The sequence below is a fragment of the Streptomyces sp. NBC_00459 genome, assembly GCF_036013955.1.
In the GTDB taxonomy this organism is placed as follows: Bacteria; Actinomycetota; Actinomycetes; order Streptomycetales; family Streptomycetaceae; genus Streptomyces.
Genome location: NZ_CP107903.1, coordinates 5,384,534 through 5,440,324 on the forward strand (window position 1 = coordinate 5,384,534; position 55,791 = coordinate 5,440,324).

Sequence of the window (55,791 nt, forward strand, 5' to 3'; positions counted from 1 at the left end):
AGCCGGACTTCGGGGGCGCGGTGCTGGAGCGGGTGGAGTTCGTGGACTGTGTGCTGAAGGGGGCGGACTTCAGCGCCGCGCGGCTGAGCGATGTGGATTTGCGGCGGGCCGCTGAGCTGGGGTTCGCGCGGGGGGTGGACCGGTTGGCGGGGGCGGTGATCAGTCCGGTGCAGCTGCTCGATCTGGCGGAGGTGTTCGCGGCGGAGTTGGGGGTGCGGGTGGAGTAGGCGGGGGCGGGATTCCCGGGCTGTCGCTGTCGGTCAGGGCACCCTCGGGAAGCGTGCCTGGAGGGTCCAGATCGCCGGGTTCTCGCCGAGCGCGTCGTGCAGGTCGGTCAGGTCGGCCAGTACGTCGTGGAGGAAGTCCCGTGCCTCCTTGCGGAGTTCCGCGTGGGAGAAGTTGAGCGGGGGCTCCTCCGCCGGCATCCAGTCGGACTCGATGTCCACCCATCCGAAGCGGCGCTTGAACAGCATGCGGTCGGTGGACTCGGTGAAGTCCAGTTCCGCGTACTGGGGACGGGAGGCGCGGGAGCCCGCGGGATCCTGGTCCAGCTGCTCCACGATGTCGCACAGCGCCCACGCGAAGTCGAGCACCGGCACCCATCCCCAGGCTGTGGACAGTTCCCGGTCCGCCTTGGTGTCGGCGAGGTAGACGTCTCCGCAGAACAGGTCGTGGCGGAGTGTGTGGACGTCCGCGCGGCGGTAGTCGGTCTGCGGGGGGTCCGGGAAGCGGTTGGAGAGGGCGTAACCGATATCGAGCACGGAGGTGATGGTGTCACGACGGGATCGGCGCCCGTGAACCTGTGTCCCCGCCCCACGAACCGGGCGGGCGAACAGGCCCACGGGCAAGGAATCAGACCTCGGATCTCAGACCTCAGGAGTCTCCCGGCGTGCGCGGCCCGCCGAATCCGTGTTCCGAGAGGTCGAACCAGTTGCCCTCCGGGTCCATCGCGCGGTACTCGGCGAAGGGACGGTCGGTGAAGCGCTCTGCCGGTTTGTCCGCGCCCTTCTCGATCAGTGCCGCCGAGGTGGCCGCCGTGTCGGCGATGTGGAAGCCGAAGTGGTTCATGCCGACCGGGGTGTCGCCGTCGAGCCGGTGCTTGATGAGGGCGAGGGAGAGGTGGCCGTCGGAGAGGAAGCAACTGCCGTCGGGGTCACGGTGGAACAGCTCCATCGAGAAGACGGAGCTGTAGAACTCGGCCAGCCGCTCAGGGTCCCGGGCCACGATGGCGAGGTGCCGCATCTTCGGGCGGCCGGTCTCGGTGGGGGCCTTCGCCGGTTCGGAGGCGACGGGGGCCGCCTTGGCGGGCTCGGGTGCGGCGGATCCGGCGGGCGCGGTGGCCGGGATCATGTTGTGGAAGGCGACGACCTGCCAGAGGTCGGGGCCGTCGTGTGTCCCCGTCCGTTCGACGACGGCCAGGGCGTGGGTCGAGGCCAGGGCCGTGCCGTCGGCGGCGCGGACCGTCGACTCCGCCTCGACCGTGGCGAGGCCCGGGCGCAGGTGTCGTACGGCCGTCACCCGGGCGTCGAGGCGGGTGCCGGCGTACTGGGTGCGGAAGAGGCGGTCGTGGCCGGCCTCGATGCCCGCGCGGCCCGGCGGCTTGTCGCCTCGTACGGTCGTGAAGTCGCAGTCCGTCGCGAAGCTCGCGGCGAACAGCGTGGCGTCGCCTGCCGCCCAGCCGCGGGCCATGGTCTCCCACAGGGCGCGGATCGCGTCGTCGGCGGGGTCGCTGCTGCCGTTGGCGCCGATGGTGGGACTGCCGTTGTGTGTCGTCATCGTGGTTATACCCCGACCTTGGTTCGTGTGCGGATGCGTAGGGGGAGTTCGGTGCAGGCCCTGTCCGGGGCGGCAGTCGGGGGCGGGGACCAGGCGGCCAGGGCGTGGTAGAAGACATCGCCCCGGCGTTCCAGGTAGCAGACGATGTTGATGGGCCAGGCCGTGTTGCGGAAGGTGTGCTCGTCCATCGGGGTGGGGCGTTCGCTGAGGACGAGGGTGCGTTCGTGCGGCGGGCCTATCCGGTGCCAGTCGGGGTGCATGTGGATGGAGCCGAGCAGTTCCAGGCCGAGTGCCTCGGCGTCGTGGGAGGCCTTGAGGAGATCGCGGGAGTCGATCCACCAGCCGCGGTGCTCGTTCTCGTACGCCGGGCCGAACCGGGGGACGATCGTCTCGCTGAACTCGAGGCGGGCCGCCGGGTCGGAGGAGCGGGCGTTGCGGCCGAAGGCGACGCGTTCGATGTGCAGCGTGCCGGGGCCCGGGGTGCCGAGCAGGAGTGCGAAGCAGGGGAGGGGGGCGTCGGCGGTGATGAGCTGGTACTCGCCGACGGCGGCGGCGAGGAACTCGTCGAGGGCCTGGTTGTCCATCAGGACGGTGGGGGGAGCACTGCCGGGGCTGGTTCCGGGCGGACAGTGCTCGTCCGATAAGGACGGCATGGGTGAGGGGTCTCCGTCTCTCGTAAGCGTAGATCGTGGGCTTCTGTCGTTCGGGGGCTTACGAGGGGGGAGCGTAGGGCGCCTGTTCTTGAAGTTTCCAGCAGTCTTCGGAAGCCTGGGGATATCCCTATGTGCGGGCGCGCGAAAGCCCCCGGTCCAAGCGCCAAAACTCGCGCTCGGCCGGGGGCTTTTCAGCTGCCTTGTGCGGCTCGGGTGTCGGCTCAGACGCTGACGCCGAAGTCCTGGGCGATGCCCACGAGGCCCGAGGCGTAGCCCTGGCCGACCGCGCGGAACTTCCACTCCGCGCCGTTGCGGTACAGCTCGCCGAAGACCATCGCCGTCTCCGTCGCCGCGTCCTCCGACAGGTCGTAGCGGGCGATCTCGGCGCCGCCGGCCTCGTTCAGGATGCGGATGTAGGCGTTGCGGACCTGGCCGAAGTTCTGCGAGCGGTTCTCCGCGTCGTAGATCGAGACCGGGAAGACGATCTTGTCGATGTCGGCCGGGAGGCCGGCGAGGTTGACCTTGATCGCCTCGTCGTCGCCCGCGCCCTCGCCCGTGCGGTTGTCGCCGGTGTGGACGATCGTGCCGTCCGGGGTCTGCTTGTTGTTGAAGAAGACGAAGTGGCCGTCCGAGAAGACCTTGCCCGTCGCGTTGACCGCGATCGCCGAGGCGTCGAGGTCGAAGTCCGTGCCGGTGGTGCTGCGGACGTCCCAGCCGAGGCCCACGGTGACGGCGGTCAGGCCCGGAGCCTCCTTGGTGAGCGAGACGTTGCCACCCTTGGACAGGCTTACAGCCATTGTTGGGAGTCCTTCCCTCGTTGACGTACGTGCGTGCGGTGCGGTGTCCCTTACGGGACGAAGCTACCGTCACTCCCATGAACGCCGACGGGGGTCCCGAAGGTTCCGCGTCTTTACTTTCTTTACCTTCCGTGACGGCTGTCGTGGCGAAAACGGGGTGACGTGGACCGGACAGCCGCGCGACCATGGTGGGCATGTCCGGTCCCTACCTCATCCGTGGCTCCGTCTCGCTCCCCGAGGCCGAGCTCATGTGGCGTTTCTCGCGGTCCGGCGGGCCGGGCGGGCAGCACGTCAACACCAGTGACTCGAAGGTGGAGCTGAGCTTCGACCTCGCGAACACCGAGGTGCTGCCCGAGGTCTGGAAGCAGCGCGCGCTGGAGCGTCTCGCCGGCCGGCTCGTCGACGGAGTCGTCACCGTCCGCTCCTCCGAGCACCGCTCGCAGTGGCGCAACCGTGAGACGGCCGCCGTACGTCTGGCCGCCCTCCTCGCGGAGGCCACCGCACCGCCGCCCAAGCCCCGTACCCCGACCCGAATCCCGCGCGGAATCAACGAACGCCGGTTGCGGCAGAAGAAGGCACGCGCGGATGTGAAGCGGGGCCGTACGGGACGGGACTGGGGTTAGTCGGTGACCGGTCGTCGACCGGGTGGCGGATGAACGATCGTGAATTTCCGGACGGGCGGGAAAAAGAACCGCGGAACCGCTCCGGAAAAGAATTTCTCGCCGAGTGATTCGAATCCCGCCGAAGTCATCTGGGTGCCGTCACCGACCGAATGCTCGGTTCGGCCCGGCGCCGGGCGCCGGGGGCGAGTCCCGTCATTCACGTTCGTACACGAAAAGGTCGAAGCGGTCGGCTAGGTGGGTTTCAGTACCCCGACCGTCTGGCCGCCGCTGGTCTCTCCGGTGGGGCTGAAGCCCAGGCCCAGGTAGAAGGGCTCGGGGCCGGTCGGACCGGGGTGCCAGGTGACGTAGAGGTCGGTGCCCCCGCGGCGGCGGATCTCGGCGGCGACGGACTCGACGGCGAAGCGGCCGTAGCCCTTGCCCTGTTCGTCGGCCGCGATGTTCAGGCGCCACAGGCCGGAGCGCAGGTCGGCGCCGGTGCCGTCCCAGGCGATGTCGAAGAAGGCCATGAGAAAGCCGACGGGCCGCTCGCCGTCGAGGATCAGCCGGGGCCAGGCGGTGCGCGGATGGATGTACGCCTCGGCCAGCGACTTCACGACCGGGTCGACCGCGTGTTCCTGGTCCGGGCGGACCCGTACGGCGACGGCCGCGTCGAAGTTGTCGGAGCTGATCCGCTCCAGCCGGAGCGTGTCGTTCGTCATACGGGCAAAGTTAAGGCGCCCGGCACCGGTGTGACCAGGGAGTTTCCCGTCAGCCCGGCTTCAGCCCAGCTGTCGGTAGCGGCCGCGGAAGTACGCCAGGGGGCCGGCGTCCGCGTTCGGTGCGGTAGCCGTCAGGACGCGGCCGATCACCAGGGTGTGGTCGCCGGCCGTCACCAGCTGTTCCGTCCGGCACTCCAGGGTCGCCAGGGCGCCGCCCAGCAGCGGGGCGCCGGACGCCTCGCCCCGGACGACCGGGAGGTCCTCGAAGAGGAGGCGGTCGCTGATGCGGTTCTTCATCGCGAACCGGCCCGCGATGTGCCGCTGGTTGTCGGAGAGGACGGAGACCGCCCACAGGGGCTGCTCGGCGAGCAGGTCGTCCATCCGGGAGCCCTCGCGCACGCTGACCATGACCAGGGGCGGGTCCAGGGAGACCGACAGGAAGGCGGTCGCCGTCATGCCGACGTCCTCACCGCCGGGTGCGTGCGGGTCGTCCGGGTCGAGGGATGGCTCCTGCGCGGTCACCAGGACCACTCCCGAGGCCAGGCGGGACATCGCGGCGCGGAAGTCGTCGTTGCTCACTCCACCAGGATGCCCGGCGGGAGCGGAGACGGTGGTGGCGCGGGGGGCGGTAGCGACGGATGTGGTGGACACGGTGGGTACGGCGGAGGGAGTCGGCACATGGAAAAGCTATTCGCCGCTCCTGTGTCGCCGCATCGGACCAGCGCCCGAACCCGGACCTAGGACTCCGGACCGACGCCCAATGATCGGGAACGGCCCCGCCGACTTCTCCCCGGCCGTATCCTCGCTCGTAGTATCCGCACGGATACAAAGTTTGCGTTCAGTAAACGCACAGGGAGAACTCAGAAACTCCACTCAATTGCTCATCTTTCGTTGTGACTTGAGTCACAGGTGACCTTTTTTGTTGACCCTGTGTACCGAGTGGGCAGCGCGCTGTGATTCAGTGGCGGGAAAGGTGAGGTAGGCGGAAGGAGGGCAAATGGAGACCGACCAGGAGCCGTATGTCCGTCTCGCGACCTTGCGGCAACTGCACCAGGTCATGGCGGACATGAACACCGCGCGCAGTCTGGCGGACACCCTTCAGACCGTCGCCGACGGCGTCGTCAACGGCCTCGGCTACGAGTTGGCGTGCGTCAACCTCGTCCGCCCCGACGGCGATCTCGTCGTCGCCGCCTTCGCCGGGAACTCCGCCGCCGAGGCCCTCATCACCGGCCGGGTCGGCTCGCGCGACTCCTGGGAACGCCGGCTCGCCATGGGTGAGACCTGGGGCGACCTGGTCTTCATACCGCACACCGAGGGCTGGGTCCTCGACGACGACGACGTCCCGCAGTGGTACACCGACGGCCCCGCCCCCCGCTTCGAGGACGAGTGGCACCCCTCGGACCGGCTCTTCGCCCCGATGTTCACCCCGAGCGTGCCCGGCGGCACCTGCGGCGAACTGATCGGCGTGCTGTCCGTGGACCGGCCGCGCAACGGCCGCCGGCCGGGCGCATGGGGCAAAGAAGCGCTCCAGATGTACGCGTTCCAGGCAGCCATCGCCATCAGCAACGCACGTCTACGCGCGAATATGCAGCGGGCACTGGTCAGACTCGAACGTGAGCAGCAGGCGCTGCGGGCCAGCGAGGAAAGCTTCCGGCAGGCCTTCGAGTACGCCCCCTCCGGCATGGCCATCGCCGAGATGGGCGGCGACCAGCACGGGCGAATACTCCGCACCAACGACGCCCTGTGCCGACTGCTCGGCCGCCCCGCCTCCGCGATGCGCCGCTACTCCTTCTCCGACCTCGTGCACCCCGAGGACATAGGCACCCTGCTGCGCACCTCCGCCGAGGGCGGGCGCACCGAACTCCGGCTCGCCCGCCGGGACGGCACGTATCTGTGGGTGTCGCTGCGCAACTCCGTCGTCGCGGACGCCACCGACGGCCCGCGCTTCCTGCTCACCCACGTCGAGGACATCGAGGAGCGCAAGCGCCGCGAGCTCCAGCTCGCCCACCGCGCCTCCCACGACTCCCTCACCGGTCTGCCCAACTCCGCCGAACTGCGCGCCCGGCTCAGCTCCCGCCTCTGTCAGCGCCCGCAGACGACGGCGCCCGGCCTGGTCGAGTCGGTCGACGCGGCCTACGGCCACGGTCAGCTGGACCCCTACGGCACGCACGACCAGTACACGACGGCGCCGGCGCCCGTGCCGGACGGCGGACTCCAGCCGTACGACGTGAACGGCCACGGTTTCGACTTCCGCACCGCCCCCGAGGCGTACGGCGCGTACGACCACCACGTCCACACCGTCGCCCCCGAGGGCGAGCAGGACGACGGGACGAAGGGGCTGGCGGTCCTCTTCTGCGACCTCGACGGCTTCAAGTCGATCAACGACCGCTTCGGGCACAACGCCGGTGACGCGGTGCTGATCGAGGTGGCCCGGCGGCTCAGCGGGGCCGTGCGCGACGGCGACACGGTGGCCAGGCTCGGCGGCGACGAGTTCGTGGTCCTCGCCGACGGCCTCGGCCGGGCCGACGCCCAGGACCTCGCCGTACGTCTGCGCAACGAGATCATCCAGCCCGTCAGGGTCGACGGCCGCGCGATGCGGGTCGGCGCGAGCTTCGGCATCGGGTGGGCACACTGCGGGATGACGGCGGACGAAGTCCTGAAGTCGGCCGACGAGCGGATGTACATCGAGAAACGATCCCGTCCCAAACAGCACCGCCGCGCGGGATGATCACCAGATCAGTGGCCCTGTGCGGCCCTGTAGCGATCTTGTAGCGGCTCTGTGCCGCCGGAGTCACCCGTTTGGGGCAGTGGGAGCGGGTAGGCTCGCTATTCACATTGCATGTTTCGCATTGCGTGTTTCCAGGACCTCGCAACACCTTGTGGTCCCCACCCCCGCAGTAGTCCCACCCCGCACCTGTTGAGGAGACCAAGGGATGACGCCCGGCAACAGCGGCGCGAGCACGCCCGAGGACGAAGATCCGTTCGGCTACCTGTACGAAGACGGGCGGGCCAACGGAGCTCAGCCGCCGAGCAGCGGCTACGGCTACCCGAACTCGGTCGGCCGGGTGCGGCCCGTCGGCGAGCGCCAGTACAGCCCGCAGGCGGCCCCGGGGCAGGCGCCCGGCCAGGGCCAGCAGCCGGCGTACGGCCAGACCGCCCCGACCGCGCAGTACGGCCAGGCGATCCCGCAGCAGCAGGGGGTGTACGGCGGCACGAACACCCACTACCAGGCACCCGAGGCCTTCGGCGGCGGCCCCGCGGCCCCGCAGCAGCCCGCGTACAGCAACGGCGGCGGCAGAGGCGGACGGGGCTCGGGCCCCAACACCAAGGGACTGCTGATCGGTGCCATCGCGGTGGTCGCCGCGGTCGTCATCGGTATCGGCGTGGCCATGATGGGCGGCGACGACAAGGAGAAGGGCACCGAGGCCGACCCGACCCCGACGACCGGGCAGAGCGCCGAGCCGAGCCCGTCGAGCACCAGCTCGGTGGCGGCCTCGGGCGAACTCCCCAAGATCGACGCGAAGGCCCTGAAGCTTGAGGGCGGCACGACGGTGACGTCCGAGGTCAAGGGTGCGCAGGCGGCCGACGGCATCTACGTGGCGGGGTTCAACCAGGTGGGCGCCTCGGTGACCTGGACCATCAACGGCATCCCCAAGTCCGGCAAGTACAGCGTGTACGTCGGCTACAGCGTCCCCGGCAAGGACGCCACCGCCACCCTCGCGGTCAACGGCACGGCTTCCGACACGCCCGTCGACCTGAAGAACTGGACGGGCGCCGCCGAGGGCGACTACGCGAAGGGCTGGACGAAGACCTACAACTACGTCCAGCTCAACAAGGGCACCAACACCATCAAGATCTCGTGCGAACAGGGCAACCAGTGCGACGCCCTGCTCGACCAGATGTGGTTGGTGGAGGGCTGGGTCAAGTCCAGCTGAGCCCTACCGAAGTGGTGTAACGGCCGCGGCGGCCACCGGAAGCGAACGCTTCCGGTGGCCGCCGCGGCCGGTTTCACGCCGAGGTGGCCTCACCCTTCTCGCCTGCTCGCCCCTGCGGTCAAGGCAGTTGGGGCTTCACCACCCAACTTCCCTTGCGCATCACTCCCTTGACCGTGAAGTCCGCGTCCAGCAGGACCAGGTCCGCGTCCTTGCCCGGTTCCAGGGAGCCCACCCGGTCGTACATCCCCAGCAGCCGGGCGGGGTTGGCGGACAGGGCGGCGACCACGTCCGTGACCGGGAGCCGGTCGACGGTGACCGCCCGCTTGAAGGCGCGGTCCAGCGTGAGTGTCGAGCCCGCGATCGAACCGCCCTCGACCAGCCGCGCCACACCCTCGCTGACCTCGACCTCCAGCGGGCCGAGCAGATAGCGGCCGTCGCCGAAGCCGGCCGCGTCCATCGCGTCGGTGATGAACGCCACGCGGTCCGCGCCCGCGTGGTGGAACGCGAGTTGGAGGGCCGCGGGGTGCAAGTGCGTGCCGTCGTTGATGAGTTCGACGGTGACGCGGTCGTCTTCGAGGAGAGCGGTGATCGGGCCGGGGGAGCGGTGGCCGAGGGAGGGCATCGCGTTGAAGAGGTGCGTGGCGACGGTGGCGCCCGCGTCGATGGCCTCCACTGTCTGCTCGTACGTCGCGTCGGTGTGCCCGATCGCCGCGAGGACACCGTGCTCGACGAGCAGCCGTACGGAGTCGAGGCCGCCGGGGAGTTCGGTGGCGAGGGTGACCATGCTGGCCCGGCCGCGCGCCGCGTCGATCAGCTTGCGGACCTCCGCCGGGTCCGGGTCGCGCAGCAGCGCCTCGGAGTGGGCGCCCTTGCGGCAGGGCGAGATGAAGGGGCCCTCGAAGTGGACGCCGGCGATGTCGCCCTGTTCGGCGAGTTCGGAGAGGAGGCCGGCCTGGGCGGTGAGGGTGTCCATGTCGCCGGTGACGGTGCTTGCGACGAGGGTGGTGGTGCCGTGGGTCCGGTGGGTGTGGACGCCCTTGAGGATGTCCTCCGCGGTGCCCGAGGTGAAGGAGGCTCCGCCTCCGCCGTGGTTGTGGAGGTCGACGAAGCCGGGGATCAGCCAGTGGCCGCTCACGTCGATCTCGTGGGCGTTCTCGTGCGGGCGCTCGGTGAACTTGGTTCCCTCGACGGTGAGTTGGGCGCCGTCGGTGATTCCCGTGGGGAGTACGGCTTTGGCGCCCCTGAGCACCAGGTTGTGGGGAGTGTGCGGGCCCGTGGGGGCTGGTCGCGCAGATCCCCGCGCCCCTGGGTGGGCTGCCGCTGAGTCCGTTGCCATGGGTGCCGTCGCCCTGGCTGGGACCCCGGCCCTTGGGTTTGTTGCCATCAGGCGGATGCCTCCGTGAGGTCGGGGTCGGTAATGGTCAGGAGATCCCACGCCAGCAGGCCCGCGCCCAGGCAGCCTGCCGTGTCTCCGAGGGCTGCGGGGGCGATGACCGGGAGCTTCTGGAAGGTGATCCGTTCCTGGACGGCGGTGTGCAGCGGTGTGAACAGGGTGTCCCCCGCTTCCGCCAGGCCGCCGCCGATGATCAGGGTGCGGGGGTCGAGGAGGGTGAGGGCGGTGACCAGGCCGTCGGCGAGGGCGTCGATCGCGTGCTGCCAGACCTGGCGGGCGAGCGGGTCGCCGGAGTCGACGGCCCTGGCGCAGTCCGCCGCGTCCGCGCCCGGGGTGCCGGACGCGGCGGCCCACGCCTCGCTCACCGCCGACGCCGACGCGTACCGCTCCAGACAGCCGCGCCGGCCGCACGGACACGGGATCCCGCCGGGCCGTACGACGATGTGGCCGATCTCGCCCGCGAAGCCGTGTGCGCCCGCCTCGACCCGGCCGTCGATGCCGATCGCGCCCGCGATTCCGGTGCCGAGGGCGACGAAGAAGAAGCGGTCCGCTCCCTGGCCGGCCCCGAGCCGGCCCTCCGCGAGCCCGCCCGTCCGGACGTCGTGGCCGAGGGCGACCGGCAGGCCCAGCCGTTCCGTGAGCAGGTCGCGCAGGGGTACGTCACGCCAGCCGAGGTTCGCCGCGTAGACGGCGAGGCCGCGGTCGGCGTCGACGATGCCGGGGACGGAGACTCCGGCGGCAGCGGCGCTCTCGCCGAGGTGGGCGATGCCGTGGGCGCGCAGGTCGGCGGCGAAGCCGAGGATCTCGGCCACGACGGCTTCGGGGCCGCGCTCGCGTCCGGTCGCCCGGCGCGCCCGGTGGAGCAGGGCGCCGTCCGGCCCGATGAGGGCGGCTTTCATCGCGGTGCCGCCCACGTCGAGGGCGATGACATGTCTCACGGGAACAGTGTGGCCCGTAGACCCGGAAGAGGTCTAGTCCACTTACGTGGTGTAGACCTTATATGGCGAAGAAATTGAACGTACCAATGAACATGTATGTGAACGACGAGTTGGGATTCTGTGGTGCAGCGGCGTAGGACAGGCATGATCGCGGCGGTGTCCGCCCTCGGGATGACGGCGGTACTCGGCGGCTGCGGAGGAACCGGCTCGGGTGAGGTCACCCTGAAGCTGGTCGCCGCCGACTACGGCGACTCCGGCGCCAACAGCTCCCAGAAGTACTGGGACAACCTCGTCGCTGAGTACGAGGACACCCACCCGGACGTGCGGGTCGACGTCAGCGTCTACTCCTGGAACGACGTCGACCGCAAGGTCAAGGAGATGGTCGCCGCCGGTGACACACCCGACCTGGCGCAGATCGGCGCATACGCCGACTACGCGGCCAAGGGCGAGCTGTACCAGGCCGACGACCTGCTCTCCATCCCGACGCAGGCGGACTTCGTCGCCCATCTGGCCGACGCCGGAAAGGTCAGCCGCACCCAGTACGGCATGCCCTTCGCCGCCTCCACCCGCCTCCTCTTCTACAACAAGAAGCTCTTCACCGAGGCCGGCCTCACCCCGCCCACCACCTGGAGCGAGCTGGCGGCCGACGCCGCCGCGCTGAAGGAGGAGGGTGTGCGGTACCCGTACGCCCTCCCGCTCGGGCCCGAGGAGGCGCAGGCCGAGGCGATGCAGTGGCTGCTCAGCGGCGGTGACGGCTACACCAGCGAGGTCGGCACCTACGGCATCGACTCCCCGCAGAACATCAAGACGTTCACCTGGCTCAAGGACGAACTCGTCGACAAGGGCCTCACCGGGCCCGTCGCCCCGGGCAAGCTCAACCGGGCCGCCGCCTTCGCCGCCTTCGCACGCGGTGAGGTCGGCATGCTCAACGGCCATCCCTCGCTGATGAAGACCGCGGCGGCCAAGGGGGTGGACGTCGGCATGGTGCCGATGCCGGGCCAGAAGGACTCGACGCGGTCCACGATGGGTGTCGCCGACTGGATGATGGCCTTCAAGAAGAACGGCCACCGGAGCGAGGCCGGCGACTTCCTCGACTTCGTCTACGACGAGAAGAACGTGCTCGCCTTCTCCCGCGAGTACGACCTTCTGCCGGTCACCACCTCCGCCTCGAAGACCATGTCCACCGCCGCCCGGGACAAGGACCTCGCCCCCTTCCTCGAAGAGCTCCCGACCGCCCAGCTCTACCCGGTCGGCAAGACGTCCTGGGCACAGGTCAGCGCGGACATCAAGGAACGGATCGGTACGGCGTTCACGACGGACGGCGACCCGGCGACGGTCCTCACCGACCTGCAGAAGCAGGCCAACTCGGAGGAGAGCGCCGAGTAGGCGGGCAGGGCATCGAGCGGGCCACGGCGGCGGAGGAGGCCGCACAGTGAATCCGGATGTCAGCGGCGGGGGCTACGGTTTCTTCCATGGACGGGGAGCAGCTGGAGCGACGGGAACAGGACATTCTCGCGCTGGAGCGCCGGGGGTTCACGGGGCCGGGGGCGAAGGAGCGGGCGATCCGGGAGGAGCTGGGGTTGGCGCCGGTGCGCTACTACCAACTGCTCAACGCGCTGCTGGACGACGAGCGGGCGCTGGCGTGCGATCCGGTGACGGTGAACAGGTTGCGGAGGGTGCGGGAGGCCAGGCGGGGGGAGCGGTAGGTCACGCCACCTGGGGGCTGTGCCCCCAGACCCCCCTTCGCGCTGAACGCGCTCGTCCTCAAACGCCGGACGGGCTGAAGGGTGCTGCCCGATAGGGTCGCACCCATGGACTCCCTGCCCACACCTCTGACGCAGGCCGGCCGTGACGGGCTGGATGCCGTCCTCGCGAATCCCGCCGGTGCCGTCGTCGTCCTCGACTTCGACGGGACCCTCGCTCCGATCGTGGCCGACCCCGAGCAGGCCCGCGCCCACCCCGACACGCTTCCCGCCCTCTCCGCCCTCGCCCCCGAGGTCGCCTCCGTCGCCGTCCTCACCGGCCGGCCCGCCGGTGTCGCGGTCCGGCACGGAGGTTTCGCGGGTGTGCCCGGTCTGGAGCACCTCGTAGTCCTCGGCCACTACGGCACCGAACGCTGGGACGCCGTGACCGGCACGGTCAGCGCCCCCGCCCCGCATCCCGGCGTCGCCGCCGTCCGCGCCGAACTGCCCGGGTTCCTCGAACGGTTCGGCGCCTGGCAGGGCACCTGGATCGAGGAGAAGGGCCGGGCCGTCGCCGTCCACACGCGGCGCGCGGCGGACCCCCAGGCCGCGTTCGAGGCCCTGCGCGAGCCCCTCGCCGACCTCGCCACCCGCCACGGACTCATCGTCGAACCTGGCCGCCTCGTACTGGAGCTGCGCCCACCCGGCATGGACAAGGGCGTCGCCCTCCAGGAGTACGTCCGCGAGACCGGCGCCACCTCCGTCCTCTACGCGGGCGACGACCTCGGCGACCTCCCGGCGTTCGCGGCCGTGGAGAAGCTCCGCCAGAACGGCATCCCGGGCTTGTTGGTGTGCAGCGGCAACGCCACCGAGGCGGTGACGGAACTGGCGGAACGCGCAGACCTGGTCGTCGACGGCCCCGCGGGCGTCGTACAGCTGCTGACGGCCCTCGGCCGGGCGGTCGTCAGTCGCTGAGCGCGTTCAGCTGATCCAGGAACCACTGGGCCGGCGGCAGCGCGGTCGCCGCCGCGGCCAGCCGCTTCGTGCGCTCCGCCCGTTCGCCGGCCGGCATGTTCAGCGCCTCCTCCAGCGCCCGCGCGGTCTGCGTCACGTCGTACGGGTTCACCACGATCGCGTCGTCGCCCAGCTCCTCGTACGCCCCCGCCTCCCGTGACAGCACCAGCGCGCACCCCTCGTCGGAGACCACCGGGATTTCCTTGGCGACGAGGTTCATGCCGTCGCGGATGGGGTTGACGAGGGCCACGTCGGCGAGCCGGTAGGCGGCCAGGGAACGGGCGAAGTCGTCCTTGACGTGGAGCACGACCGGGGTCCAACCCGGGCTCCCGAATGTCGAGTTGATGTCGTCGGCGACCCGCTGCACCTCGGCCGTGTAGTCGCGGTAGACGGCGAGATCCTGCCGGGAGGGGTACGCGAACGCCACGTGGACCACCCGCTCCCGCCACTCCGGGCGGTCCTCCAGCAGCTGCCGGTACGCCAGCAGGCCCCGCACGATGTTCTTCGACAGCTCGGTACGGTCCACCCGCACGATCGTCTTCCGGCCGTCCCCGCCGATCTCGGCCCTCAACGCGGCCATCCGCTCCTCGACGTCCGGCTCGTGCGCGCGCCTGCGCAGGAAGTCCGCGTCCGCGCCCAGCCCGTGCACCCCGATCCGCGTGTCGCCGACGCCGCCGACCAGGTCCGTACAGCAGGCGGTGAACGCGTCGGCCCACCGCCGGGTGAGGAAGCCGAGGCGGTCCGCGCCGAGCATGCCGCGCAGGAGCTGCTCGGAGATGTCGTACGGCAGCATCCGGAAGTAGTCCGCCGGTGCCCACGGCGTGTGCGAGAAGTGGCCGATGCGGAGGTCGGGGCGCAGCTCGCGCAGCATCCCGGGGACCAGGCTCAGGTGGTAGTCCTGGACCACCACCGACGCGCCCTCCGCCGCCTCGTCCGCCAGCGCCTGGGCGAACGCGCGGTTGTAGGCCTCGTACGACGCCCACCGGCGCCGGAACTCCGCGTCGAAGACCGGCTCCAGCGGGGTCTGGTACAGCATGTGGTTCACGAACCACAGCACTGAGTTGGCGATGCCGTTGTACGCGTCCTCGTGCACGTCCGCCGGGATCGCGAGCATCCGTACGCCCGCCTCGGCCTCCCCGCGCCGTACCGCCTCGCGGTCGCCGTCGCCGAGGGCCGAGCAGACCCACAGGGAGTCCGCGTCCGACCCGATCGCCGACAGACCGGAGACCAGCCCGCCGCCGCCGCGCCGGGCGTGCAGCGAGCCGTCCTCACGGACCTCGTACGTGACCGGGCCGCGGTTGGACGCGACCAGCACTCGGTATCCGCCCGGACCACTCTGCACACCTTGCGTCGAAGCCATACGCCTCAACCTAGCCCGGCCCGGAAACACTCAAACGTACACATGTACGCCTCAGCCGTATACAAGCCCGCACAGGAGGACCGGTAGCGGTACCACTACCGGTCCCACCTGTGCCTGTACCGGCCTACGCGGCTTTCCTTCGCGCGTACTCCGCGACGTCCGCCATCGGCGGGCGTTCCTCCGTGTCCACCGAGTACGTACGTGGCTCGAAGCCCTCCTCGCCGCGCTCGAACTGGGTGATCGAGGGGCGGATCAGATGGCCCCGGGCCAGCCGGAGCTGTGCGGTGCGGTAGATCGCGGCGGACATCCGGCCCAGGGCCTGGCCGTCCTGGTGGCGGTGCTTGCGCACACCCACGTCCACCTGCGCCAACGCGTCCAGGCCGACCAGGTGCAGGGCGTCGATCAGCATGCCCAGCTCCACGCCGTAGCCGACGGGGAACGGGAGCTGTTCGAGGAGCGAGCGGCGGGCCGCGTACTCACCGCCGAGCGGCTGGACGAAGCCGGCCAGCTGCGGCCAGTGCATGTTGAGGAGGGGCCGGGCCATGAGTTCCGTCACCCTGCCGCCCTGGCCGGCCGCCTCGCCGAGCGGACGGTCGTACATCGCCTTGACGAGGTCGACACCCGGGTCCGTGAGCAGCGGGCCCACGATCCCGGAGACGAAGTCGGACGAGAACTCCTTCAGGTCCGCGTCGATGAAACAGACGATGTCCCCGCTGGTGACCAGGAGCGAGCGCCACAGCACCTCGCCCTTACCCGGTACGGCCGGGAGGCGCGGCAGGATGTCGTCGCGGTGGACGACCCGGGCGCCCGCCGCGGCGGCCACCTCGGAGGTGCGGTCGGTCGATCCCGAGTCGATGACGACGATCTCGTCGACGAGCGGGACCCTCAGCATCAGGTCACGGCGGATGACGGCGACGATCTCGCCGACCGTCTCCTCCTCGTTGAGCGCGGGCAGGACGACACTCACTGTGGCGTTCGAGGAACGCTTCGCGGCGACGATCTTCTTCAGCGGGCGGTCGTCAACGGACCAGGAGCGGGTGTTCAGCCAGCGCTCGGCGTCTTCCAGCACGTGCGGCTCTCCCTTACGTTGCATGGGGAGAAGCGCGACCCGCCGCGGCAGCGGCTGATGTCGCGGTATCTCGCGGTTCGGACGGCTCCCACCACCATCCAAGCCTTCGGTTACAGTCTTGAACAACGCGGGTGACCATCGCATGTCCGAGGTCACCGGTGTTCACAACCTCACAACTTCATACCGCTCATCCAGAGGGGCAGAGGGATACGGCCCGATGAAGCCCCGGCAACCCTCCAGCCGATCCTGTCGCATCTCATGTGGCGAGGACCCCGGCTCGGGAAGGTGCCAAATCCGTCTCATGGCGAAACGCGTCGTGAGGAAGATGAGGAAAGGGCTTCGCCTCCATGGCTGCGCAAACTGTCGAGAGCACCACTTCCGGCTCCGTCACCCCTGTTGATCTCGGTCCCGCCGCCGCACTCTCCTGTCGTGAATGCGGTCACCGAGTCCCCCTCGGTCCGGTGTTCGCCTGCGAGGAGTGTTTCGGCCCGCTGGAGATCGCCTACGACTTCGCCGTCCACTCGGCGGCCGACACCGAGGAACTCCGCAAGCGCATCGAAGCGGGACCCGCGAACATCTGGCGCTACGCGCCCCTTCTGCCCGTCCCCGCGGACGTCGCCGAGAAGCCGAACATCAACCCCGGCTGGACCAAGCTCGTCAAGGCCGACAATCTCGCCCGTGAGCTGGGTGTCGACGTCGGCAAGCTCTTCGTCAAGGACGACTCCGGCAACCCGACCCACTCCTTCAAGGACCGGGTCGTCGCCCAGGCCATCGAGGCCGCCCGTGCCTTCGGCTTCACCACCCTCTCCTGCTCCTCCACGGGCAACCTGGCAGGTGCCGTCGGCGCCGCCGCCGCCCGCGCCGGGTTCCGCTCCTGCGTGTTCATCCCGCACGACCTGGAGCAGGGCAAGGTCGTCATGGCCGCGGTGTACGGCGGCGAGCTCATCGGCATCGAGGGCAACTACGACGACGTGAACCGCTTCTGCTCCGAGCTGATCGGCGACCCGGCCGGCGAGGGCTGGGGCTTCGTCAACGTCAACCTGCGCCCGTACTACGCGGAGGGCAGCAAGACCCTGGCGTACGAGATCTGCGAGCAGCTCGGCTGGCAGCTGCCCGACCAGCTCGTCGTGCCCATCGCCTCCGGGTCGCAGCTCACGAAGATCGACAAGGGTCTTCAGGAGCTGATCAAGCTCGGGCTCGTCGAGGACAAGCCGTACAAGATCTTCGGCGCCCAGGCGGAGGGCTGCTCGCCGGTGTCCGTGGCCTACAAGGCCGGGCACGACGTCGTACGGCCGCAGAAGCCCAACACCATCGCCAAGTCGCTGGCGATCGGCAACCCGGCGGACGGGCCGTACGTGCTGGACATCGCGCGGCGGACGGGGGGAGCGGTTGAGGACGTCAACGATGAGCAGGTCGTCGACGCGATTCGGCTGCTCGCGCGCACGGAGGGGATCTTCGCGGAGACCGCCGGTGGGGTGACCGTGGGTGTGGCGAAGAAGCTGATCGAGAACGGGTTGCTGGACCCGACCCTCACCACTGTTGTGCTGAACACCGGGGACGGTCTGAAGACGTTGGACGCGGTGGCCGATGTCGGCCTGACCGCGACCATTCGGCCCAGCCTTGAGTCGTTCCACGCGGCCGGACTCGCGTAAGAGGTATTTCGTTCGTCCGCGGGCCCGTGGGGGCTGGTCGCGCACACGCGGCGGTAGCCGCACATTCAGCACAGCCCCGCGCCCCTAGGTATGTCACCTGACCGGAGGTTTTCACCGTGAGCGTTTCTGTCCGCATCCCTACCATCCTCCGCACCTACACCGGTGGACAGGCCGAGGTGGCCGCAGAGGGCGGGACCCTCGCCGAGGTCATCGCCGATCTGGAGAAGAACCACACGGGGATCGCCGCCCGGGTGCTCGACGACCAGGGCAAGCTGCGGCGCTTCGTCAACGTGTACGTCAACGACGACGACGTCCGTTTCGAGCAGGGGCTGGAGACGGCGACGCCGGACGGTGCCGGTGTGTCGATCATTCCGGCCGTCGCCGGCGGCTGAGACCTGTTGATACCCGCGAGTAGTAACCGTCGGTAACATCGATTACCGAGAGTTCATCGAATTGCCCCCTCCGTGAGAGAAGCGGAGGGGGCAATTCTGTATGGTTGAGCGCGGTACAGTTGGGGAAGCCGCACCACTTCGCTCGTCACACGCGTATTAATTCCTGCCGTGCACCCAACGAGAAGTAGCCAAAGTGTGCAGGCCTTTTGCGTTTTTTGTTCTCTTTGTGGGGCCCGGGTTGCCCTGAATCCGCGTGAATTCTCCGCATATTTACTGACCTGGCGTGCCCGGATTTCTCGTCCGATTGACCTGTTGCAGAGGGCAGTTGGACAGATACATTCGGCCGCGGTCGACGCGTTCCGGCGCACACCTCCACCGGTTGGGGGGGTGAGGTCTGACCCGGATTCGCGAAGTGCGGATCCGTGCAAGGGCCAGTAATAGGGGAGTTAGGCATGGCTCAGGGCACCGTCAAGTGGTTCAACGCGGAGAAGGGGTACGGCTTCATCGCGGTCGACGGTGGTGCGGATGTTTTCGTCCACTACAGCGCGATTCAGATGGACGGCTACCGCACCCTCGAGGAAGGTCAGCGGGTCGATTTCGAGATCTCGCAGGGCCAGAAGGGGCCGCAGGCGGACATGGTCCGTCTGGCGACCAGCTGAAGCAACGCGCCGGCGCACCGCAAGCGACGTTCTTCTTCCTTCGTTGAAGGATTCGATGGGCTCGTACTTCGTGGGACCTCACGGAGTGCGGGCCCATCGGCATGTCCGTCTCCATGCCCGGCGGCACGGCTACCGGCCCGTAGGTACCCCCCTGTTCACCTGCGGATCTTCGAGAGCCGCTTGCACTCGGCAGGGGCGAGTGCTAATCATTGGCGTTAGCACTCTGAAGGTGAGAGTGACAACTGAAGGACCGGGTGGGTGAGGCCCGCAGGCCAGGTGGTGCAAGGAACCACCAGGGCAGGCAGGCCGTCCGTCGCGGGCGCCAGCGCGGTCCGGAGCAATCCACCCCAGTCCGGGAGGACCACTTCACATGGCCAAGATCATCGCGTTCGACGAGGAGGCACGGCGCGGTCTCGAGCGCGGGATGAACCAGCTCGCCGACGCCGTCAAGGTCACCCTCGGCCCCAAGGGCCGAAACGTCGTCCTCGAGAAGAAGTGGGGCGCCCCCACGATCACCAACGATGGTGTTTCCATCGCCAAGGAGATCGAGCTCGAGGACCCGTACGAGAAGATCGGCGCCGAGCTGGTCAAGGAAGTCGCGAAGAAGACGGACGACGTAGCCGGTGACGGCACGACGACCGCGACTGTCCTGGCCCAGGCGCTGGTCCGCGAAGGACTGCGCAACGTCGCCGCGGGTGCGAACCCGATGGCGCTGAAGCGCGGCATCGAGAAGGCCGTCGAGGCCGTCTCCGGTGCGCTGCTCGACCAGGCGAAGGAGGTCGAGACCAAGGAGCAGATCGCTTCGACCGCCTCCATCTCCGCCGCCGACACGCAGATCGGCGAGCTCATCGCCGAGGCGATGGACAAGGTCGGCAAGGAAGGCGTCATCACCGTCGAGGAGTCCCAGACCTTCGGTCTGGAGCTGGAACTCACCGAGGGCATGCGCTTCGACAAGGGCTACATCTCGGCGTACTTCGCGACCGACATGGAGCGCATGGAGTCCTCGCTCGAGGACCCCTACATCCTCATCGCGAACTCCAAGATCTCCTCGGTCAAGGACCTGCTCCCGCTCCTGGAGAAGGTCATGCAGTCGGGCAAGCCGCTGCTGATCATCGCCGAGGACGTGGAGGGCGAGGCCCTCTCGACCCTGGTCGTCAACAAGATCCGCGGGACCTTCAAGTCCGTCGCGGTCAAGGCCCCGGGCTTCGGTGACCGCCGCAAGGCGATGCTGAACGACATCGCGATCCTCACGGGTGGCGAGGTCATCTCCGAGGAGGTCGGTCTCAAGCTCGAGAACACCTCCCTGGACCTCCTGGGCCGTGCGCGCAAGGTCGTCATCACCAAGGACGAGACCACGATCGTCGACGGCGGCGGCTCCGCCGACCAGGTCGCCGGCCGGGTCAACCAGATCCGCGCCGAGATCGAGAACTCGGACAGCGACTACGACCGCGAGAAGCTGCAGGAGCGCCTGGCGAAGCTCGCCGGCGGTGTTGCGGTCATCAAGGCCGGTGCCGCGACCGAGGTCGAGCTCAAGGAGCGCAAGCACCGCATCGAGGACGCCGTTCGCAACGCGAAGGCGGCCGTCGAGGAGGGCATCGTCGCCGGTGGTGGCGTGGCCCTGCTCCAGGCCACCTCGGTCTTCGAGAAGCTCGAGCTGACGGGTGACGAGGCGACCGGCGCCAACATCGTGCGTCTCGCCCTGGAGGCCCCGCTCAAGCAGATCGCCGTCAACGGTGGTCTCGAGGGCGGCGTCATCGTCGAGAAGGTCCGCAACCTTCCCGTCGGCCACGGCCTCAACGCCGCGACCGGTGAGTACGTCGACATGATCGCCGAGGGCATCATCGACCCGGCGAAGGTGACGCGCTCCGCGCTGCAGAACGCGGCCTCCATCGCCGCGCTCTTCCTCACCACCGAGGCCGTCATCGCCGACAAGCCGGAGAAGGCCGGTGCCGGCGCGGGCGCCGGTGGCGGCATGCCGGGCGGTGACATGGACTTCTGATCGACCTCTGGTTGATCACCGTCCTTCGTACCGAGGGCGGCATCTTCTCCTTACGGGGAGGGTGCCGCCCTCGGGCGTTTGCGGGACTTCCCAGTTGGCGGCGCGCGCAGTGACCGGGATCACAGCAGACGTCCGGGGCGGGCCGGAATGGAGGGCCGGACGGCCGTAGTTGATGCACATGCAAGCAATTGCACTGCCGTTCATCTCACCCGATCTCCCCGTCTCCCCCGTCTGCTCCCGAGGAGCCCCACGTGACAGCCCCCACCCAGACCTCCCGCGCGGCCCAGATCCTCTCCCGCCCCGTCACGCTGAACGGTCTGACCGTGCCGAACCGGATCGTGATGGCGCCGATGACGCGCAAGTTCTCGCCCGGTGGGGTCCCCGGCGAGAACGTGGCCTCGTACTACTCGCGCCGCGCGGGCGCCGGGGTCGGCCTGATCGTCACCGAGGGCACCTACGTCGGACACGAATCCGCCGGTGACAGCGACGGCGTCCCCCGTTTCCACGGCGAGGAGCAGCTCGCGGGCTGGGCGAAGGTCGCCGACGCCGTGCACGCGGCCGGCGGGAGGATCGTGCCGCAGCTGTGGCACATCGGCATGGTCAGGGAGGCCGGGCAGCCCCCGTTCGCCGACGCCCCGCCGGTCGGCCCGTCCGGTCTGCGGCTGGACGGCACCGCCGGTGCGGGCAAGGAGATGACCCAGGAGGACCTCGACGACGTCATCGACGCGTTCGTCGAGGCCGCGGTGGCCGCCGAGCGCATCGGCTTCGACGGAGTCGAACTGCACGGCGCCCACGGCTACTTGATCGACCAGTTCCTGTGGTCCGGCACCAACCGCCGCACCGACGCGTACGGGGGTGACCCGGTCGCCCGTACGAGGTTCGCGACGGAGATCGTGGCCGCCGTACGCGAGGCGGTGTCCGAGTCCTTCCCGATCATCTTCCGGTACTCGCAGTGGAAGTCGGGTGCCTTCGACGCCCGCATCGGCGAGACCCCCGAGGAGCTGGAGTCGATCCTCACCCCGCTCGCGGCGGCCGGCGTCGACGCCTTCCACGCCTCCACGCGCCGCTACTGGCTCCCGGAGTTCGACGGCTCGGACCTCAACCTGGCCGGCTGGACCAAGAAGCTCACCGGCAAGCCGACGATCACCGTCGGCTCGGTCGGCCTCGACGGCGACTTCATCAACGGCTTCGCGGGCGAGGGCTCCCCGGTCAAGAGCATCGACGACCTCCTGGACCGCCTGGAGAACGAGGAGTTCGACCTCGTGGCCGTGGGCCGCGCGCTGCTCCAGGACCCGGAGTGGGCGGCGAAGGTCCTGGAGGACAGGACGGGCGAGCTGAAGGCCTACGAGGCGTCGGCGCTGGGGTCGTTGAGCTAGCCCGTAATCACGGCCCAGAAGCAATGCAGTTGCCTTTGAGCTGCGGAGTTCGTGCCCCGACCGCGCACTGTCCGCAGCCCCGGCACCGGTCGAGCGCGGCGTCGCACGACCGAAACGCCCAGGGGCGCCCCGCGTCAGCGGAGCGCCCCCGGCGCGGAGATGCGGGCGGCTACGGGTTCACCACGACCTGCGCCGTGTTGTTCCGCGGCTTCGGGTCGAACGGGAACGACGGGCCCCAATCGGGGTGGGCGACGACCTTACCGGTCACACCCGGCACCACCCGGTTGATCATCAGCTGGAACGGCAGGACGGTCTTCGAGTCCTGCTTGACCCACAGTGGCAGGTAGCAGTCATAGCGCGGGGCGCCGAGCCGCTCCTCCAGGGAGCCGCCCTCCAGCGTGCGTGGCTCGCAGAGGTCCGGGACGGCTGTGGCGGCCGTGCCCTTCGGCACGTAGAACGAGACGACCGCGGCCGGGTCGCCCGAGCCGACGTGACCGACCCAGGCCGGACCTCTGTTCAGGAAACGGAGTGTGGCCGTGACCTTCGAACCGGCCTTGCCGCGGACCGAGTCGCCGCGCACCGCGAAGTCCGCCGTGTTGACGACCTCGATGGGCCAGGAGCTGGAGTTGTCGTCGGCCTGGATGTCGGTGGCGCCCGCCCCCGGCTCTACGGAGTAGCCGAAGAGCTCGTACAGGGCGTGGTCAGCGACGTCGAGCTTCAGCGGCGCGGGCAGCTCGACAGTGACACCCGGCGCGATGACCGTGTCGAACGCGCAGGTGACCACCGTCATCGGAGCGGCCTCGCCCGCACCGCCCGTCGGCGTGTATGCGCACTGCGGGTACTTCGTCGCGAACTCCAGGCCGTACGTCGCCCACATCCGCACGCTGAAGCCCTGCGCGGGCTCGTTGCCGGTGTTGGTGACGGCGAACGGCGCGGTGAGCGAGCTGCCCGGTCGCACGCCCACGAGTTTGTCCGGCTGGACCAGGACCAGGTCGGGGCCCGAGCCGACCGTCACGGTCGTGTCGAACGAGTTGTGCGGGGCGACGAGTTCGCCGTCGGGACCGCCCTTGGCCGTCGCCTCGTAGGTGATCTTCCCTTGGGCGCCCGAGGCGGTGCCGGGCAGGGCGCGCACCTTGAGCCGCACCTGCTCCTCGTAGCCGTCCATCAGGATCGGAACCTCGGGAACGGAGCACACGGCGGTACTCCCGCTGGGTACGCAGTTCTCCGGCCAGGCCACCTCGGCGACCCCGGCCAGACCCGAGACGTCGACGGTGAGCCGTCCGTCCGTGACCGTGAAGGTGCTGTTGTCGTGGTACAGGCCGACGGGCAGGTCACGGTACTGTCCGGTGCCGCCCTCCGGGGCGACGGTGACCGTCCGCTCGTACGGGTTCTGTATCCACAGTTGGTCGGTCTGCTGCTCCTCGGCGAAGGCAGGCGCGGTGCCCAAACCGACGGCGGCCATCCCCATGGCCACGGTGGTACAGGCTCCGAGCCGCAGCGCGCGGCCGACGGAGGCAGGCTTCATATCGATCCCCCTGAGATGAGTGCCGGTTCGGGTGCGACCCGGCGCACTGGTTGGACGGCTGTGGCGCCTGGGAGGTTGTACCCGACGCAAGGGAGCCCGGCGGTTCCTGTGCGCGCGGCGGTCAAGGGGGCCTCGATCCTGGCCCATGGGTCAGTCTGCGTAGTCCTTGAGCTTCTCGGTGTCGAGGGTGATGCCCACCGGGTGCGGGATCGCCACGGTGGCCCCCCAGGGGGAGGACGAGGCCTGCTGGTATCGGCCGTCCTTCGGCTCGCTGAACACCGTGACGGTGTTGTTGTCGCGGTCGACGAGGAGGTAGACGGGGATGTCGGCCGCCGCGTAGCCGAGGGGCTTGTCGATGCGGTCGCGTTTGTTCGTGTCCCTGTCGCGGGTGGTGATTTCGAGGGCCATGAGGATGCCGGAGGTGTCGGACCATTCGCCGTGGCCCTTGAAATGACCTACGGGCGTCAGCGTTCCATCTGGTCGGGCACGTTCCCTGCGGTCAGCAGCCGCTTTGATACCGGATCCGGGTGTGAGATTCAGTTCGGGCCGCTGGAGCAGGAACTGGCGCAGCAGCCACATGAAGATGCGACTGTGATTGCCGTCGGGCAGGGCCTTGACCACCAGCTTTGCGCCCACGTACTCCAGTCGTACGGTCTCGGGTGCCCGTCGCTCCAGCTCCTCGAAGTCCTCGACACCTAGCGGGTCCCGCGTGCGCAGCGTCCCGTCGATGAATTCGAGTCGTACGTGATCGGGGGCCACGGCGGCCAGTTCCTCGAAGTCCTCGTTGAGCAGTTTTGGGAGAGTGCCTGTGCGGGCGACCTCTCGTGGGCTGTCGAGCATTTCGCCGGGCGCCACGTCCAGGCGGCGCAACAAGGCCAGTGTCGGCACGGTGTCGGCGCCTTCGATCCGCGAGATCTGCGCCTCGGTGAGACCGACGCGGTTGGCGAACTGTGTCTGCGTCAGCCCCAGTTGCAGACGGCGGTCGTACACGGCCTTGGCGAAGTCCATGGCCAGCCGGATCTCCGCGCGCTCTGCCCGGACTTCCGGGGACTCGGGGCCCCTCTCGACCTGCGGTCGTGGCAGGAACTCGTCATGCACCCGCTGAGGTTCTTCCAACGGGTCAGTCGGCATAGTCCTTGAGCTTCTCCGTGTTGAGGGTGACGCTCACGGGAGCGGGCAGCTCGACCACGGCTCCGTACGGGTACGAAGGGTTCTGCTGGTAGGTCCCGTTCTTCGGCTCGCTGTACACGACGAGGGTGTCGTTGTCCCGGTCGATCAGCAGGTAGACAGGGATACCTGCCTCCGCGTAACCGCGCACCTTGTCGATGCGGTCGCGTCGGTCGGTGTCGCGGTCGTGGGAGGTGACTTCGACGACCATGAGGACGCCGTCCGGCGAGGCCCAGTTCTTGTCCTCGGCGATGAAGTGATCCAACGGCGCCAACGCGGCATCCGCAGTGGCATTCCCTTTGCGGTAGGCGCCGATCTTGAGATCCTGCTCGTGGTACATGGCCAGTTCGGGGCGCAGTTGCATGAACAGCCGAATGAGCCACACCACAATGGCCCTGTGGCGATTGTCCGGCAACGGCTTGACCTCTAGCTTTCCGTCGATGAGTTCGAGCTTCACGCCTTCCGGAGCCCTGCGGGCGAGCTCTTCGAAGTCTTCTACCTCGATGTGATCGCCCTTGACGTACAGCCGTCCATCGAGGAATTCGAGCTCTACGTGTGCAGGGGCCTTACCGGCCAGCTCTTCGAAGTCCTCGCGGGACATCTGCGGGCGCCTGGTGCCAAAGGTCATGATGGGCTCGCCTCCTTCCCACCATGGTGCCCTGGAGCGGTGTCGGCGCACTGTTGGAGCGCTCATACGCGTGGCCTTTCTCGGCGTCGGTCGACCAGCGCCGCGCGGGTCGCGGCGGCGTAGGCGTGGACTGCGGTGGCGGAGGCGGCGACGGGTGCGGAGGGTGCCCGAGGTGGAACGGTCTCGCCCCGGCACTCCCCGCACACGCCCCCCGCCAGCGCCTCCGCCCGCCCCGGCACCCCGCACTTCGCGCACTCCAGCATTCGCAGCGGCGGCCGTACGGTGGCAGGCTCGGGTGGGAGCTTGCTGGTCAGGCGCCTGCGGATCAGGGCGGCCGGGGAGTGGACCGGGGTCGGCAGGCCGGCGGTCAGGGCGTGTCGCACGGACTCCTCGTTCGCCCCGCGCTCGAACCACTCCGCGACCAGCGGGGCCAGCGCCGCGCAGTCCGCCTCGGGCAGGGACAGGGCGGGGGCGGTACGGCCGAGGGCGACGAGCAGGATGAACGCGCGGGAGCGGGTCGGACGGCGGCTGCCTGGTTCCTCCGGGGACTCCGCCTCGTACTCCGTCGGTACGTCGCCCCGCGTGAACGCCGCCCACCAGTCGTCGCCGCGTGCCGTGCGGGTGAACCACGTTCGGGTGATCCACAGTTGGCTGCCGGTGCCGGTCAGGTGTTCGCGGCCCCGGCGCAGATGGCCCGCTTGGCGAAGGTTGTTGAGGGTCGTACGGAGAGCGCACTGGCCGTACGGACGTGCTTGGCCAGCGTCTTTACGGAGATGTCGGCCCCGCCGGGCAACCGGTCGATGTACGCGGCGACCGCTGCCTCGCGCGGCGGCAGATGCGCGAAGTCGTGGTTCGTGCGGGGGCGTTGGTCGGGGGCATCGCGCTTGCCGTAACCCGGATTCGCCATCGGGTGGGGCGGAGGTGGCGGGGAAGGGTGCGCGGGCAGGACGGCAGCACTAAAGTTGGCTTCAGCCACTGGATCGCTCGTTTCGATCTCTGAGGTCAGACCCCCGCAGGTGTTGACGCACCTGGCGGGGGTTGTTTGTTTGCTATTTCGGCACGCTAGCTCCTTGTGACTCTGCGTGGCAAGCCGAACGCGTCAAGTCAACACGCAGGGAGGGTGGGTGGGTTGAGACCCACCTCCCAATCCTCAGAAACAGGGCTCGATGCCCGAATCCCGAAGCTCAGGGAGGTTCGGGGGGAGTTGAGGACGCTCAGGGCTTGAGGTTCTCGACGAACGCCGACCACGCCTCCGCCCGGAACGCGAGCTTCGGGCCGAGGGGGTTCTTGGAGTCGCGGACGGGGACGAGGGCGGGGTGGCCGTCGGCCACTTCCAGGCAGTCGCCGCCGCTGCCGCCACTGTGCGACGACTTGCGCCAGCGGGCGACCTCCAGGCAGTCCCCGCCGTCGCCACCGCTGTATGACGACTTGTGCCAGGTGGCCGTGCTCAGGGCGTGCTCAAGAGTGTTCTTCTCCATGTTCGTAATCGTGCGCCACCGACTCGATGAGGGCCAGTGAATCTTGAGGCGAAAGTGCCGCCGCCTGGAGGAGGTTGAACATCAGGGTGTGACGGCTGACCGTGGCCGGGTCGTCCTGCAGTTTCCCCATGTCAGGTGCCTCGACGAAGGAGAGTGGTGGGGCGCCCTCGAACTCCATGAGTTTCAGGGAGCCGTGCATAGACGCATGCGCCCCGGCACCGAACGGCAGCACCTGCACGATGATCCGGTGCTGCCTGATCAGTGCGGCCACGTGCCGCAACGCCTCCGCCATCACCGCCGGGCCGCCGACCACTCGCCGGAGCACTGCCTCGTCCAGAACCGACCACAACAAAGGGGTTGTTGGGTTGTCGAGGAGGCGGGCTCGGTCGAGACGGTTCGCCACGTCCTTGTCGATCTCGGCGGCCTGCGCCAGTGGCTTGTAGGCGCGGAAGACCGCTTCCGCGTACGCCTTGGTCTGCAACAGCCCCGGGATGAGCAGTTGGGCGTACTGCCGGATGGCCGTAGCCACCGCTTCCGCCTCCGCCGCCTCGGCGAAGTGGTCCGGGTACTTCGACTTGGCCAGGGCGGCGCAGTTGCGCTCGAAGAAGTCCTTCGTGCCCAGGATCTGGTCTATCTGGACGGCGTACTCGTGCATCATCCGCCGCGTTCCGGCTTCCATCTGCCCGATGAACGAACCGCTGACGAAGAGCGGTCGGCCCAGTTCGTCCTGGCTCAGGCCCGCCGCCTCGCGGGCGTGACGCAGCTCGGCGCCTAGGAAGGCGCGGGGTGAGGAGGAGGGGTCGAGGTCCTTCGAACCTGCCATGGCGGCAACTCCCTGTCGGACACATGGGGTTGTTGGGATGTCGTCTCTGGCCAGGTTAGACGGGTGACCGCCACGCTGTGTGGAGAAAGCGAACACTCAGAGTGCAGAGGAACGGGCGGCGATGGAGCTGATGTCGGACGGGCGGCTGCTGACGACCGAGGAGATCGTGGCGCGGTTGCGGGCGGCGCTGGAGGGGGTCGGGGTGGCTCTGCCGTCGCTGGGAGTGGACCCCGTGAGCGGGGCGAGTAGCGAGCCGTTCGCGCTCGTAACCCTCGGGCGCTGCAACGTCCGTACGGCGACGCGGCTGGCCGCCGTCCTGGAGGGTGTGGCCGCCGGTGGCGACGAGGGTGCGTGAGGTGACGTACGCCCTCGATGTGCGCGACGGGCGGATCGGGGAGGTCATGGGGCGCGAGGGCGGATACGTGCAGCTGCGGCCCGTGGGCGGCGGGTGCGAGTGGGACTGTCCGCCGGAGGCGTTGGGTGAGGCGGCACCGGCGGATGTGTTGCGGGCGCGGGTGCGGCGGGTCAATCGGGAGGGGCGGTTGCCCTGAGGCGGGCGGGTGATCCGGCCCGGACGAGGTCGGGCCGGATCAGGTGAGCCGAGGTCCGGTCAGGTCAGCAGAGGCGGCCGGTGTAGAACGCGCCGTCGATCTTGCTGCTGCTGCCGAGCCAGGTGTCGCCGGGGGCCACGCACTTCTCGTAGTTCGGGCCCCACACCTCGACCTCGATGACGATGCGTGAGCCGTCGCTCGTGCAGTGGTTGTAGTACGCGTCGCTGCCCGTCTCGTAGAACCCGCAGGGGTTCGCGGCGGCGGTGGCCGCCGGTGTGGCGACGGCGAGCACCAGGGCGCTGGTCAGGGGGCCGACGACGGCGAGGGCGGTGGTCAGGAAGCGGCGGACGTTCAAGGAGGGTCTCCTGGCAAAGGAATGAATCGGACACCGGCAGCATTAACGATCACCGGCCACCGATCCGGCCGCTTTGCCTCGGACGAGGGACTTGGTTCACCCGGTCGTGTGGATCAAGGTTTGCGGCATTCGGGGTTTCGGAGTTCGGAGGCTTCAGAGGGCTCGCGTACTCCAGGTATCCAGGGACCGGGTGCGGTCCCGGAACTCATCGCTGTACGACGGTGCTCCCGGGCAGCCGGTAGACGAACGTCGGGAAGTCCTCGCCCGTCGCCCGCGCCCAGGCTTGTGCGATGGGCTCCCCATGCTCCGCGCGGGCATCGGTGAACGCGGTGACGCAGCAGGCGTGAACGTCGGTCCGGTCGGTGCGGTGGGTGAGGGCGAGGAGGGAGCCCAGGGCGGCGACCGCCTCGTCGGTGCGGCCGGCTGTCAGGTGGGTCCGCGCCGCCTCGTCGAGTGTGATGGCCAGGCCGGACCGGGCCGCAGCGAGGGTGGATGCGTGCCCTTCGGATTCTGCGCCGCCTTCCCGGACGTCCTCCAGGATCGACTCCGCCTCCTCGTAGCAGGCGACGGCCGCCGCGTGGGCGCCGCTGAGACGCAGTGCACGGCCCAGGATCTGCAGATGGCGGCCTGTCAGGGCGTGGTAGGTCTGCCAGTCGGACTCGGCCAGCCGCCGAGTGAGGGCCACTGTTTCGCGGGCGGCGGAGACCGCGCCGTCGTTGTCGCCCTCGTCCGACCGGCGCAGGCTCAAGTTGGCCAGGACACGGGCGAGTTGCGGCTCGTGTGCATCGGGGTCGTGTTCCGCGGCGTGCCTGTGGGCGGTCGCGCTGCGCTCTGACGCGTCCACGGCGGCGCGGTTGTCGCCCGCTGCCCGGTGGCAGTCGGCCAGCAGCTCCAGGTGATCGGCAAGGAGGGGGCCGTAGGTCATCGGGTCCTTGGCGGCGAGAACGGTACACAAGTCCACCAGCTCTTGGCGGGTGCCCAACTCCACTGCGTACTCCTCCAGTTCACTGAGCACGCTCGCCAGGAAGCCGAGCGCCACCGTGAGCCACTGATCCCCGGCCGCCCGGTCCCGGTCGGCCAGGGCGTGGGCCTCGGCGACGGCCTCGTCGGCGGTCGTGCGTGCCGTGAGCAGGTCGCCGGTGGCTCCTTGGCAGCGGGCCAGGTCCATGCGGAGCCGGACGCGCAACGGGCGCACGCTGTCCGGCAGGGCCAGCACGAGGGCGCCGCCGGTCGCCTCACGCGCCTCCCGGCCGACGGACAGCGCTTCCTCGTATCGGCCCAATTCCCTCAATCCGGAGGTGAGTTCTACGGTTGCGCGCGCCCGCACCAGCAGTGCGCGTCCCGACATCCGCAGCGGCATGGCCCGTAGCACTCCGGCGCACTCCTCGTAGGCCGCAACGGACTCCTCCGTACGTCCGAGAGCGCTCAGCACCAGCGCGTACGTCCGCAGCGCGCCGGACAGATGGGCCGGTGTCCGCTCCCGACGTACGGGCGTGAGCGCGCGGTACGCCGCCACGCTGTCCCCGGCCGAAGCCAGCGCCTCGTCGAGCCGGCCCACCTCGAATCGGGCCTGCGCCCGAAGATGCAGTACGGAGGCCCGCTGGGCCGGTGACCATCGTGCGCCCGGTACGGCCCGCGCGGCCTCCAGTGAGGTGAGGGCCTCTTCGGGGCGCCCGGCGAGGAGGAGTGCGGTGGCGTGCTGGGTCAGGGCGCGGGCGAGAAGGCCGCGGTGCCGTGGACGGGGGTGCTCCGTCTCGACCAGCACCCGGTACACGGAGACGGCTTCCTCGGCCCAGGCGAGTCGGAGCGTCGGCGACGACGGCCGCAGCAGCACCCAGCCGGGGGTGAGGCAGCGCATCAGTGCGGCGCCGAGGATCGGCCCGCCCACCTGTGGAGTCAGCCGGGCCGCGGCCCGTGGCAACGGCAGTAGCGTGCGCACCAGTCCCATGGGGCCCCCTTCTGGTCGTGAACCAGAAGACGAAGGGGCGTCCGCCACGGTTGCGGTTCGGCACGGTGGATCGCGATCCGGGAGCAGTCCAGACACCGCTTGCCCTGAGCGAGGGCACGGAGGGCTCTTTCCGGCCGGTGAGGCTGCCGGAGAGGCTGTTGGGGCGGACTACAAATTCCCCATCGGCTCGATGTCCACCTTCATCGGGGTGCCCCAGATCCGCAGGACCTCGTAGTCGGTGAACTCGTGGACCAGGCGGTAGGCGATTCCGGGGCGGGGGGCGCGGCGCTCGGCGGAGAGGTAGCGCTCGGCCTCCTGGCGGTCGCGGCGCGGGGTGCCGCACAGCTGCCAGTTCTGGCCGGTCCAGACCTCGGGGATCCAGCGCTGCTGGGACTCGGGGCGGTCGGCGCGTACGCCGTAGCGGGACATCGTGCGCTCGGGGGGTGCCGTGTCCGGGTCGGTGTGGCGGGCCTGCGGGTAGGTGCCGTTCTGCTGGGAGCGGCGGGCGCTGCGGCGGCGGGTCTCGCAGAGCAGGCAGAGGTCGCCGGCGCTTTCGTCGACCGGGCCGTTGGGGTGCTCGGCGCAGCGGGTCGTGGGTGCCGACCCGGTCACCGTGTCGTCCAGGATCGCCAGGGCCCGTTTCAGGTCGGCCTTGATCTCGTGCAGCTTGGTGTCGGGGGTGTCGCCGCCGAGCGCGTCCCCGTGCTCGCCGAGGACGCGCAGGGCTCGCCCGAGGGCGGTCAGCTGGGCGTGGTTCACGGTGGTCGTCCCTTCGGCGTGCGGACCTGCGTATCTGAATGCCTGCGTGTGCTGAGCGGAGCGGTCAGCGGTCTCAACCGTCGCACACGCCACTGACAACGCGGGCGAGAGTGCGCGTATGCCGGCCGGGTGTGGTCTACGCCTCGAACTCCGTGAGGTCGATCGCGTGCACGAGCAGCTGGTGGCCGTACACGGGGTGGGTCGTGTCCCGTTCCTCCGTCAGGCCCAGCTTGCGGATGATGTTCTCGGAGGCGTCGTCGCCCCCTCTGCTGATGCTGATCACGCGGTCGAGGCCACGGTCCTGGAGGGCGAACTCCAGGGTGGCGTGGGCGGCCTCGGAGGCGTAGCCCTGGCCCCAGAACTGGGAGCCGAGCAGCCAGCTGATCGCCACGTCGTGCGCCACCTCCGGCAGGAAATCGGGCACGGACAGACCGACAGCGCCGATCAGTTCACCCGAGGCGAGGAGCTCGACGGCGAAGAGGCCGAAGCCCTCCTCGTCCCACTCCTCCTCCCACCGCTCGATGGCCTCGGCCGCGTACTCCAGGTCGCGCACCGAGCCGTCGTCGACCCAGCGCATGACCTGGGAGTCCGCGAGGATCTCCGACAGGGGCACGAGGTCGTCGTCGGTCCAGCGGCGGAGGAGGAGGCGGGGAGTGTGGATCTCGGTCATGGCGCCCATCCTGCCCGACGGTCGAACGCGCCCACGCATCAGTGCGTCAGTACGTCAGTGGGGTGCCGCTGCCAGCGCTGCCCGCAGGTGGCCGTCGTTCTCCGCGAGGAGGCGGGCGGCCGTCGGGCCGTCGACCGAGCCGAGGACGACGAGGATCGCGTTCTTCGTCTCCCCGTCCGTCGCCGCGAGCGCCGCCTCGATCTCCTCGTCGCCCGCACCGGTCGCCAGGGCGACGATCCGGCGGGAGCGGGCCCGGAGCTTCTCGTTCGACGCCCGTACGTCGACCATCAGGTTCCCGTACGTCTTGCCGAGCCGGATCATCGTGATCGTCGACAGCATGTTGAGGACCAGCTTCTGGGCCGTGCCCGCCTTGAGACGCGTCGAGCCGGTCAGCAGCTCGGGGCCGACGACGACCTCGATGCCGTGCTCGGCCGCCGCCGCGAGCGCGCTGTGCGCGTTGCAGGACAGGCCGATCGTCAACGCGCCCAGTGCGCGGGCGTGTTCGACGGCCCCGACCGCGTACGGCGTACGGCCGGACGCCGAGACGCCGACCACCGTGTCCAGGGTGGTGACGCCGAGCGCGTCGAGGTCACCGGCGGCCAGCTCCTTGGAGTCCTCGGCGCCCTCGACCGAGGTGACCATGGCCTCGGGGCCGCCCGCGATCACGCCCGTGACCTGCGCGGGGTCGGTGTTGAAGGTGGGCGGGCACTCGGAGGCGTCCAGTACGCCGAGGCGGCCCGGCGTGCCGGCGCCCGCGTAGACCAGCCGGCCGCCGCGGGCCATCCGGGCGGCCAGGGCGTCGATCGCGGCGGCGATCTCCGGGAGCCGTTCGGCGACGGCGGCCGGGACGGTCGTGTCCTCGGCGTTCATCAGCCTGGCGATGTCGAGGGTGGGCAACTGGTCGATCTCGGCCAGCTCCGGGCGGAACGCCTCCGTCGTCAGCGACTCCAACTCCTCTTTCAGGGCGCGGTTGTTGGAGGAGGCGTCAGCGGTTGAGGTCATGGCGTGCGGCTCTTTCGGATCTTCCGGTACGACGGTGTGACGGTGCGGCTACCGGTGTCGTGGCTGTCGGTGTGCGGCCCGGACGGGGAGGCGGCCGGGCGCGGGCGCGCCTAGCGGCGTGATGTGTTGCTGCCGCTGCGCGGGGTGTGGCGGTGGGCGAGGGCCTCGTAGGAGGCGGAGAGCGCGGGGGCGGCCGTCTCGTACGTCCGCTGCGCCACGCCTATGAACAGACAGTCCACGACGAGGAGTTGGCTGGTGCGCGACGACATCGCCGCCGGGCGCAGCTCGCTCTCCCTAGCCGTGGAGGTGGTGAGGATGTGGTCGGCGTACTGGGTGACCGGCCCGTCGGGGCGTCCGGTGATCGCGACGGTCGTGGCTCCGCGCTCGAAGGCGACGCGCAGTGGCTCGATGACGTCCCCGGTCGACCCGGAGTGCGTGATGGCGACGGCGACGTCCTTCGCGCGCAGCTGCACCGCGTTGGTGACGGCGAGGTGCGGGTCGCTGTGGGCGTGCGCTATCAGCCCTATGCGCAGCAGCTTCTGGGTGAGGTCCTGGGCGACCAGACCGGAGGCGCCGACGCCGTAGATGTCGATGCGGCGGGCGGCGGCCAGCGCGCTGACGGCGGCGGACAGCTGGGCCGTGTCCAGCCCGGCGGCCGTGTCGGCGAGGGTCTGCTGCTCGTCGTACGCCAGTTTCGCCACGACGTCCGCGATCGGGTCGTCGACGGCGATGTCGGCGGTCACGGCGGGGGAGCGCCCCGACTGCTGCTGGGCGGCCAGGCCCGCGAGGGCGAGGCGCAGGTCGCGGTAGCCGGGGTAGCCGAGCAGCCGGGACGTACGGACGACCGTCGCCTCGCTGGTGCCGGTGAGTTCGGCGAGGCCGGTGACCGTGAGGGCCGCGCAGCCGGCCGGGTCCGCGGCGACCGCCTCGGCGACGCGCTGCATGGAGCGGGTCATGGAGGGCGCCAGTGTCCGCACCTTGGCGGCGAGGGCGGCGGGCGCGGGCGGGGTGACACCCGGGATGCCGCTGGGCGTGCCGGAGGTGCCCGCGGTTCCGAAAATTTCCTTCACGTCTCGGCTCACGTCATGAAAGATATTTTCCATTCGGACGTACGGTCAAGAGTGCGCACAATGGGTGCATGACCCCCACCGGCGAGCCGAGCAACCCTGTCACCCGACTGGAGCAGGCGTTGCACGCTGCACGCGCCCTCGTCCTCGCCGATCTGGCCGCGCGCGAGGTCGCCGAGGCGGCTGTCGTCTCGATGGTCGAGGAGTCGGTCGTACAGCGCCGCTGGTGGGTCGAGCAGTGGCCGGACGGAGCTGCCTTCGTGGCCGGGCTCGTGGCGCAGGACGTCCAGGACGCGCTGCTGGAGACATACGGCCGCTGGCCGCTGTGCCCGGTCTGCGGCGGCGGTGATCCGCACGCCCTGGAGGTCGAGCCGGAGTTGGGGCCCGATCCGCAGTGGGTGTGCCACAAGGCGGGGGTGCGGGTCGCGGCGGTGGGCTCACTGGCCGCGACGCACGGCGGGACGTCGTCCTCGTGACCATCTACATAGACCCGCCGGTCTGGCCCGGGCACGGCCGCCTGTGGTCCCACCTCGTGAGTGACGTGTCGTACGACGAACTGCACGCGTTCGCCGGGGAGTTGGGCGTACCCGAGCGTGCCTTCGAGCGCGACCACTACGACATTCCGTCGCATCGGTACGGCGATGTGGTGGCCGCCGGGGCGGTGGAGGTCAGCAGCCGCGAGGTGGTGCGGCTGCTGCACGGGTCGGGACTGCGCAGGCGCAAGTCGGCGCGCGCGCCGGGCGGGCCGGACAGGCCGCGCGAGCAGGACGGGCCGGGCCGGGCGGCGCGTCAGCCGCGCAACTCGTAGGCCTGGAGGCCCTCTTCGTCGGGTTCCGCGCTCACCGGCACGAATCCGACGCGGGCGATCACCCCCTGGGACGGGGTGTTCTGCGGCTCGATCGTCGCGAACAGGGACCGTACGTCGTCCCGGGCCAGCGCCCACTCGGCCAGCGTGCGCAGCGCCTCCGTGGCGTAGCCGTTGCCACGGGCGGCTTCCGCGAGGTCGTAGCCGACCTCGGCCTTGCCTTCCTCATCCGGGGCGCCGTGGAAACCCATGCCGCCGACCGCGAGGTCGTCCTCCCGGCGCACGAGGACGTACAGACCGAACTCCGGGCGGTGCACGCCCGCTTCGTACGCCTTCAACGTCATCCCGGCGGCCTCCCGTGTGCCCTCGAAGGGGCCGCCCTCGATCCAGTCGAAGCCGCCGGTGCCGCCCACGCTCAGATCGGCGGCGGCGGCCGGGGTGACACCCTCCAGGCGGAGCCGTTCGGTGTCGAGGACCAGGTTGTTGGTCCAGCGCCACTCGGCGAGTTGTGCGCGGCCGGGGAGGTTGGCGCGGCCGGTCGCCCAGAGCAGGGTCCGCCAGTGGTCCGGGCCGGGCTGGACGGTCGGGAAGATCCGGGTGAGGACGAACTCCGCCAGATGCGCGGGCGCTTCGTACGGCAGCCCCAGGCCCTCGGCCATGTCGTGGGTGTGCAGCAGCACTTCGGCGATACCCATCGCGGCGAAACCCTCGCGGTTCGCGCTGCGGAACGGATACGGGTGGAAGCCGCGCGCGTCACGGGGAGCGGTGCGGATGGCGGCGGTGAGCAGGGCGCCGGTCGTCGTGATGACGTCGAGGATGCCCGCGTTGTCGGCGGGGTCCAGACCGTCCTCGCTGCCGTCGATGCTGATCGCGAAGGGGACGTACGCGCTCTTCGCCCGCCCCGCCAACTGCCCCGCGTACGCGACGAGGTCACTGGCGACATGCTCGGCCGTCTGCCGGCAACTCCACTCCAGCCGACCCGCGTTGACCTCCGCCCAGTCCCGGTCCAACGCCTGCCGCAGCAGCGCCACCGCGCTCGCGACAGCCTCGTCCACTTCGTTCCCGCCCATGCTCAGCATGCGGCGAGGATAGGGGGCGGGGCGGGGCGACGGACATGGATTAAATCGGGCCCGGGTCCGTTCGGCCCAGCCGTTCCACCTCCGCCGCGATGTTGGCGCGCGCCGGTTCCTCCCAGTGCTGTGTGCCGTACGGCGTCCGGAACAGCCTTGGCAGGGCGAGGAGTTGGCGCAGTACCGCTGCCCGGCCCGCCCTGAAGGCGTCCTCCGGGACGAAGGCGTACTCCTCGCGGACGGCGGCCGTGTACGCGGCGTACGTGTCCGGGGACGCGGCCAGGATCGCGAGGTCCGCGTCGCACAGGAGCTCGCCGTTGCGGTCGCCGGGCGCGGGGGCGTGGGTGACGGTGAGGCGGACGAGGCGGGCCACCTCCGCCGTGCCCGCTGCCGGGACACCGGCTTCGGGGAGGGCCCGCTCGGCGAGACGGGCGGAGCGCTCCTCGTTCTCGGAGCGGTCCGGGGCGTACACGGCGTCGTGGAACCAGGCGGCGAGGCGGACGAGGCCGGGGTCGGGGGCATACCCGGCCTCGGCTTGTTCCAGTACGTCGATGTGGTCGAGGACCGCGGTGAGGTGGGTGAGCGTGTGGTAGCGACGCTGGGGTTCCTGCCAGCGGGCGAGGAGGTTGTCGGCGTAGGGGGTGGGGTCCGGAAGCTCCTTGGCGTTGCCGGGGGTGGCGCGGGCTGCTTCCAGGGCCTGAGTCCAGCGGGCTCGGAGGGCGGAGAGGGTGTCGGGGTCGTCGGGGGCGTCTGCGTCGGCTTGATCGGGCATGGGGGCATTCTCCCGTCCGGGTGGGTCGGCCCTAGCGTGGAGGCATGACGTCTTCTGTCGATGTAAGTGACGTACGTGACCCCGAGCTGCCCGGGCGGCTCCTGATCGTCGAGCGCGACGCGCTGATCCCGCTGCTGCGGGCCCGGCCCGAGGCCGACTTCGGGATCGTGACCGCCGGGTGCCCCGAGTGGACCGTGCGGGACGTGCTCGCGCACTGCTCGGCCGTGTTGTCGAGGGTGGTGGAGGGGCGGATCGAGAAGGGCGTGTTCTCGCCGGAGTCGAACGACCGGGACATCGCCGAGCGCCGCGACTGGACGAACGCGCGGATCGTGGACGAGCTGGAGAAGGGGATGAGCGAGGCCGGGGATGTGATCGCCAGGTCCGGCGGGGCACTGGACGGGGCCGCGCTGGGGGAGTGGGTGCACGCCGGGGACGTACGGGAGGCTCTCGGCGAGCCGGAAGCCTATGCGGGGCCCGGTCTGCCGTACGCGCTGGCGCTGCTCGCGCGGCTGAGCAGGAAGCGTCGGCTGGTGCCGCTGCACGCCGATGTCGACGAGCTGGACGAGCCGTTGCGGCTGGGGAACGCGTCGGGGACGCGGACGCCGGGGCGGTACATCGGGGGTGGCGCCGCGCTTGTACGGCTGTATACGGGGCGGTCGGTGACGGGTGCGGGTGTGGGTGCGTTCGAGTTGGCGGGCGCGGAGGCGGGGGAGCTGAACATGTATGGCCGGTGAGTGACGGGGGAGGGGCTCCGGCGTACTCTTGGATTGGACTAGACCTGTAGTCGCTCCGGTGGAAATCCGTGGGAATCCAAGGGAAGGGGCCCGATGAGCCAGCGCGCAGTCCTGGAGGTGATCGCCCTCGATGTCGAGGACGCCGTCGCCGCCCGGGCCGGAGGGGCGGACCGGCTTGAGCTGGTCACCGACATGGCCGCCGACGGGCTCACCCCGACGGTCGCGGCCTTCGCGTGTATCCGGGCCGCCGTCGACATTCCGCTGCGGGTGATGCTGCGGCCGGCGGACGGGTTCGGTGCCGGGGACGTCGACCGGCTGGCCGGGGTCGCCGGGGAGTTGCGGGGGGCAGGTGCGGAGGAGTTCGTGCTCGGGTTCCTGGGGGCGGACGGCGGTGTCGATCTCGCTGCCGTCGAGCGGGTCGTGGGGGAGATCGACGGCAGCCGGTGGACGTTCCACCGCGCGATCGACCACGCCGTCGACCGGGACGCGCTGCGCAAGCAACTCGACGGGCTTCCCGGTCTCGACACCTATCTCACCGCCGGTTCGGCGGCCGGCGTCGACGAAGGGCTTCCCACGCTGCTCGCGGAGGCGGCGCGGCGCGGGGAGCCCGGGTACGAGCAACAGCTGCTGGTGGGGGGCGGGTTGCGGCTGGAGCATGTGCCGCTGCTGCGCGCCGCGGGAGTGGACGCCTTTCACATCGGAGGTGCGGCTCGGCCCGAGGGGTGGGGAAGGCCGGTGTCGGAGGGGGCGGTCGCGGAGTGGCGGGGGGTACTGGACGAGGGGTGAGGGGGGAGTGGGAGTGGGCCCCAGAAGGGCTGAAATGCCTAGGCCAGTTCCGCCGGCAGTGGCGCCGCGTGCGTCACGATCAACCCCGACACCGCTCGGGTCAGCGCCACGTACAGGCGCCGCAGGCCCGTGCGTTCGTCGGGTTCGGCGTCCACCACCGCCCGGGGTTCGTCCAGGACCACGTAGTCGTACTCCAGGCCCTTCGCCAGCGACGCCGGGACCAGCGTCAGCCGGGTTTCCTGCGTCGTCTCCTCGCCCGGGGACAGGAACCCGATGCCCGCCTCGCCCAGCGCCTCCGCCAGTGCCGGGATCCTGGCGTCCGCCGCGATCAGGCCCGTCGAGCCCTCGTTGCGCAGCAACTCCTCGCAGGCCTCCACCACTTCGGCCGTTCCGCCGATCGGCCTCACGTCGAAGAATCCCGGGTTCTCGCGGACCGACGCCACCGGTGTCAGACCCGGCGCGATGTACGGGAGCAGCCGGGAGGCGTACGTGATGACGTCCGTCGGGACGCGGAAACCGGCCGTCAGTTCCTCGATCACGGCGTCCGACTTGCCCAGGTGGGCAAGAGCCTCCTCCCAACTCCGCGTCGCCCAGGGCGTCGTGCCCTGTGCGAGGTCGCCGAGGACGGTCGCCGAACCGGTCGTGCAGCGCCGGCCCACCGCCCGGTACTGCATCGGCGAGAGGTCCTGCGCCTCGTCCAGGACGACATGCCCGAGCGAGTGCGTGCGCTGGACCAGGTCGATCGTCTCGTCGATCAACACCGCATCCGCAGCCGACCACTTGGCCGCCTTCACCGACCGTACGGGCTTCGTCCGGAGAATCTCCTTCTGCTCGTCCTCGTCGAGGATCCCGGCCGCGTGCACGGCGAGGAAATCGGCGTCGGTGAGCAGGCGCAGGACGAGTTTCGCGGGGTCGACGGGCGGCCAGACGGCCTTCACGGCCGCCTTCACCGCCGTGTTGCGGGCGACCGCGTCCTGCACACGGTCGTCCGGGGCCTCTCCCGACCGTTCCATCTGCACCAGCACCATGTGCGCGATGCGCTGCGGCAGGGCCTCGCGGGCGGCGCCGTAGCGAATCCCCCGGTCCAGCAACTCCCGTACGATCTGCTCCAGTTCGTACGCCGGTACCCGCCAGCGCCTGGATCCCCGTACGACCATCACGGGCTCGGTGGGCAGCGTCACATGGGAGTAGACGGCGTTCCGGAGGACGTCCGCCATCCTCGCGTCACCCTTGACGACCGCCGCTGCCGCGTCGTCCGTGCCGAGCACCTCCACATGGGCCACCAGGTCGTCGACGGTGGCCTGTTTGACCTCCAACTCGCCCAGCGCGGGCAGCACTTGCTCGATGTACTGGAGGAAGGAGCTGTTCGGCCCGATGACGAGGGTGCCGGTACGGGCCAGTCGCTCGCGGTGGGCGTAGAGGAGATAGGCGACCCGGTGCAGACCGACGGCCGTCTTCCCGGTGCCGGGACCTCCCTGCACGCACACCGAGCCGCCCAGCCCGCTGCGTACGATCTCGTCCTGTTCGGGCTGGATGGTGGCCACGATGTCGCGCATCGGGCCCACGCGCGGGCGCTCGATCTCCTGCTGGAGCAGCTTGCTGGTGGCCGCCGACTCGGTGGGGTCGGAGAGGTGCTCGTCCTCGTACGCCGTGAGGTCCCCGCCGGTGTACCCGAACCGGCGGCGCAGGGCGATGTCCAGCGGGTCCGTCTTCGAGGCCCGGTAGAACGGCTGGGACACCGGCGCGCGCCAGTCGATGACCATGGGGTCGCCGTCGGCGTCGTGGACGTGGCGGCGCCCGATGTAGAACTGCTCCCCCTCCGCGCCCTCGGCCTGCTCGGCGCCGGGAGCGTGCAGGTAGTCGAGGCGGCCGAAGAACAGCGGGGTGTGACTGAGGTCGGCGAGGGCCTTGATCCGCTCCTCGATCTGGCGGGAGAGGACCGCCGCGTTGACCCAGTTCGCGGTGACGTCCGTGATGTCGAGGGACTCGGCGTCCTCACGCATCGCGCGAAGGGCCGCTCGGGAGGCGGAGAGATGGGAGCGTTCGCGGCCGAGCGGGTCGCCGGAAATCGGGTCGTCGGAAACGGAGATGGGGCTGGACAAGGCGGTGCCTCCGGATACCTGCTGCGTATCTGCTGCTGGGGTGTGACGTCGAGAAAGCCGACCGGTTTCCGTCCGGGCGGCGGCGCTCCACGACGGGAGGCGGGCAAGAGCGGAGATCCTAGGGGACGGGAGGTCGCGGAGGCCAATCAATTTCGGCGTCCGCTAATCCGCGTCCGCTAATCCGCGTCCGCTAATCCGCGTCCGGCAATCGGCGGCCGTTGACGAGTGCGTCGGCGCGTACGGCGTTCGTAGTCCCCTAGGGGACGGACTCCACCTTCCTATGGGGGAGACGTCCACCCGGAGTCGTACAGGGAGACGACGGAGGTTCGACCCGCAGGCCGATGGCACCGGCGGCGCCGGAAGCAACCATGGATACATGAGCGCAGCAGCCTTCACCCCCGCGTCCGTAGCCTCCGTGGCTTCCGCCCGCTCCGGTGCCACCCCCGTGCGGGGCGGCCACCGGCACCCCTTCGGCGATGCCCTGCGCGCCGTCAAGGTGTTCGCCGGCGCCACCCTGAGCGTCGTACTCCTCGGTGAGTACGGGGAGGAGGCGGGGGTGCGCCGCAGGTGAGCGGCGTGCCCCTCAGCCCGCGGCTCCCTCGGCGCCTCCTGCGTCCCCGGCCAGCAGCTCGTCCGCGTCCATGATCCGGTACGCGTATCCCTGCTCCGCCAGGAACCGCTGGCGGTGCGCGGCGAAGTCCTGGTCGAGGGTGTCCCGGGCGACCACGGAGTAGAAGTGGGCCTTGTGCCCGTCGGCCTTCGGCCGCAGCACGCGTCCCAGCCGCTGGGCCTCCTCCTGCCGTGACCCGAAGGTGCCGGAGACCTGGATGGCCACGGTTGCCTCGGGCAGGTCGATGGAGAAGTTCGCGACCTTGGACACGACCAGGACGCTGATCTCGCCCTGGCGGAACGCGTCGAAGAGCTTCTCGCGCTGCGAGTTCGGCGTCTCGCCCTTGATGACGGGCGCGTTCAGGTGCTCGCCGAGTTCGTCGAGCTGGTCGATGTACTGGCCGATGACGAGGATCTGCTGCCCGGCGAAGCGCCGCACGATCGCCTCAGTGACCTTGCGCTTGGTCGCGGTGGTCGCGCAGAAGCGGTACTTCTCCTCGGTCTCGGCGGTGGCGTAGGCGAGCCGCTCCGACTCCGTCAGGTTGACCCGCACCTCGACACAGTCGGCGGGCGCGATGTAGCCCTGCGCCTCGATCTCCTTCCAGGGCGCGTCGAACCGCTTCGGCCCGATGAGCGAGAAGACGTCCGACTCGCGCCCGTCCTCCCGCACGAGGGTCGCGGTCAGCCCGAGCCGCCGCCTGGCCTGCAGATCGGCGGTGAACTTGAAGACGGGCGCGGGCAGCAGATGCACCTCGTCGTAGATGATGAGCCCCCAGTCGCGGGAGTCGAACAGCTCCAGGTGCGGATAGACGCCCTTACGCCGGGTCGTGAGCACCTGGTAGGTCGCGATGGTGACCGGCCGGATCTCCTTGCGGGTCCCGCTGTACTCGCCGATCTCCTCCTCGGTCAGCGACGTCCGCTTCACCAGCTCGTGCTTCCACTGCCGCGCCGAGACCGTGTTCGTGACGAGAATGAGCGTGGTGGCCTTCGCCTGGGCCATGGACCCGGCCCCGACCAGCGTCTTCCCCGCCCCGCACGGGAGGACGACCACTCCGCTCCCGCCGTGCCAGAAGTTCTCCACGGCCTGCTGCTGGTACGGGCGCAGCGCCCATCCGTCCTCGGCCAGTTCGATCGCGTGCGCCTCGCCGTCGACGTACCCGGCGAGGTCCTCGGCTGGCCAGCCCAGCTTGAGCAGCACCTGCTTGATCTGCCCGCGCTCGGAGGGGTGCACGGCCACGGTGTCGGGGTCGAGCCGGGCACCGACGAGCGGGATGATCCGCTTCGAACGCAGGATCTCCTCGAGAATCGGTCGGTCGGTGGTCGTGAGGACCAGCCCGTGCGCCGGATGCTTGGAGAGGGTCAGCCGTCCGTAGCGGTCCATCGTCTCGGCGATGTCGACGAGCAGCGCGTGCGGCACGGGGTAGCGGCTGTACTGCACGAGCGCGTCGACGACCTGCTCGGCGTCGTGCCCGGCGGCCCGCGCGTTCCACAGGCCCAGTGGGGTCACCCGGTAGGTGTGGATGTGCTCCGGAGCCCGCTCCAGCTCGGCGAACGGCGCGATGGCCCGACGGCACTCGCCGGCCTGCTCGTGGTCGACCTCCAGGAGCAGGGTTTTGTCCGACTGGACGATAAGTGGACCATTCACGTACGTGCACATCCCTTCCGTACGGCCTACGGCCAAACGTCCAGTGTGCCCTACCGGCCGACGGTCACGGCGGGGTGCGAATCACAGGGGATCGGCAGTGGATCACGGTCGACGTGGCCCTACGGGCAACCCCGGGGCCGGGACGGATGTCTGGTACGGCGGGAGCGGCGCGAGGGCGCGGCCCGGTGAGGAGCTCGCGGTGCGGTCGGTGGGCAGATGGGCGACGGGACTTGGAGCCGGGGCGGTACTGATGGCGACGGGCGCGTGGGTGCTGTGGCCGGCGGGTGTCGACGCCCGCCTCTGGGGCGAGGTGCGGCCGGTGATCGAGAACCGGCTCGTGGCCGACTCACGGGGGAGCGGGTACGGGGAGGCGGTGGCCGGACTCAGGGCGCGGTGGTTCTGCCGGGCGGAGCCGCTGGACCTCGGCGAGGACGGCGACGGCGTCGTACGGGCGGGCGTCAACACCCTGTGCATGGAGTACGGGGTCCGCGCGGGCGCCCTGGTGGAGTGCGGTGGCTCCCGGTACCCGCAGGTGCTGCGGCTGGAACGGGCGGCGGACGGCGGCTACCGCGTCGTGTCGCGCGAGGAGCCGCCGGACGGCGACGGGTACGCGGAGTGGATCGAGGACCACTTCGGCTTCTCCGCCCGGTCCGGCGCCGACGGCCCGATGTCGTCCACCGCCCTGGAGACCGCCGCCCGAGCCCACTTCGGCCTGCCCGCCGACGCCCGGGTCGCCGACTGCTGACCGGTTGCCGACCGGGGTTGCTCCCAGCCGCCGCCCGGGTGCCTATGGCTGGTCGTCCGCCAGCTCCGCCACCCCGGTGACCCGGTGCAGCGGATACGTCCGTACCTCGTCCGCCGTGTGGTCGTACGCGGTCACGAAGCCGCCCTCCACGCGGATGGGGGCGATGACGCGCTGGCTGGCGGCGCCCTCGGCGTTGACGTAGCCGATCCACACGGCCTCGCCGGTCATCACGGCGGCCTGCATGGTGGCCAGGGTCTCGGCGGGGCTGGTGCGCGGGAGGTCGCCGTTCGCGGCCGGGGTCTCCGTCGGTTTGCGTGGGGTCGTGGAGGCCAGGTCGCCCGCCCTGATCGCCCGGATCGCCGCCGAGAGCAGCGTGGTGTCGGGGGCCGGCGGGCCGTCCGGTACCGGGTCCGGGGCTGTGCGGGGCGGGGTGCGGTGGGCGTGGGCGCGGGTGATCAGGACGTCGCCCTCGGCGGACTCGGCGGCCGGTGCGAAGCCCATCGAGCGCAGACCGTCCAGGAGCGACCCCGGGTCGGTCTGGGCGGCCAGCACCGTGGGCGCCAGGCGCCGCAGACGCAGGTTCGCGGACCGCTTGTCGGCGAGGATCTCGCTGAGCACCGCGTCGTCGTCGCAGCGTACGTAGGCCGAGGCCGCGCCGATCCGCAGGTGCCCGTGTCTGCGCGCCACGTCGTCGATGAGGTAGGCGAGGGGCTGCGGGACCGGCGTACGGGAGTGGGCGGTCAGGAAGTCGTGCAGGTCGGAGGCGGAGCGGCCGGCGTCCAGCGCGCGGCGTACGGAACCCGGGGTGAAGCGGTAGACCGTCGCGCCGCCCTTCGACTCGACGTCCGCGAGCACGCCGAGCATGTCGGCCAGGGGGCGCTTGAGAGGGCCCGGGGCCACCGCCGTCAGGTCCGCCTGGAGAAGGACGTGGTCGAGCGGCTCGGGCAGTAGCGGGGTGAGCAGCCGGGCGGCGGTGGCGGAGGCGACGGCCTGCTCGGACGGGGACAGGGGTTCGAGGGTGTGGGAATGGCTCTGGTGGTGGTCGTGGTGGTGGACCGGGAGTTTGTCGCCGGGGCCCGTCGGCTCGGCAGGCTTCTGCGGTGCGGCGGGGGCGCCCAGCAGCGCCCGGCCCTGGGCCGACAGCGCCCCCCGGCCCGTGACGCCCAGCGACTCCGCCTCGGCCAGGGTCCAGCGGGCGAGCCTGGTGCGCAGTTCCTCGTCGCCCTCCCGGTCCTGCTGCGGGCCGCGCGTCGGACGCTCCCAGTGCAGGCGGGCCAGCACGGACTCGACGGTCGGGGAGGTGCCCTCCGGGAGGGCGGCCAGCAGGGCCAGCACCCGGTGCCGTACCTCCGGCGCGGCCGACCGGTCCAGGCCCGGGCCGAGGGCGGACAGCGTACGGTCCTTGGTGTCCCGGCCACCGATCACTCCGGGCGTCCGGGTCGCCGTCAGCCATGCCTCCGCGAGCCGCGCCCAGCGCTGCGCCGAGGGCCACTCCAGCCACTCGTCGTACGCGGGGGTCGCCGCGTACCGCTCGTCGGCCTCGCCGTCTGACGCCAACAGGCCTGCCGCATAGGCGAGTTCGACCCAGAAGGCGGCCACCGGCTCGGTCACGTCCAGGGCGACGGCCGTCCGCTTGAGGTCGCGGACGCTCAGCCCGCCGGCCCGCAGCACCGCCGGGCCGCCCTCGTCCCAGTCCTTCAGCAGCTCCTCGACGGTCGCGAGCGCGGTGTACGCCTGCCCGGCCGCCGCGTTGTCCACAACCTGTGGACGGTGGGTCGCGGCGGGCTCGACCCCCGGCGGCAACGGCTCGGTCGAGCGGTGCGCCCGGCCGCCGCGCAGATGCAGGGCCACCTCGCGCGGCAGTACGACCGTTCCGGGCGCGGTCGGCAGGAGCAGCCCCCGGTCCAGCAGCCAGCGCAGGTGTGCGGCCGGCTCGGCGGTGATCTGCCCGTACGGCGGTCCCCAGACGAGGCGTCGCAGTACGTCCACGGAGTCCGGGGAGGCGCTGTCGAGCAGCGCGGCCATCCGCTTCCGGTCGGTGAACAGCGAGGTCAGCGAGGCCACCGCGCTCACCGCGTCGTGCGTCGACGTGAGCCCCGCCGCCGCCACGATCTCCTGCACCCGGCCCGGCGACATCCCCGCCGTCGCCTCCGCGACCGTCGGACCGAGCCCTGTCGGGGACGGGTGCTGCGGAGAGGGTGCCAGCAGTTCACGGGCGGTGCGGACGAGCCGCAGCCGGTCCGTACCGCCCCACACCAGCGCCTGCTCGCGCAGCACGGTGAGGGCGCGGGGCAGCGCGGCGGTGACCGCCGGATCGGCGGCGTCGCCCGCGAGGAGGGCCAGCAGATCGTCGTACGCCGCCGGGTCCGGGGCCACGGCCAGCGCCTGTGCCGTCTGGAGCGTGAACCGGTCCAGGCGCTCCAGGGCGCGCACGACCGACGCGCGCGTGCCGGCGCGGGTGGCCAGCTGGGTGAGGTCTGTGGGGACGGGGGTGATGAGGTCCGGACGGGTGCGCAGCAGCGCGGCCAGGGACGCGTCGTCCCGCGCGCGAAGCGCCTCCGCGAGGGAACGCGGCGCCGGTGTCTCCTCGGTGCTCATCCCGCCCACGGTAGCGGGTGGGTGCGGTGCGGTGTCTTTCGTCGGTGTGGGGAGTTGGGGTGGGCGTCACCTGGGGGCGCCGCCCCCAGACCCCCGTTCGTGCTGAACGCGCTCGTCCTCAAACGCCGGACGGGCTGGATACGCGGGCCCGTGCCGAATGCTGGAGAGGTACCGCCCGTGTTCGATGGAGATGCCGGTAACGTCTGACCGCGTGGGTATCGAGAGCGACCAGGTCGTCTACGAGTATCTGAGCAGGGTCGGAGATCTGGCCCAGCAGCGGCAGTTGCCGTCCGGCGACCGGATGCGCCTCGTCTCGGGGCTGCGCGAGGAGATCGACCGGCGCCGCGCCAAGGCCACGGTCGACAGCCCCGCCTCCGTACGTCGCATCCTCGACCGCATCGGCACCCCGGACGAGGTCGTGGCAGGCGCGGGTCCCGGCCCCGGTGGGCCCGACGTGGCGCGTGCCTCCGTACCCGTACAGCGCGACCGCGAGGAGCCGCAGCGCAAGGGCAAGGGGCTCGGGCGACTCGTCCCGCGCCCGCGCCCTGCGGAGGCCGGTGCGGAGACCGGCAAGGAGGCGGACCCCGCGGAGGCGTTCGCTCCGTTTCCCTCGGACGGCGACCCCGCCCCGCCCCATCTCGCCGGTACGGGCGAACCCGGGGACGCGGACTGGTGGCTGGCGGGCCGCAGGGGCCCGCTCATGGACATGGACGGCCTTCCGGCCGGGTTCGTCGGCGGGGTGGAGATCCCCGACCTCCTCAAGCCGCAGCCCAGGCCCCAGAAGCCGCAGCCGAAGCCGACGGACGAGTCCGCCGAGCCCGCGGTCCCCGAAGGCGACGAGGGGGGCCAGGACGGCCAGGGAGGCGAAGGGAGCGCCCAGGAGGGAACAGTCCCGCGGCGGCGGCCCCGGCTGCGCCTTCCCCTCCCCTCCGGCAGCTGGAGCAACCCGCTGCTCCTCCTCGCCGCCGGTCTGCTCGTCGCGGGAGCGGTCCTCGGCAACGTCTACGCCCTCCTCATCGGCTGGGCCATCGCCTACGCCTCCCGCCGCCTCTCCCAGGCCGAGACCAAGTGGGCGGTCGTGTACCTGCCCGGGGCGGCCGTCGCCGCAGGCGTCGGGTGGCTGTGGGGCCGTACACAGGGCCGCTGGGGCGAACCCATCGCCGAGGGACACATGAACGAGGCCCTCGGTCAGACCTGGCCGTGGGTGGTGAAGGGCGCCGCGATCGTCTCGGCCCTGTTCCTCGTCTGGCGCTCCCAACGCCCACGCTGACCGTCTCCGCACTGGCCGCCTCCGGGTTCCCGGTGCCGGTGCTCCCGCCTTCGTGCCGGCCGCCCCGTCGTTGACCGCCTTGGTGCTCGCAGTCCCGTGCCGGCCGCCTCCCCTCTGAGCGCCCTCGTGCTGGCTGCCTTCGTGTTCCCAGCGTCGTGCTGGCCGCCTCCTCGCCGGCCGTCTACGGGTTCCTGGCGCCCGTGCTCCCGCCTCCGTGCCGGCTGCCCCGTCGTTGACCGCCTTGGTGCTCGCAGTCCCGTGCCGGCTGCCTTCGCTCTGGGCGCCCTCGTGCTGGCTGCCTTCGTGTTCCCAGCGTCGTGCTGGCCGTCTACGGGTTCCTGGCGCCCGTGCTCCCGCCTCCGTGCCGGCTGCCCCGTCGTTGACCGCCTTGGCGCTCGCAGTCCCGTGCCGGCTGCCTTCGCTCTGGGCGCCCTCGTGCTGGCTGCCTTCGTGTTCCCAGCGTCGTGCTGGCCGTCTACGGGTTCCTGGCGCCCGTGCTCCCGCCTCCGTGCCGGCTGCCCCGTCGTTGACCGCCTTGGCGCTCGCAGTCCCGTGCCGGCTGCCTTCGCTCTGGGCGCCCTCGTGCCGGCCGCCCTCGTGCTCCCAGCCCCGCGCTGGCCGCCTACTCGTCGGCCGCCCCACGCTGAGCCGCCCCGCGCTGGCTGCCTCCGCGCCCCGTCCCCACGCCGAGCGCCCCGCGCTGACCGCCCGACTGCCCCTCCGTCCGTTCCCGCACAATGGTGCATATGACATCCATGCCCTCGCCGACGCCCTCCGGCGCGCTCACCGTCGGGTTCGATCTCGATATGACCCTCATCGACTCCCGCCCCGGCATCCACGCCTGCTACCTGGCGCTCGCCGAGCGGACGGGCACGTACATCGATGCCGATCTGGCCGTCACCCGGCTCGGTCCGCCCCTCGCGGACGAGCTCGTGCACTGGTTTCCGGCCGATCAGGTCGCGGCCATGAGCGATCTCTACCGTGCGATGTATCCGGCCATCGCCATCACCGCGACCCCCGCGATGACCGGCGCCCGCGAGGCCGTCGAGGCCGTACGGGAGTCCGGCGGGCGGGCGATCGTCGTCACCGCCAAGTACGAGCCGAACGCCAAGCTGCACCTCGAACACCTCGGCATCGAGCCCGACGCGGTCATCGGAAACCTGTGGGCCGAGCAGAAGGCCGTCGCGCTGCGCGAGCAGGGCGCGAGCGTGTACGTCGGCGACCACGTCGGAGACGTACGAGGCGCCCGGGCCGCCGATGCCCTGTCGGTGGCCGTGCCCACCGGGCCCTGTGACGCCGCTGAGCTGCGCACCGCGGGCGCGGACGTCGTCCTCGACGACCTCACCCACTTCCCCGCCTGGCTGGCCTCCTACTCGGAGGTGGCCGCCCGCGCCTGACGGCGGCCCTCGGCCGCCGACTGGAGCACGCCGGCGCCCGCGAGAAGGAAGCCGACGCCCATCAGCATGCTCAGGCCGAACATGAACGTCGGGAATGGTTTCGTCCCGAGGAGGAATGGGGCCACGGTGACCAAAGTGGCCACCGTACCGACGAAGAAGACGATGGCACCGGCACGGATCAGCCGATCTCCGGCCGCGGCGGAATTCGTTTGGGTTTTGTCACGCACTCGACCAGGGTAGTTCCCTGCCCGAAGGAACAACCCGGCGACGTCTTGTCACCGGCGTGCGGACCATTAGCCTTGGTACCGGCGGGTCTCACGACCCGCCCAAGTGCTATCAAGACCCGTTTTCCCGCCAGCAGTTCGAAGCGCTTCGAAGCACTTCGTAGCAGATTCAAACAGCCCGAAGCAGTTTTCCGACGAGTATGAGGACGAGGAACAGACGTGCCCACCGGCAAGGTCAAGTGGTTCAACAGTGAGAAGGGTTTCGGCTTTCTCTCCCGCGATGACGGCGGTGACGTCTTCGTCCATTCCTCGGTCCTGCCCGCCGGAGTCGATTCCCTCAAGCCGGGCCAGCGCGTGGAGTTCGGAGTCGTCGCCGGCCAACGCGGTGACCAGGCGCTTTCCGTCGTGATCCTGGACCCGACCCCGTCGGTCGCCGCGGCACAGCGCAAGAAGCCCGACGAACTGGCCTCCATCGTCCAGGACTTGACGACCGTCCTGGAGAACATCACGCCGATGCTGGAAAGGGGCCGTTACCCCGAGAAGACCTCGGGGGCGAAGATCGCGGGTCTGCTGCGGGCCGTCGCCGACCAGTTGGACGTGTAGCCGGCTCCGGAGATTTCGGAGATTCCCGAGAGGTCTAGGGGAAATCGAGTGCGTTCGGGCCGAGGGGCGGCACCAGTCCCTCGGCCGCCGCGCGCGTGAGCAGCCCCCGGACCGCCGCATAGCCGTCCTCGCCCAGGTCCGCGGTGAACTCGTTGACGTACAGCCCGATGTGCTGGTCGGCGACCTTCGGGTCCATCTCCTGCGCGTGCTCCAGGACATAGGCCCTGGAGGCCTCCGGGTCGTCCCAGGCGGCGCGTACGGACGTCCGGGCGGCCTGGGCCAGCAGTTCCAGTGTCGCGGCTCCCAGCGACCGCTTGGCGATGATCGCGCCGAGCGGGATCGGCAGCCCGGTCGTCGCCTCCCAGTGCTCGCCCATGTCCGCGAGCTTGTGGAGCCCGTAGTTCCGGTACGTGAAGCGCGCCTCGTGGATGACCAGACCGGCGTCGACCTTCCCGTCCCGCACGGCGGGCATGATCTCGTGGAACGGCATCACGACGACCTCCCCGACCCCGCCGGGGATCGTGTCGGCCGCCCACAGGCGGAACAGCAGATACGCCGTCGACCGCTCGCTCGGGACGGCGACCGTACGCCCGGTCAGGTCGGCGCCCGCCTCCCGCGTGAGCACCAGCGGCCCGCAGCCCCGCCCCAGCGCGCCCCCGCAGGGCAGCAGCGCGTACTCGTCGAGGACGTACGGCAGCACGGCGTACGACACCTTCAGTACGTCGAACTCGCCGCGCTCGGCCATGCCGTTGGTGATGTCGATGTCCGCGAACGTCACGTCGAGCGCGGGCGCGCCCGGCACCCGGCCATGGGCCCAGGCGTCGAAGACGAAGGTGTCGTTCGGGCAGGGCGAGTACGCGATCTGCAGCGCGCGTTCATCTCGCGGGGTCACGGGGGTGCTCACGTGGGTGCTCATGCAGGTTCCAACTCTCCAGTACGGGGCCGAGCTTCCCGAAGGCTTCCGTCAGGGCCGTGAGCGCGTCGCCGATGCGCCAGGCGGCGCGGTCGCGAGGGCCGACGGGGTTGGACACGGCCCGGATCTCCAGCACCGGCACCCCGTGCGCGGCGGCGGCCTCGGCGACCCCGAAGCCCTCCATCGCCTCGGCCAGCGCACCCGGGTGCCGGGCGCGCAGCTCGGCGGCGCGTTCGGCGCTGCCGGTGACGGTGGAGACGGTCAGTACGGCGCCGGAGCGGGCACCGGTCGCGGCCGTGACATCTCGTACGAGTGTTTCCGGCGGACGGTGGGTGACGGCGCCGAAGCCGAGTGCGGTGACCGGGACGAACCCGTCCGGGGTCTCGGCGCCCAGGTCCGCGACGGTGATCTCGTCGGCGACGACCAGCGAGCCGACCGGCGCCTCCGGCTGGAAACCGCCGGCGATGCCCGCCGAGACGACCAGGCCGTACGGGGTGCCGCGGAGGGCGGCCGTGGTGAGCGCCGAGGCGACGGACGCGGCGGAGGCGGCGGGGCCGACTCCAGCGGCGATCACGTCGAACGGTCCGGTGACGTTGCCGTCAGTGGCGTCGAACGCCCGTGCCACCGCGTCCCGTTCGACAGGGACCGCGGTGGCGACCAGGACACGTACCCCCGACGTCGTCAGGAGTCCTTCTTCAGCCGGAACGACCACACGCCCGTGATGTCGTTCTCGCCCTCCTTGATGGAGACGAGCGTCGAGTCTCCCTGGGCGCCGTACTGGGCGTTGAAGAACACGCTGCCCGGGATCGTGCGGTACGTCTTGGTGGTGGAGTCGGTCAGCGGGTTGCCGTTCAGCAGGATCGTCCAGCCCTTGTCGGCGATCTTCGGGTCGACCCCGAAGCGCACGTTCTCGTCCGGGTCGACCTTGATGCTCTTGACGTCCGAGTCCTTGGCGGTGTCCTTCTTGAGGCACTCGGTCACCTCGGCCGTCTTCAGCTCCTTGGCGTCGCCGTCGCCGTCGGCGTAGCACGAGGCCTCCGAGCTCACCGAGGAGGTGCCGACGGTGATCGTGGAGATCGGCGTCGGCTTGTCGCAGGCGGACAGGACGAGCAGTCCGGCACCAACGGCGCCGACGGCGGCAACAGCGCGGCGACGGCGCGCAGTGGAAGCGGAACGCAACGAGGTCATGGCCGAAGGCTATCGGGCACCCGCGGCACGGTTGTCACGTGGGTACGGCGTGCCGGGCACCGGTAGGTGCCGCTCCGGCCCCGCCGAGCGGTGTCAGGCGACCCGGGGGTGGGCCCGGCCTCCGTGGCGGGCCGAGCCGACCAGGCCCTTGACCGTGGTCAGCCAGCCCGTGGCGACGATCGCGGCGGCCACCCCGAGGCCCAGCTCGCCCACCAGCGGCAGCGCGATTCCGATCGCGCCGCCGAGCACCCAGGCCATCTGGAGCAGCGTCTCCGAGCGGGCGAACGCGGAGGAGCGGACGTGCTCGGGGACGTCCCGCTGGATCAGCGCGTCCAGGGACAGTTTGGCGAGGGCCTGGCAGAACCCGGCGACCGCGGCCAGACAGGCGACCAGGGCGGCGCCGAAGAAGATCGCGGCGACGATCGCCGCGCCGAGGACCACGGCGACCACCGTCACGACGATCAGCTCCGGCGCGCGCTGCTTCACGGCCGCCCCGACCGCCGTACCGAGCGCGTTGCCCACGCCCGCCGCCACGGCGACCATGCCCAGCGACCACGCGGCGCTCTCCCCGGTCAGCGGATGCTCACGGAGCAGAAAGGCGAGGAAGAAGATCAGGAAGCCCGACAGACAGCGCAGGGCGGCGTTGGCGGCCAGGGCGTGGGTGACGGCCGTACCGACCGTGCGCAGACCCGGGCGGCGCAGGGTCTCGCGACGGTGCGGGCCGTGCAGATGCTCCGGGTCGGCGGCCAGCAGGGCGATGTCCTCGCCCTTCGCGGAGTCCACCTTGTGGGGGAGCGTGAAGGACAGGAACGTACCCACGATGAAGATCACGAAGGCGCCGTAGAGCGGCCAGCGCGGGCCGAGGGCCTGGAGCCCGGCTCCGATGGGTGCGGCCACACCGGTGGCGAGCAGCCCGCTCAGTGTGACCCGCGAATTGGCCTTCACCAGCGAGAAGCCGGGTGGCAGGAGGCGGGGTACGACGGCGCTGCGGACCACGCCGTACGCCTTCGAGGCGACCAGGACGCCCAGCGCGGCCGGGTACAGCTCGATGCTCCCGGTGGCGACCGCGCCGGCCAGCAGCAGGGCGAGGAGCGCGCGGGCGAGCATCGCGCCGGCCATCGCGGCGCGGCGGCCGTGCGGGAGGCGGTCGAGGAGGGGGCCGATCACGGGGGCGAGGAGGGTGAAGGGCGCCATGGTGATGCCGAGATAGATGGCCACGCGCCCGCGTGCCTCGTCGGTGGGGACGGAGAAGAACACGGTGGAGGCGAGCGCGATGGTGATCATGACGTCGCCGGCGCCGTTCACCGCGTGCAGTTCGATGAGCTTGCCGAGCCCGGACTCCCCGGCCCCGTGCGCGTGGGTGGCCTTGCGGATGCCCCGGGCCGTACCGGTCACCGGAAAGTGCAGGGCACGCCCGACCGCACGTACGGACCCGTTCATCCGGTCCCGTACGCCACGCCGGCTGTTTTTGGTGCCGGTGCCGCTCCGGTTGCTCCCCTCGGCCCCACCGGTCCCGGTGGCGTCGTGGGACGACCTCTCGGTTGCCACCCCGCCATAGTGCCCCGAGAACGGCGTACCTAGTGCGGTTACCGCGCGTATGGGGCCGAGTGGGGTGGGGGAGAACGGGGTTGGGCGAGTGCCTCCGGGTCCGAGTGAGGGTCCCTCAGGGGTCTTTCGGAGATCTCTCGGACGGTTTCGGTGGGGTGTTTTCCGGCCGTCGAGGGCTGGGAAGAAGTGGGGTGAGAGGCGGGAGAAGGACCAGTGGAAGGGGCGCTGGAGTTGCCACGGTTGGATGTCGGTCGCCACGAACCGTCCCGTCGGTGTGGGCCCCGGGCGCTGGAGAAGGTAGCGTGCGTAGCGCGCAGTGGCGGTTGTTCTCGGCCGCGCGCCTCTCGGCCATCCCGCAGAATGGATGACGTAGGTGCGCCCGAGCGCGATCGGGCGTGAACGTTGACGCGGTCCTCCGGTCCGCTCCGTTCGCACTCGTTCGCACCCCGTCGGGACGGGCGCACTCGTGAGACGGCGTAGGAGAGAAGCGATACCTGTGAGCGCAGCGACAACGCGAAGCCGCACCCCCGACCGCCTGTGCGCCGAGGCCGTCGACCTCGCCCTTTCGGCGGCGGAGGAGGCGGCGGCACCAGGCGTGGTGGGTGAACACGCGGGCATGGTGTCGGAAGGGGACCGTGTCGTCACGCACTTCTTCGAGTGCAAGGAGTTCGGCTACCGGGGCTGGCGCTGGGCGGTGACGGTCGCCCGGGCGTCCCGGGCGAAGCTGGTCACCCTGGACGAAGTGGTGCTCCTTCCGGGCCCCGACGCCCTTCAGGCACCGGAATGGGTCCCCTGGAGCGAGCGCCTGCGTCCCGGCGACATGGGCCCCGGGGACCTGCTCCCGACGGACGCGGAGGACCTGCGTCTGGAGCCCGGTTACTCGGGCGAGGACGAACCCCTGCCGAACTCCGTGCTCTCGGCCGCCTCGGCCACGGACTCGGTGGCACTGGCCGCGGATCTGGCGGACGCCGAGGACGCGGACATCACGGCGGGCTCACCGGCCGACTTCACTGTCGTGCCGGCCCGCGGCTCGATCGCGTCGGTGGCCGAGGAACTGGGCATGCGCCGGGCGCGCGTCCTGTCGCGGTACGGCCTGCACAGCGCCGCCGACCGCTGGGAGGACGCGTACGGTCCCGCGACGCCCATGGCCCAGGCCGCGCCGGCGACGTGCGTGAGCTGCGGGTTCCTGGTGGCGATCGGCGGGTCGCTCGGACAGGCGTTCGGCGTGTGTACGAACGAGTTCGCCCCGGCGGACGGGCGTGTGGTCTCCCTGGCGTACGGCTGCGGGGGGCACTCGGAGGCAGCGGTGATGCCGAAGCCGCCGGTTCCGCCGCCGCACGTGATCGACGAGACGATCGTGGACCCGTTCCCGCTGCGACCCGCCGCCGACTCCGGGTCGGTGTCGGTGGGCGGGACGGACGCGGACGAGGCTGTGGCGGACCTCGGGCACTCGTAGTTCCCGGCAGGTGGTTCCTGGAGAGTGCGCGACCCCGCCGAGGCCTGTTCGGCGGGGTCGTCCCACACGGGCTCCGGCCGGCTACTTCTTGGTGCCGTCCACGATGACCGGGGTGCCGTTCGCGTCCGTGCCGCACGGCACCGCGTACACCGCGTTGTATTTGGCGGCTTCCTTGTAGGCCTCCAGGCACTGGTTGTACAGCACCTTGTCGCTCAGCGACTTCGCGAGGATCTCGTTGGCGCGGGCGATGCCCTCCGCCTCGATCCGCTTGCGCTCGGCCTCCGCCTTGGCCGTACGCGCCGCCTCGACGGCCCGCTCGGTGTCCTGCTCCTGCTGGATCTTCTTGTCGATCTGCTCCTGCAGCTTGTCCGACGGCTTCACGTTGCGCAGATTGACGTTGGTGACGTCGATCCCGCGCGGTTCCAGACGTGCCTTGACGAGGGTGGCGATCTCGGAGCCGATCTGTTCGCGGGCGGAGGCGTAGCCCTCCTCGCTGGTGTGCTTCGCGAAGACGTTACGGATGATCTCGCGGCTGTCCGGCACCACCAGCCGCTCCTGGACGGCCTCCTCACTGCCCGCCAGCCGGTACAGCTCCACAGCCCTGGCCGGGATGACGGCCCACTTGATGGTGACGTCCGCGTACAGCACCCCGCCCTGCGCCGAGCGGACCTCGACCACGTCCTTGCCGTACATGTCGAGGTCCACGGGACGGGTGGAGAAGGACGTGACGTCGGTGAACGGAGACTTGAACTGGATACCGGAGGTCAGCGGTTCCCCGACCTTGCCGAAGGTCACCGGTACCCCGACCTCGTAGGCGCGCACGACATGGACGCACGAGAAGACACCGGCCAGCACGGCGGCGACGACACTGAGCGCCGCCCCGATCTTCCAGCCGCCGGTCTCCCGGCCACGGCCGACGAGAAACAGCACGACCGCCGTTATGAGCAGCAGTATGGACAGCACGAACACGGAAATCCCCCCTCAGGAACAGGTACCGCGTACCTGGTTCGCGGACCGGCGCCGCCTCGGGCGCGATCCGCAGGGAATGGTAAGGGGCGCCGGTGACGGCCTGGTGTCTCCCGGGATGTGTGCGGATGTGTTGGGGGTGTGTGCGGCCCCCGGGGGCCGACCGGGTCCGGTGGGCGGGTGCCCTGTCCGGCGCGGGGTACCTTCTTGCTCACGCCGATGAGGAGAGTGAACGTACGTGAGCAAGTTCGTGCGACCGGCAGCTGAGGGCGCGGATCCTTTCGGTACGGCCCGTCTGCGCCGGGGTGTTCTGGACGCGTGGGCCACCAGCCCCGCCCGGTTCCGTGAGGATGCCAACGCCGAGGAGGATC

General features: G+C 70.6%; 57 protein-coding genes, 1 pseudogene and 1 riboswitch (2 of these 59 only partly in view). Of the genes and pseudogenes, 25 read left to right on the forward strand and 33 right to left on the reverse strand.

The genetic code is table 11. The features are described from left to right. Positions 1-227 carry the final stretch of a pentapeptide repeat-containing protein gene (locus OHN74_RS23745; protein WP_327696575.1) on the forward strand. The gene continues 481 nt to the left of window position 1, outside the view, so 227 of the gene's 708 nt are visible here — the last part of the coding sequence; the start codon falls outside the window, past its left edge; the stop codon is at positions 225-227. Between the two features lie 33 nt (positions 228-260). Here the strand turns inward: OHN74_RS23745 and OHN74_RS23750 are convergent, their stop codons facing one another. The 4 genes from OHN74_RS23750 to OHN74_RS23765 form a co-directional block, all read right to left on the reverse strand. Further along, entirely contained in the window at positions 261-761 is a 501-nt protein-coding gene (locus OHN74_RS23750) for a hypothetical protein (RefSeq protein ID WP_327696576.1), read from the reverse strand. A 112-nt stretch (positions 762-873) separates the two neighbouring features. After that, positions 874-1,776, reverse strand: coding sequence for an SgcJ/EcaC family oxidoreductase (locus OHN74_RS23755; protein ID WP_327696577.1), 903 nt, complete (start codon positions 1,774-1,776; stop codon positions 874-876). A 5-nt stretch (positions 1,777-1,781) separates the two neighbouring features. Then, positions 1,782-2,429, reverse strand: a complete 648-nt coding sequence (locus tag OHN74_RS23760) for a hypothetical protein (protein ID WP_327696578.1) — start codon at positions 2,427-2,429, stop codon at positions 1,782-1,784. Between the two features lie 221 nt (positions 2,430-2,650). Next, positions 2,651-3,226, reverse strand: coding sequence for a TerD family protein (locus OHN74_RS23765; RefSeq protein ID WP_327696579.1), 576 nt, complete (start codon positions 3,224-3,226; stop codon positions 2,651-2,653). 185 nt (positions 3,227-3,411) lie between these two features. On the opposite strand from OHN74_RS23765, the gene arfB reads away from it, so the two are divergent. Then, entirely contained in the window at positions 3,412-3,849 is a 438-nt protein-coding gene (gene arfB, locus OHN74_RS23770) for an alternative ribosome rescue aminoacyl-tRNA hydrolase ArfB (protein ID WP_327696580.1), read from the forward strand. A gap of 230 nt (positions 3,850-4,079) precedes the next feature. Here the strand turns inward: arfB and OHN74_RS23775 are convergent, their stop codons facing one another. Both OHN74_RS23775 and OHN74_RS23780 read right to left on the reverse strand, forming a co-directional pair. After that, positions 4,080-4,547, reverse strand: a complete 468-nt coding sequence (locus OHN74_RS23775; protein ID WP_327696581.1) for a GNAT family N-acetyltransferase — start codon at positions 4,545-4,547, stop codon at positions 4,080-4,082. Between the two features lie 60 nt (positions 4,548-4,607). Further along, positions 4,608-5,099, reverse strand: a complete 492-nt coding sequence (locus OHN74_RS23780; RefSeq protein WP_443060570.1) for a flavin reductase family protein — start codon at positions 5,097-5,099, stop codon at positions 4,608-4,610. 445 nt (positions 5,100-5,544) lie between these two features. Here OHN74_RS23780 and cdgB point away from each other — a divergent pair, with 445 nt between their 5' ends. Together cdgB and OHN74_RS23790 are read left to right on the forward strand one after the other, a co-directional pair. Then, entirely contained in the window at positions 5,545-7,275 is a 1,731-nt protein-coding gene (gene cdgB, locus OHN74_RS23785) for a diguanylate cyclase CdgB (protein WP_327696582.1), read from the forward strand. Positions 7,276-7,480: 205 nt separating this feature from the next. Beyond that, entirely contained in the window at positions 7,481-8,482 is a 1,002-nt protein-coding gene (locus OHN74_RS23790) for a CBM35 domain-containing protein (RefSeq protein WP_327696583.1), read from the forward strand. Positions 8,483-8,600: 118 nt separating this feature from the next. On the opposite strand, the gene nagA is transcribed toward OHN74_RS23790, so the two are convergent. Together nagA and OHN74_RS23800 are read right to left on the reverse strand one after the other, a co-directional pair. Further along, positions 8,601-9,731, reverse strand: a complete 1,131-nt coding sequence (gene nagA, locus OHN74_RS23795; RefSeq protein ID WP_327696585.1) for an N-acetylglucosamine-6-phosphate deacetylase — start codon at positions 9,729-9,731, stop codon at positions 8,601-8,603. A gap of 134 nt (positions 9,732-9,865) precedes the next feature. Next, the gene (locus OHN74_RS23800; RefSeq protein ID WP_327696586.1) at positions 9,866-10,813 is read right to left on the reverse strand and encodes an ROK family protein; all 948 of its coding nucleotides are present in this window, start codon (positions 10,811-10,813) and stop codon (positions 9,866-9,868) included. A gap of 123 nt (positions 10,814-10,936) precedes the next feature. Between OHN74_RS23800 and OHN74_RS23805 the strand changes: the two genes are divergently transcribed. From OHN74_RS23805 to otsB, 3 genes are all read left to right on the forward strand, one after another. After that, the gene (locus OHN74_RS23805) at positions 10,937-12,199 is read left to right on the forward strand and encodes an extracellular solute-binding protein (RefSeq protein WP_443060434.1); all 1,263 of its coding nucleotides are present in this window, start codon (positions 10,937-10,939) and stop codon (positions 12,197-12,199) included. 86 nt (positions 12,200-12,285) lie between these two features. Continuing rightward, a complete protein-coding gene (locus OHN74_RS23810; protein WP_327696588.1) occupies positions 12,286-12,519 on the forward strand; it encodes a DUF3263 domain-containing protein in 234 nt (77 codons plus the stop codon). A gap of 105 nt (positions 12,520-12,624) precedes the next feature. Next, positions 12,625-13,470: a trehalose-phosphatase gene (gene otsB, locus OHN74_RS23815; protein WP_327696589.1), complete on the forward strand. Its 846-nt coding sequence runs from the start codon at positions 12,625-12,627 to the stop codon at positions 13,468-13,470. On the opposite strand, the gene OHN74_RS23820 is transcribed toward otsB, so the two are convergent. Both OHN74_RS23820 and OHN74_RS23825 read right to left on the reverse strand, forming a co-directional pair. Further along, entirely contained in the window at positions 13,460-14,869 is a 1,410-nt protein-coding gene (locus tag OHN74_RS23820; protein ID WP_327696590.1) for an alpha,alpha-trehalose-phosphate synthase (UDP-forming), read from the reverse strand. The two genes, otsB and OHN74_RS23820, sit on opposite strands and share 11 nt — an antisense overlap. A 124-nt stretch (positions 14,870-14,993) precedes the next feature. Then, positions 14,994-15,938 carry a glucosyl-3-phosphoglycerate synthase gene (locus tag OHN74_RS23825; protein ID WP_327696591.1) on the reverse strand — a complete coding sequence of 315 codons (945 nt, stop codon included), beginning with the start codon at positions 15,936-15,938 and terminating at the stop codon, positions 14,994-14,996. Between the two features lie 184 nt (positions 15,939-16,122). Next, positions 16,123-16,270: riboswitch (SAM riboswitch) on the forward strand. A gap of 15 nt (positions 16,271-16,285) precedes the next feature. Here OHN74_RS23825 and thrC point away from each other — a divergent pair. The 5 genes from thrC (at position 16,286) to OHN74_RS23850 (ending at position 22,016) form a co-directional block, all read left to right on the forward strand. Beyond that, positions 16,286-17,590 (forward strand): threonine synthase, encoded by a 1,305-nt coding sequence (gene thrC / locus OHN74_RS23830; RefSeq protein ID WP_327696592.1) that lies wholly within the window; start codon positions 16,286-16,288, stop codon positions 17,588-17,590. Positions 17,591-17,706: 116 nt separating this feature from the next. Then, positions 17,707-17,982: a MoaD/ThiS family protein gene (locus OHN74_RS23835; protein ID WP_053746535.1), complete on the forward strand. Its 276-nt coding sequence runs from the start codon at positions 17,707-17,709 to the stop codon at positions 17,980-17,982. Between the two features lie 452 nt (positions 17,983-18,434). Beyond that, entirely contained in the window at positions 18,435-18,641 is a 207-nt protein-coding gene (locus OHN74_RS23840) for a cold-shock protein (protein ID WP_019057200.1), read from the forward strand. Between the two features lie 370 nt (positions 18,642-19,011). Then, a complete protein-coding gene (gene groL / locus OHN74_RS23845) occupies positions 19,012-20,640 on the forward strand; it encodes a chaperonin GroEL (RefSeq protein WP_327696593.1) in 1,629 nt (542 codons plus the stop codon). A 251-nt stretch (positions 20,641-20,891) separates the two neighbouring features. Continuing rightward, positions 20,892-22,016, forward strand: coding sequence for an NADH:flavin oxidoreductase (locus OHN74_RS23850; protein WP_327696594.1), 1,125 nt, complete (start codon positions 20,892-20,894; stop codon positions 22,014-22,016). 169 nt (positions 22,017-22,185) lie between these two features. Here the strand turns inward: OHN74_RS23850 and OHN74_RS23855 are convergent, their stop codons facing one another. The 6 genes and pseudogenes from OHN74_RS23855 to OHN74_RS23880 all read right to left on the reverse strand — a co-directional run bounded on the left by OHN74_RS23855 (position 22,186) and on the right by OHN74_RS23880 (position 27,637). Continuing rightward, a complete protein-coding gene (locus tag OHN74_RS23855; protein ID WP_327696595.1) occupies positions 22,186-23,541 on the reverse strand; it encodes a hypothetical protein in 1,356 nt (451 codons plus the stop codon). Between the two features lie 150 nt (positions 23,542-23,691). Beyond that, positions 23,692-24,639, reverse strand: coding sequence for a Uma2 family endonuclease (locus OHN74_RS23860; protein WP_327696596.1), 948 nt, complete (start codon positions 24,637-24,639; stop codon positions 23,692-23,694). 22 nt (positions 24,640-24,661) lie between these two features. Continuing rightward, positions 24,662-25,336 carry a Uma2 family endonuclease gene (locus OHN74_RS23865; protein ID WP_327696597.1) on the reverse strand — a complete coding sequence of 225 codons (675 nt, stop codon included), beginning with the start codon at positions 25,334-25,336 and terminating at the stop codon, positions 24,662-24,664. Between the two features lie 62 nt (positions 25,337-25,398). Next, positions 25,399-26,243: pseudogene (locus OHN74_RS23870) on the reverse strand (hypothetical protein). A 307-nt stretch (positions 26,244-26,550) separates the two neighbouring features. After that, positions 26,551-26,814, reverse strand: coding sequence for a DUF397 domain-containing protein (locus OHN74_RS23875; RefSeq protein WP_327696598.1), 264 nt, complete (start codon positions 26,812-26,814; stop codon positions 26,551-26,553). Beyond that, positions 26,795-27,637: a helix-turn-helix domain-containing protein gene (locus OHN74_RS23880; protein WP_327696599.1), complete on the reverse strand. Its 843-nt coding sequence runs from the start codon at positions 27,635-27,637 to the stop codon at positions 26,795-26,797. The genes OHN74_RS23875 and OHN74_RS23880 overlap by 20 nt, the downstream gene beginning before the upstream one ends. A gap of 121 nt (positions 27,638-27,758) precedes the next feature. Here OHN74_RS23880 and OHN74_RS23885 point away from each other — a divergent pair, with 121 nt between their 5' ends. Together OHN74_RS23885 and OHN74_RS23890 are read left to right on the forward strand one after the other, a co-directional pair. Beyond that, on the forward strand, positions 27,759-27,992 hold the full coding sequence (locus OHN74_RS23885) for a hypothetical protein (RefSeq protein ID WP_327696600.1): 234 nt from the start codon (positions 27,759-27,761) through the stop codon (positions 27,990-27,992). 1 nt (position 27,993) lies between these two features. Then, a complete protein-coding gene (locus OHN74_RS23890) occupies positions 27,994-28,188 on the forward strand; it encodes a hypothetical protein (RefSeq protein ID WP_327696601.1) in 195 nt (64 codons plus the stop codon). 64 nt (positions 28,189-28,252) lie between these two features. Here the strand turns inward: OHN74_RS23890 and OHN74_RS23895 are convergent, their stop codons facing one another. The 6 genes from OHN74_RS23895 to OHN74_RS23920 all read right to left on the reverse strand — a co-directional run bounded on the left by OHN74_RS23895 (position 28,253) and on the right by OHN74_RS23920 (position 34,004). Next, complete coding sequence (locus tag OHN74_RS23895) at positions 28,253-28,543, reverse strand: DUF6355 family natural product biosynthesis protein (RefSeq protein ID WP_327696603.1); 291 nt, start codon at positions 28,541-28,543, stop codon at positions 28,253-28,255. Positions 28,544-28,748: 205 nt separating this feature from the next. Then, a complete protein-coding gene (locus OHN74_RS23900) occupies positions 28,749-30,491 on the reverse strand; it encodes a hypothetical protein (RefSeq protein ID WP_327696604.1) in 1,743 nt (580 codons plus the stop codon). A 168-nt stretch (positions 30,492-30,659) separates the two neighbouring features. Continuing rightward, positions 30,660-31,250 (reverse strand): hypothetical protein, encoded by a 591-nt coding sequence (locus OHN74_RS23905; protein ID WP_327696606.1) that lies wholly within the window; start codon positions 31,248-31,250, stop codon positions 30,660-30,662. 136 nt (positions 31,251-31,386) lie between these two features. Beyond that, positions 31,387-31,920, reverse strand: coding sequence for a GNAT family N-acetyltransferase (locus OHN74_RS23910; RefSeq protein ID WP_327696607.1), 534 nt, complete (start codon positions 31,918-31,920; stop codon positions 31,387-31,389). 54 nt (positions 31,921-31,974) lie between these two features. Continuing rightward, complete coding sequence (gene murQ / locus OHN74_RS23915; RefSeq protein ID WP_327696608.1) at positions 31,975-32,922, reverse strand: N-acetylmuramic acid 6-phosphate etherase; 948 nt, start codon at positions 32,920-32,922, stop codon at positions 31,975-31,977. Positions 32,923-33,032: 110 nt separating this feature from the next. Then, on the reverse strand, positions 33,033-34,004 hold the full coding sequence (locus OHN74_RS23920) for a MurR/RpiR family transcriptional regulator (RefSeq protein WP_327696609.1): 972 nt from the start codon (positions 34,002-34,004) through the stop codon (positions 33,033-33,035). Between the two features lie 56 nt (positions 34,005-34,060). Between OHN74_RS23920 and OHN74_RS23925 the strand changes: the two genes are divergently transcribed. Beyond that, positions 34,061-34,465: a hypothetical protein gene (locus OHN74_RS23925; protein WP_327696610.1), complete on the forward strand. Its 405-nt coding sequence runs from the start codon at positions 34,061-34,063 to the stop codon at positions 34,463-34,465. Then, positions 34,462-34,797 carry a DUF4031 domain-containing protein gene (locus tag OHN74_RS23930; RefSeq protein WP_327696611.1) on the forward strand — a complete coding sequence of 112 codons (336 nt, stop codon included), beginning with the start codon at positions 34,462-34,464 and terminating at the stop codon, positions 34,795-34,797. Before OHN74_RS23925 ends, OHN74_RS23930 begins: the two co-directional genes overlap by 4 nt. Here the strand turns inward: OHN74_RS23930 and OHN74_RS23935 are convergent. Continuing rightward, positions 34,779-35,873 carry a GNAT family N-acetyltransferase gene (locus tag OHN74_RS23935; protein ID WP_443060435.1) on the reverse strand — a complete coding sequence of 365 codons (1,095 nt, stop codon included), beginning with the start codon at positions 35,871-35,873 and terminating at the stop codon, positions 34,779-34,781. The genes OHN74_RS23930 and OHN74_RS23935 overlap by 19 nt on opposite strands. A 40-nt stretch (positions 35,874-35,913) precedes the next feature. Then, entirely contained in the window at positions 35,914-36,636 is a 723-nt protein-coding gene (locus OHN74_RS23940; protein ID WP_327696612.1) for an HD domain-containing protein, read from the reverse strand. 44 nt (positions 36,637-36,680) lie between these two features. Between OHN74_RS23940 and OHN74_RS23945 the strand changes: the two genes are divergently transcribed. Further along, complete coding sequence (locus OHN74_RS23945; protein ID WP_327696613.1) at positions 36,681-37,370, forward strand: maleylpyruvate isomerase family mycothiol-dependent enzyme; 690 nt, start codon at positions 36,681-36,683, stop codon at positions 37,368-37,370. Positions 37,371-37,463: 93 nt separating this feature from the next. Beyond that, positions 37,464-38,156, forward strand: a complete 693-nt coding sequence (locus tag OHN74_RS23950) for a copper homeostasis protein CutC (RefSeq protein ID WP_327696614.1) — start codon at positions 37,464-37,466, stop codon at positions 38,154-38,156. A gap of 38 nt (positions 38,157-38,194) precedes the next feature. Here OHN74_RS23950 and OHN74_RS23955 read toward each other — a convergent pair whose 3' ends face one another. Then, the gene (locus tag OHN74_RS23955) at positions 38,195-40,258 is read right to left on the reverse strand and encodes a HelD family protein (protein WP_327696615.1); all 2,064 of its coding nucleotides are present in this window, start codon (positions 40,256-40,258) and stop codon (positions 38,195-38,197) included. 376 nt (positions 40,259-40,634) lie between these two features. On the opposite strand from OHN74_RS23955, the gene OHN74_RS23960 reads away from it, so the two are divergent. Next, on the forward strand, positions 40,635-40,829 hold the full coding sequence (locus OHN74_RS23960) for a hypothetical protein (protein WP_327696616.1): 195 nt from the start codon (positions 40,635-40,637) through the stop codon (positions 40,827-40,829). Between the two features lie 12 nt (positions 40,830-40,841). Here OHN74_RS23960 and OHN74_RS23965 read toward each other — a convergent pair whose 3' ends face one another. Further along, positions 40,842-42,512, reverse strand: coding sequence for a DNA repair helicase XPB (locus OHN74_RS23965; protein ID WP_327696617.1), 1,671 nt, complete (start codon positions 42,510-42,512; stop codon positions 40,842-40,844). 199 nt (positions 42,513-42,711) lie between these two features. Here OHN74_RS23965 and OHN74_RS23970 point away from each other — a divergent pair, with 199 nt between their 5' ends. Continuing rightward, a complete protein-coding gene (locus OHN74_RS23970) occupies positions 42,712-43,257 on the forward strand; it encodes a hypothetical protein (RefSeq protein WP_327696618.1) in 546 nt (181 codons plus the stop codon). A 42-nt stretch (positions 43,258-43,299) separates the two neighbouring features. Here OHN74_RS23970 and OHN74_RS23975 read toward each other — a convergent pair whose 3' ends face one another. After that, a complete protein-coding gene (locus tag OHN74_RS23975; RefSeq protein ID WP_327696619.1) occupies positions 43,300-45,855 on the reverse strand; it encodes a helicase C-terminal domain-containing protein in 2,556 nt (851 codons plus the stop codon). Between the two features lie 211 nt (positions 45,856-46,066). Here OHN74_RS23975 and OHN74_RS23980 point away from each other — a divergent pair, with 211 nt between their 5' ends. Both OHN74_RS23980 and OHN74_RS23985 read left to right on the forward strand, forming a co-directional pair. After that, positions 46,067-47,125, forward strand: coding sequence for a hypothetical protein (locus tag OHN74_RS23980; protein ID WP_327696620.1), 1,059 nt, complete (start codon positions 46,067-46,069; stop codon positions 47,123-47,125). Between the two features lie 746 nt (positions 47,126-47,871). After that, complete coding sequence (locus tag OHN74_RS23985; protein WP_327696621.1) at positions 47,872-48,522, forward strand: HAD family hydrolase; 651 nt, start codon at positions 47,872-47,874, stop codon at positions 48,520-48,522. On the opposite strand, the gene OHN74_RS23990 is transcribed toward OHN74_RS23985, so the two are convergent. Next, positions 48,495-48,749, reverse strand: a complete 255-nt coding sequence (locus OHN74_RS23990) for a hypothetical protein (protein ID WP_327696623.1) — start codon at positions 48,747-48,749, stop codon at positions 48,495-48,497. The genes OHN74_RS23985 and OHN74_RS23990 overlap by 28 nt on opposite strands. Positions 48,750-48,965: 216 nt before the next feature. On the opposite strand from OHN74_RS23990, the gene OHN74_RS23995 reads away from it, so the two are divergent. Further along, positions 48,966-49,349, forward strand: a complete 384-nt coding sequence (locus OHN74_RS23995; RefSeq protein ID WP_006380984.1) for a cold-shock protein — start codon at positions 48,966-48,968, stop codon at positions 49,347-49,349. 34 nt (positions 49,350-49,383) lie between these two features. Here the strand turns inward: OHN74_RS23995 and OHN74_RS24000 are convergent, their stop codons facing one another. The 4 genes from OHN74_RS24000 to OHN74_RS24015 form a co-directional block, all read right to left on the reverse strand. Continuing rightward, positions 49,384-50,265, reverse strand: a complete 882-nt coding sequence (locus OHN74_RS24000) for a 1,4-dihydroxy-6-naphthoate synthase (protein ID WP_327696625.1) — start codon at positions 50,263-50,265, stop codon at positions 49,384-49,386. Then, a complete protein-coding gene (locus OHN74_RS24005) occupies positions 50,225-50,974 on the reverse strand; it encodes a futalosine hydrolase (RefSeq protein WP_327696626.1) in 750 nt (249 codons plus the stop codon). The genes OHN74_RS24000 and OHN74_RS24005 overlap by 41 nt, the downstream gene beginning before the upstream one ends. Continuing rightward, positions 50,944-51,450 (reverse strand): DUF2771 domain-containing protein, encoded by a 507-nt coding sequence (locus OHN74_RS24010; protein WP_327696627.1) that lies wholly within the window; start codon positions 51,448-51,450, stop codon positions 50,944-50,946. Before OHN74_RS24010 ends, OHN74_RS24005 begins: the two co-directional genes overlap by 31 nt. 93 nt (positions 51,451-51,543) lie before the next feature. Beyond that, positions 51,544-52,998, reverse strand: coding sequence for an MFS transporter (locus tag OHN74_RS24015; RefSeq protein ID WP_443060436.1), 1,455 nt, complete (start codon positions 52,996-52,998; stop codon positions 51,544-51,546). 496 nt (positions 52,999-53,494) lie between these two features. On the opposite strand from OHN74_RS24015, the gene OHN74_RS24020 reads away from it, so the two are divergent. Next, on the forward strand, positions 53,495-54,454 hold the full coding sequence (locus OHN74_RS24020; RefSeq protein ID WP_327696628.1) for a DUF3027 domain-containing protein: 960 nt from the start codon (positions 53,495-53,497) through the stop codon (positions 54,452-54,454). Between the two features lie 81 nt (positions 54,455-54,535). Here the strand turns inward: OHN74_RS24020 and OHN74_RS24025 are convergent, their stop codons facing one another. Beyond that, complete coding sequence (locus OHN74_RS24025) at positions 54,536-55,423, reverse strand: prohibitin family protein (RefSeq protein WP_327696629.1); 888 nt, start codon at positions 55,421-55,423, stop codon at positions 54,536-54,538. 235 nt (positions 55,424-55,658) lie between these two features. Between OHN74_RS24025 and OHN74_RS24030 the strand changes: the two genes are divergently transcribed. Beyond that, positions 55,659-55,791 carry the 5' portion of a sacsin N-terminal ATP-binding-like domain-containing protein gene (locus tag OHN74_RS24030; protein WP_327696630.1) on the forward strand. It continues 3,017 nt past the right edge of the window, so the window shows 133 of its 3,150 coding nt (coding positions 1-133); its start codon is at positions 55,659-55,661; its stop codon lies beyond the right edge, outside the window.

Bases quoted from the DNA above. Each gene is read 5' to 3' on its own strand.
- OHN74_RS23790 (WP_327696583.1), top strand. From the start codon at position 7,481: ATGACGCCCGGCAACAGCGGCGCGAGCACGCCCGAGGACGAAGATCCG.
- OHN74_RS23985 (WP_327696621.1), top strand. From the start codon at position 47,872: ATGACATCCATGCCCTCGCCGACGCCCTCCGGCGCGCTCACCGTCGGG.
- thrC (WP_327696592.1), top strand. From the start codon at position 16,286: ATGGCTGCGCAAACTGTCGAGAGCACCACTTCCGGCTCCGTCACCCCT.
- OHN74_RS23810 (WP_327696588.1), top strand. From the start codon at position 12,286: ATGGACGGGGAGCAGCTGGAGCGACGGGAACAGGACATTCTCGCGCTG.
- OHN74_RS23880 (WP_327696599.1), bottom strand. From the start codon at position 27,637: ATGGCAGGTTCGAAGGACCTCGACCCCTCCTCCTCACCCCGCGCCTTC.
- OHN74_RS23960 (WP_327696616.1), top strand. From the start codon at position 40,635: ATGAGCGCAGCAGCCTTCACCCCCGCGTCCGTAGCCTCCGTGGCTTCC.
- cdgB (WP_327696582.1), top strand. From the start codon at position 5,545: ATGGAGACCGACCAGGAGCCGTATGTCCGTCTCGCGACCTTGCGGCAA.
- OHN74_RS23775 (WP_327696581.1), bottom strand. From the start codon at position 4,547: ATGACGAACGACACGCTCCGGCTGGAGCGGATCAGCTCCGACAACTTC.
- OHN74_RS23820 (WP_327696590.1), bottom strand. From the start codon at position 14,869: ATGGCTTCGACGCAAGGTGTGCAGAGTGGTCCGGGCGGATACCGAGTG.
- arfB (WP_327696580.1), top strand. From the start codon at position 3,412: ATGGTGGGCATGTCCGGTCCCTACCTCATCCGTGGCTCCGTCTCGCTC.
- OHN74_RS23950 (WP_327696614.1), top strand. From the start codon at position 37,464: ATGAGCCAGCGCGCAGTCCTGGAGGTGATCGCCCTCGATGTCGAGGAC.
- OHN74_RS23760 (WP_327696578.1), bottom strand. From the start codon at position 2,429: ATGCCGTCCTTATCGGACGAGCACTGTCCGCCCGGAACCAGCCCCGGC.
- OHN74_RS24000 (WP_327696625.1), bottom strand. From the start codon at position 50,265: ATGAGCACCCACGTGAGCACCCCCGTGACCCCGCGAGATGAACGCGCG.
- OHN74_RS24010 (WP_327696627.1), bottom strand. From the start codon at position 51,450: ATGACCTCGTTGCGTTCCGCTTCCACTGCGCGCCGTCGCCGCGCTGTT.
- OHN74_RS23885 (WP_327696600.1), top strand. From the start codon at position 27,759: ATGGAGCTGATGTCGGACGGGCGGCTGCTGACGACCGAGGAGATCGTG.
- OHN74_RS23900 (WP_327696604.1), bottom strand. From the start codon at position 30,491: ATGGGACTGGTGCGCACGCTACTGCCGTTGCCACGGGCCGCGGCCCGG.
- OHN74_RS23865 (WP_327696597.1), bottom strand. From the start codon at position 25,336: ATGACCTTTGGCACCAGGCGCCCGCAGATGTCCCGCGAGGACTTCGAA.
- OHN74_RS23840 (WP_019057200.1), top strand. From the start codon at position 18,435: ATGGCTCAGGGCACCGTCAAGTGGTTCAACGCGGAGAAGGGGTACGGC.
- otsB (WP_327696589.1), top strand. From the start codon at position 12,625: ATGGACTCCCTGCCCACACCTCTGACGCAGGCCGGCCGTGACGGGCTG.
- OHN74_RS23780 (WP_443060570.1), bottom strand. From the start codon at position 5,099: ATGTCCCGCCTGGCCTCGGGAGTGGTCCTGGTGACCGCGCAGGAGCCA.
- OHN74_RS23945 (WP_327696613.1), top strand. From the start codon at position 36,681: ATGACGTCTTCTGTCGATGTAAGTGACGTACGTGACCCCGAGCTGCCC.
- groL (WP_327696593.1), top strand. From the start codon at position 19,012: ATGGCCAAGATCATCGCGTTCGACGAGGAGGCACGGCGCGGTCTCGAG.
- murQ (WP_327696608.1), bottom strand. From the start codon at position 32,922: ATGACCTCAACCGCTGACGCCTCCTCCAACAACCGCGCCCTGAAAGAG.
- OHN74_RS23925 (WP_327696610.1), top strand. From the start codon at position 34,061: ATGACCCCCACCGGCGAGCCGAGCAACCCTGTCACCCGACTGGAGCAG.
- OHN74_RS23875 (WP_327696598.1), bottom strand. From the start codon at position 26,814: ATGGAGAAGAACACTCTTGAGCACGCCCTGAGCACGGCCACCTGGCAC.
- OHN74_RS23755 (WP_327696577.1), bottom strand. From the start codon at position 1,776: ATGACGACACACAACGGCAGTCCCACCATCGGCGCCAACGGCAGCAGC.
- OHN74_RS23975 (WP_327696619.1), bottom strand. From the start codon at position 45,855: ATGAGCACCGAGGAGACACCGGCGCCGCGTTCCCTCGCGGAGGCGCTT.
- OHN74_RS23940 (WP_327696612.1), bottom strand. From the start codon at position 36,636: ATGCCCGATCAAGCCGACGCAGACGCCCCCGACGACCCCGACACCCTC.
- OHN74_RS23935 (WP_443060435.1), bottom strand. From the start codon at position 35,873: ATGCTGAGCATGGGCGGGAACGAAGTGGACGAGGCTGTCGCGAGCGCG.
- OHN74_RS23910 (WP_327696607.1), bottom strand. From the start codon at position 31,920: ATGACCGAGATCCACACTCCCCGCCTCCTCCTCCGCCGCTGGACCGAC.
- OHN74_RS23855 (WP_327696595.1), bottom strand. From the start codon at position 23,541: ATGAAGCCTGCCTCCGTCGGCCGCGCGCTGCGGCTCGGAGCCTGTACC.
- OHN74_RS23765 (WP_327696579.1), bottom strand. From the start codon at position 3,226: ATGGCTGTAAGCCTGTCCAAGGGTGGCAACGTCTCGCTCACCAAGGAG.